We start from the raw sequence: 57,284 nt of genomic DNA on the forward strand, positions 1-57,284 counted from the left end.
GAAACCCGTCCCGCTCACGTACCACGGCGCGGCCACGCCAAGGGCGGCCTCAAAAAGCTGCTTCTCGCTCACGTTCCCTCAGGTAACGGTCCCAGACTTGGGTCGATTCTGGCTGCCACCCACTCGAAATTCAAAAGAGGCTCATGTTGCGGGGGCCGTTCATCGCCCAAGTCGCCCACGGCGAAGCGTCGAGCAGTCTTCCTTCCTTGACATAGGGCGAAGCCAGTCCGGCCTCTATGGTCGCTGCGGCAAGCGCTATCGTCGCTTGATAGGCCTGAGTTGTCCGGCTGTTGTGGTCAATCCGTTGATCTATTCCATCAAGGATCACCCGGCGTAGCTCGCCCTTGCTGATTCCAATGCCGACTTCGCCGAATCGAGGCAGCTTCGCCAACGCTTCGATCCTGAACTCGTGCGCGACGATGTACTCCCACGCTGAGCTGAATTCGGTGCGTGCAGGCCCCGCCAGCGTATCCGTCCAGCGACGCGCAGATCGGAAATTTGCCTCGACGCCCGCCAGCTCTGCATGTCGGCTGTCGAGCTCCTTCCTTTCAATAAGTGCATCAATAAGTGCAGGAAGCTCCAAAACCATGGCATGGATGCTGCGCGCGAGATCCAGCGTCTCGCTCAGCTTCTTGTCTAGATTCGCCAAAGAGTCGCGGATTGCGGTGTCGTCTTTGGCAAACAGCTTCCCTGCCACGGCCTTCGCAATCTCCTTGCCGAATTGCTTTGCTGCCGCTTTGCCCACCACCAAGGCAATCGATGCAGCAGTCACTGGTTCAGCCATGCGCCTTCTCGTCGAGCTGTGAAGCGAGTTGGCTTGCAGACGACGCGTTGGGTAACGAAAAACGCACTCAGCGGCGGCGCAAGTTCTTTGCGGTAGCGCCGGATGTTTTTCTTCCTTTCGTCACTGGGCCGTGACGACAAAGGCCGCGCCCTGCAAGCCAACTTGGTTGGTCGGGCAGCAATCGCACTCAGTCGGCGTCGCCGGGCTCGCCGGTCGCGGTTTCGTCCTGCAACCAGCGCAGGTAAGCGGGCAGGCCGGCGGCGGCATCGACCGCGAGGATCTCCGGCAGGTCGTAGGGGTGGTGGGCGGCCAGCGTCCGTTCCAGCGCCGGGTAGCGTTCGGCCGTCGTCTTGACCAGCAGCAGGCTCTCGTCGCTCTGCTGCAGTTCGCCCTCCCAGCGGTAGGTGGAGCGCAGGCCGGGCAGCGCCTGCACGCAGGCGGCCAGCCGCTCCTCGACCAGCAGGCGGGCGAGCCGGTCGGCCGCGGCGGCGGGAACGGTGCAGAAGACAAGAAGGGCGGACATGCGCCGATTGTGCCCCTTGAAACCGGCGGGCTGGGCCCCATCTTCCGCCCCGCGACCCGGTGACCTTGGCGTCACCGGTGCGCGCTAGAATTGGCACTCACCCGGCCCGAGTGCTAGCAGTGCCCGGCCGGGGAACGGTTCGATTTTCCGCAACCCATTGATCAACAAGGCAAAGAGGTTTCCCTCATGAGCATCAAGCCGCTGTTCGACCGCGTGGTCATCAAGCGTATGGAAGAAGAAAAGGTCTCCGCTGGTGGCATCGTCATCCCCGATTCGGCCACCGAGAAGCCGATCAAGGGTGAGGTCGTGGCCGTCGGCGCCGGTAAGGCGCTGGACAACGGTTCGACGCGCGCCCCGGCCGTGAAGGTCGGCGACAAGGTGCTGTTCGGCAAGTACGCCGGCACCGAAGTGAAGCTGGACGGCACCGATTACCTCGTCGTCCGCGAAGACGACATCTTCGCCATCCTGGGTTGATCGCAGGCACCCGCCGCGAACCCCATCCCCACGCACTGAATTCCTGGAGTCATTCCCATGGCAGCAAAAGACATTCGTTTCGGTGAAGACGCCCGCGTCCGCATGGTCCGCGGCGTGAACATCCTCGCCAACGCCGTCAAGGCGACCCTCGGCCCGAAGGGCCGCAACGTCGTGCTCGAGAAGAGCTTCGGCGCCCCGACGATCACCAAGGACGGCGTGTCCGTCGCCAAGGAGATCGAGCTGGCCGACAAGTTCGAGAACATGGGCGCCCAGATGGTCAAGGAAGTCGCTTCCAAGACCTCGGACGTCGCCGGTGACGGCACCACCACCGCCACGGTCCTCGCCCAGGCGCTGATCCGCGAGGGCATGAAGGCGGTTGCCGCCGGCATGAACCCGATGGACCTGAAGCGCGGCATCGACAAGGCCGTGACCGAAGCCACCGCCGAGCTGAAGAAGCTCTCGAAGCCCTGCTCGACCTCGAAGGAGATCGCCCAGGTCGGTTCGATCTCGGCCAATTCCGACGCCAACATCGGCGAGCTGATCGCCAAGGCGATGGACAAGGTTGGCAAGGAAGGCGTCATCACCGTTGAAGAAGGCTCGGGCCTCGACAACGAACTCGACGTCGTCGAGGGCATGCAGTTCGACCGCGGCTACCTCTCGCCGTACTTCATCAACAACCAGCAGTCGATGCAGGCCGAACTGGACGACCCGTTCATCCTCCTGCACGACAAGAAGATCTCGAACGTCCGCGAGCTGCTCCCGGTGCTCGAAGGCGTCGCCAAGGCCGGCAAGCCGCTGCTGATCGTCGCCGAGGAAGTCGAGGGCGAAGCGCTCGCCACGCTCGTCGTCAACACCATCCGCGGCATCGTCAAGGTCTGCGCCGTGAAGGCCCCGGGCTTCGGTGACCGCCGCAAGGCGATGCTGGAAGACATGGCCATCCTGACCGGCGGCACGGTGATCTCGGAAGAGGTCGGCCTGCAGCTCGACAAGGCGACCATCAAGGACCTCGGCCGCGCCAAGAAGATCCAGGTCTCGAAGGAGAACTCGACGATCATCGACGGCGCCGGCAACGCGGAAGCCATCCAGGCCCGCATCAAGCAGATCAAGGCGCAGATCGAGGAAACCACCTCGGACTACGACCGCGAGAAGCTGCAGGAGCGCGTGGCGAAGCTGGCCGGCGGCGTGGCCGTCATCAAGGTCGGCGCCGCGACGGAAGTCGAGATGAAGGAAAAGAAGGCCCGCGTCGAAGACGCCCTGCACGCCACCCGTGCGGCCGTCGAGGAAGGCATCGTCCCGGGCGGCGGCGTCGCGCTGATCCGCGCCAAGGCCGCGATCGGCAACCTCAAGGGCGCCAACGAAGACCAGAACCACGGCATCCAGATCGCCCTGCGCGCGATGGAAGCCCCGCTGCGCGAGATCGTCAGCAACGCCGGCGACGAGCCGTCGGTGATCCTCAACAACGTGCTGGCCGGTTCGGGCAACTACGGCTACAACGCGGCGAACGGCGAGTTCGGCGACATGGTGCAGTTCGGCATCCTGGACCCGACCAAGGTCACCCGCACCGCGCTGCAGAACGCCGCGTCGATCGCCGGCCTGATGATCACGACCGAAGCGATGGTCGCCGAAGCCCCGAAGAAGGACGCTCCGGCCGCGCCGGGCGGCGGTGGCATGGGCGGCATGGGCGACATGGACTTCTAAGTCCTCGCATCACGGCGTCATGTTTCACCACGAAGCCCGGCCCTGTGCCGGGCTTCGTGCTTTTCTCGCTCGACGCGTTTCGAATGGCCCTGATTCGTCAGCTGTGGATAGCGTGTTTGTCTGCCGCGACTTCGGTTTCGACGCTGTTTCGCCGCTGACGGTCCGGGGCGCCGCGTTACAATCCGCCCAGCCAAAAAAGAGGCAACAGCGCGTGCGACGTACCGAAAAGGACCTGCGGATCGCGGTGCTCATCCCCTGCCGCGACGAGGCTGCGGCAATCGCTCGTGTCGTCGCCGATTTCCGTGCCTGCCTGCCGGATGCCGAAGTGCATGTGTTTGACAACGGGTCGCGAGACGATTCCTGCGCATTGGCGAAGGCCGCCGGCGCTCAGGTGCACCGCGTCGTATTGGTCGGCAAGGGCAACGTGGTGCGCCGCGCATTCGCTGACATCGAGGCGGACGTGTACGTGATGGTCGATGGTGACGATACGTACGAAGCGGCCGCGGCGCCGTCCATGGTCGCGAGGCTGCTGGACGAAGAGTTGGATATGCTGGTCGGCAAGCGGGTTGGCCACGAGGCAGCGGCCTATCGCCCTGGTCACCGGTTCGGCAACCGCATGCTGACCGAGGCGCTGGCGATGCTGTTTGGACGCAGCTTCGATGACCTCTTGTCCGGGTACCGCGTCTTCTCGCGGCGCTATGTCAAATCATTCCCGGCGCACGCACACGGTTTCGAGATCGAGACCGAGCTCGCTGTTCATGCCCTCCAGCTCCGGATGCCGGTGGGCGAAGTGCCGACGCGCTACGGAGCGCGTGGAGACGGATCGGCGAGCAAGCTTCGTACCTACCGGGACGGCTGGCGCATCCTCGGCACCCTCGTCGGACTCTTCAAGACGGAGCGGCCGCTGCGCTTCTTCGGCATCGGTGGCGTCGCCTGCGCGGTGCTGGCCTTGGTACTTGCGGTGCCGTTGTTCATCACCTGGTGGTCCACCGGACTGGTGCCGCGCTTTCCGACCGCGATTCTGTGCGCGGCATTGGTGCTGTTGGGCGCGGTGCTCGGTGTCTGCGGTCTATTGTTGGACACGGTTACGCGTGGCCGTGTCGAGGCCAAGCGTCTGGCCTACCTAGCCTTGCCTGGTCCCGGTATCTTGCGGTCGCGTGCTCGCCAGGGAGATCCCCTGCATGGCTGAAGCCAGCTTCGAAGGGCGCGGCTGGCTTTCGCGACACTTCGCTTTCGACACTCGCGCCAACGTCGTGCGAGCCTGTGTGGCGGCCTGCGCGCTTGCAGCCATGGTTTCGCTGCTGCTTGGACAGGACGCGAACGCGGATCTGCGCAATTACCACCTGTACAACGGTTGGGCGGCCCTGTACGCGCGGCTTTCGATCGATCTTGCTCCGGCGCAGATGCAGAGCTATTTCGTGCCTTGGCTGGACGTGGGCTACTACTTGGTAGCGGTGAAGGGTTCGGCAATGCTGGCCGGGATAGTGTTGGGTGCCTGGCACGGCCTGGTCTTCGCTGCGGTGGCGGCGGTGGCTTGGCAGGTGCTCGACGGCGACCAACGCCGTAGCCGTCTGGTACCGATGCTCGCGTTCGCCGGGTGCTGTAGCGCCGTTTTTCTGGCTGAGCTTGGCAACACGATGGGCGACAACACCACGGCGCCACTGGTGCTGGCGGCGGTTGCGCTGACGATACGTGCGGTCAAGTCGCAATCATCCGCGACGTTGCACTGGCTGGCGGCGGGCTTGCTGCTTGGCTTGGCGCTCGGATTGAAACTGACCAATGCCATCTACGCTCTGGGGCTGGGCGTTGCCGTGCTGACCTGTCGCCCGGGCTGGAGGCACCGCTTCGCCGATGCAACGCTGCTGACGGTGGTGACGACCATCGTGTTCGGTGTCGTCGCCGGTCCATGGTTCTTCCAGGTGTGGAGCCAGTTCGGCAATCCGCTGTTTCCGCAGTTCAACGCCTGGTTTCAGGCTCCCTTGGCGCAGCCGATCGGCGTGGCTGATCGGCGCTGGCTGCCCGATGGCTTGCTACAGGCCGTGCTTTGGCCGATCTGGATCACGATCAATCCGCGCGAGATCAGCGAAAGCGCAATGCCGCAATTGGCGTGGGCGGCGCTTTACCTGCTGGGCATCGCGGCCGCCTTCATCGCTTTGCTGCGCCGATTCCGGCCTGAGCGGTCGCCGCCAAGCGCGCCGGTCGGCTGCACCATCGCTGCGCGGACGCTGCTGGTTTTCGTCGCGGTTTCTTTTCTGGCGTGGATGTGGATGTTCAGCATTCACCGTTACCTCGCGGCATTGGAGGCGTTGGCACCGCTAGCCATCTGGCTGTTGGTGCTGCGGGTGTTTCCCGCGGCATCGGCGAGGCAGTGGGGCGCACGAATCGTGACGGCATGCGTGGTTGTTGCCGTGCTTGGTTGGAACACGTGGGGGACCAACGGTTGGGACCGCGATGGTTTCTTCGTGGAAACGCCGCCGATGCGCGCCCCGGAGCGCGCCACAGTGCTGCTCGTCGGCGGCTATCCGCAGGCGTGGCGCGTGCCCTTCCTGCCGGCGCAGGCGGCCTATGCCTCGGTGGGAACCAACTTCCCTGCGTCGCCCTCCTATTCGCTGCGAGTGAACGAAATCATCGCCGAGCGCGGTGGCGAGATCTTTGCGATGTTCCCCGCTGAAGAGTCGCGGTTCAGCGCGCGGCTCGTGAAGATCAATCGGTGGGCGAATAGGCTGGGCTTGACCAGCGGCGACTGCGGGCTGCTCGCTCGTTTTGCCAAACCCGGGCGATTCGAATTGCGTGCTGCCGTCGGCGACGTTCCCTGCGAGCTGGTGCTTGCCGCTGCGGCTGAGGAGGCGCGCGAGCGCGGCAACCAGGCGCTGATTCAAAACGCCGGTGATCTGCTGCGCGCCCATGGATTGAGTTTGCGCCCCGGTAGTTGCGCCGTGCTCGATTCGCGTATCGGCGATGAGGGGTATCCATTTCGCTGGTGCGAGGTGGAGCGAAGCCCCTGAAGGTGTGGAGAGCAAAGCCTGGATAACGTCGTGGTTTGGATGATGTGATCCGTGACAGGCCGATCAGGTCCGAGAGGGTGGTAATTCATCGATGGTGCTCAAGCCGAGGCCATCCATGCGCGCATAGCGACGCTCCGTGGACGTCGCTCGCGTAAACTTGGCCCCAGCCTCCCCGCTCAACTTCCCCCATGTCGGCCTGCATCCACTGCGGCACCGCCGCCGCGACCGTCGCGCTGGCGCTTGATCGCCGCGCACTGATCCGCTGTACCCACTGCCAGCTTGTCCGCCTCGATCCGGTGCCGACGCCCGCGGAGCTCAGCGCCGTCTACGACAGTGGGCACTACTACACGACCGAACCCCCGTCGCTGCGTTCGGGCCTCGGTGCGCGCCTGCAGGACCTTGTCCTGAGGACCTTCTGGGACTATCCGAAGGCCCTCCCGCCGCTGGCGCGCGTGGCCGCGTCGATCGCTTTGCGTCCGCTGCGCGCGCGCTTCCTGCCGGTCCCTTTCCCCGGCGATGCGCCGGTGCTCGACATCGGCTGCGGTAACGGGCAACGGCTTCTCGAACTCGAACGCTATGGCTGCTCGGCGCTGTTCGGCCTGGAGCCGACCGTCGGCGCCGCCGAGCAGGCGCGACGCGCGACGCGCGCGGACATCCGCACTGCCTTTCTCGACGCCGCCGACCTGCCGCGCGGGCATTTCGGCCTGGTCATCCTCAACCAGGTGCTGGAGCACGTTCCGTCGCCGAAGGACACGCTGGCCTCGATCCACGCGCACCTTCGCCCCGGCGGCACGCTGTACCTGACGGTGCCGAATTTCGGCTCCGCCGAGGCGGGCTTCTTCGGGCCCTCCTGGTCCGGCCTGCAGATTCCCGAGCATCTCCACCACTTCACCGAGTCGTCGCTGCGGCCGATCGTTGAAGCAGCCGGGTTCCGCATCACCCTGTGGCGCACGGACAGCGTGTGGTCGGTGACGCGGATGAGCCTGAAGACGTGGAAGCAGTCCGCCCCCAAGAGCTGGCGCGCGCTGCTCGCGGCCCTGCCGCCCCTTGCCTGGCTGCCGTTGACCGTGGCCGCGGACCTCGTCGGGCGCGGCCAGATGCTGCGGATCGTGGCGACGCGGATCGATGGTTGATCGCGCCCTCTTCCGACGAATGATCGTCCTGGCGCTCCTGTGCGCGGCCACGCTGTGCACGGCCGCGCCGGCGGAGAACGCGCTGACGACGCTCAAGGCCGATCCGATTCCTGTCGTGGCCAAGCCGGCGACGAAGGCGACCGGGCTGGACGCGCCGAGCTACATCGACCCGGTGTACGGCACGCGGGTGTTCAAGGCGACCGACGCGAGTGACCTCGCCGGCGCGACGCACGTGCGCCACAACTACAGCCGCCGGCAGGCCTTCAACGCCGACAACAGCCGCTACCTCGGCGCGGCCAGCAACGGCTATTGGGTGCTCTACGACGCCGGCACGTTCGGCGTGCTGCCGCGCAGCGGCGAGGGTGGTGCACTTCGCGGCCCGGCGGGCGACGCCGAGCCGATCTGGCACCCGACCGATCCCCGCATCCTGTTCTACAACCAGGGACTGGTCTGGTACGCCAAGGACGTCGAGAGCGACCGGGACACGGTGATGGCCGATTTCCGCGGCCGGCTGCCGTGGCCCGGCGCGACGCAGGTGTGGACGAAGTCGGAAGGCACCTCGTCCGCCGATGGCCGCTACTGGGCCTTCATGGCGACCTCCTACAGCGAGGCTGCGAAGGCCAACACGATCCATGGCCTCGTCACCTACGACCGCGAGGAGGATCGCATCGTCGGCACGCTGGACGCCTCGGCCTTCGGTGGCGCGTTCCCCGACCACATCAGCATCAGTCCGAGCGGCCGCTGGGCCGTGCCCTCGTGGGCCTTCAACAAGGCGCTCGGCACGCGGGCCTACCCGCTCGACTTCTCCAGCTCGCGCCAGCTGCACGTGATGAGCGAGCACAGCGATCTGGCGTTCGGCCCCGGCGGCGAAGACCTGTATGTCTTCACCGATTACGAGGCTGGCGCGATCCGGGCGATGGACATCGCCACCGGCAGGGCCTTCGACCTGCTGCCGCTCTATCCCCGCAGCGGTGCCGGCTATGCCGCGCACCTCTCCGGCCAGGCCTTCGACCGGCCCGGCTGGGTCGTCATCAGCACCTACGCCGACTCGGCCGAGTACGGCAGGGTCGTGCCCGACGCCACGCTGGAGCCGATGCACCGGAAGGTCATGCTGCTCGAACTCAAGCCGGGCGGGCGGAAGCTCTCGGTGGCCCACACCCGCGTCGCTGCGAGTTTCGGCGGCTATTTCGGCGAGCCCCAGGCCACGATCAGCCGCGACGGCTCACGCATCCTGTTCGCGACCAATTTCGACGATGGCGGCCCGCCGAGCAGCTTCATGGTCCTCGTTCCTATCGGGGTATACCGCTAGGTCACGGAACGGGCGCTTGAACGCTGGCGCCGCGGTTCCAGAGCGGGTCTCATCGCCGTCCCCCGCGCCGGAGCGATGCCGGCCCGCCCCCCGCGCTGAAGAATGGACGCGGTGGGTTCAACCCGTGATTGCAACATGACCCAAGGTTGCACTGATCGGAGTGGCACGAATGGCAGGAGTTGGTCGACCCGTCATGTCGCGTGCCCAGAAGCGCGAGTTGTGGCGACGATGGAAGGGTGGTCATTCCCTCTGCGGCATCGCTCCGCGTGGGCGCCGGCGCTCACCGCGCGTGCTCAGTCTTGCAGATCGTGAGGAGATCTCCCGCCGACTGGCAGCGGGCGATTCGCTGCGCCATGGAAGTCGGCGCGAAGGCCGCAGACATGCCGATTGGCGGAGAGCCCGCGATTCCGCTGGCTGGTGGCGCGGAAATTGAGCCAGCAATGGTCGCCGGAACAGATTGCCGGCTGGCTCAGGCTGCGGTTCCCGCGTGATGAGGCGATGCAGGTGTCGCACGAGACGATCTATCGAAGCCTGTTCATTCAGACGCGAGGCATGCTGAAGAAGGAGCTGATGGCCCACTTGCGCACGCGGCGGCGGATCACATCGCGACGCTGGTCGAGCGCCATTCGCGCTTTGTCATGCTGGGGAAAGTCGCCGGCAAGGACACGCAGAGCGTGGTCGCGGCACTGTCTAGGCAGGTTCGGAAGCTGCCAGCCGAGCTCCGAAAGTCGCTGACGTGGGATCGCGGCATGCGATCCGCGGTGCGGCCTACGACATCAGCACGGCTTACGTGGAGCGCGAAGCGGCGCGGGATGCGGCCGACTACCGGGAGCGGCAGGCCGAGCTGCGTCAGCGTCAGTCGCTCGCAAACGTCCCGAGGCCGTCGCCTTCGTACTCATCATTCTCATCCTCGGCCAGCTCTGTTGCGCAGGCCTCCGGCGCGGGGGGCACGGAGTCCTGCTTCTTCACCATTGCTGACCATCACGTCGGTCGGGTGTCCGCCACCCGCCAGATCCTGGGCCTTGCCGTGACTCTGGAGGTGAAGCGTGTGGGGCTGCGGATTTCCGGGGCCGATCGCAGCGAGATCTGCGCGAACTTCGATAACGGATCCAGTGCCGGTTGGAGCGGCGGTTGGCGCCTGACCGATCGATACGCCAACAACATAGAACGGCGAGTTCGGCGGCATGGGCGGCATGGATTTCTGATCCAGCGCGCCAAGCGGTACGGCGTCAAACGAAGCCCGGCCTTGTGCCGGGCTTCGTGTTTTGCGGGGTCCGATGCGGCGTCACCCGTCCGGCGCCTGGGTGCTTCGCCCCCCCTTCCCATGGCGAACTTCTGGCGTAATCTCAGATCCCAGCGTTCCCCTGTCGAGAACCGCCATGTATCGGCATTCGTCCCGCATCCACCCGGCGCTCGTCGTGGTCTTGGCCCTTGCCGGGCTCGTCGGACACGCGTCGGGTCAGCCGGCCCCGTCGCCCTTCGCGCCCCTCGGTTCGTCTCCGGTGCCCCCGGAAAACCCCCAGACTCAGGCCAAGCTCGACCTCGGCTTCGCGCTGTTCTGGGACGAGCAGCTCTCGCGCACCGGCACCGTGGCCTGCGGCAGCTGCCACATGCCGCGCGCCGGCGGGTCCGACCCCCGTCTGCCGGCGGGCGTCGCGAACAGCCGCCATCCGGGCCCGGACAATGTGTTCGGCACGGCGGACGACTCGATCGGCACCGCCGGCGTGCCCCGGCACGACGCCGACGGCCGCTATCTCACCAGCCCGATCTTCGGCCTGCGTCCGCAGGTGGGCACCCGGCAGGCGATCTCGAGCATCAATGCCGGCTTCGTGGGCAACCTGAACTGGGACGGGCGCGCCGGCAATGTGTTCCGCGACCCGGACACCGGGCGGGTGATCATCCAGCCGCCCATTCCCAACGCGCCGAACGTGCCGGCGGGCGCCCTCGAGCACCAGGCCCTCGACCCCCTCGTGAACACGCAGGAGATGGCCCACGAGGGTGGCACCCTGGCCGACATGGCGGCGCGCGTCGCCGCGGCGGTTCCGCTCGCCTTGGCTCGCAACATCCCGGCCGACGTGGCCGGCCGGCTCGGCCAGCGCCGCTATCCGGCGCTATTCGAGGCCGCCTTCGGCAGCCCCGGCGTCGGCCCGGCGCGGATGGCGATGGCGCTGGCCGCCTACCAGCGCACCCTGGTGTCCAACCAGACGCCGCATGACCTGAACCTCGCCGGCCAGACCAACGCCATGACCCCGGCCGAGATCGAGGGACGCAACATGTTTGTGCAGGCCCGGTGCTCGGCCTGCCATGCCGGACAGCTGCTCAGCACCGGCGGGTTCATGTACCTCGGAGTGCGCCCACGATCCGCCGACCCGGGGCGGTTCACGGCCTCCAACCTCGAAGACGATCGTGGTCGCATGCGGGTGCCGGGGCTGCGCAACGTCGAGCTGAGCGCGCCTTACATGGCGGACGGCCGGCTGGCCACGCTCGAGGATGTGGTCGCGTTCTACAACCGTGGCGGCGACTTCAACTCGCCCAACAAGGACCCGCGCATCGTGCCGCTGGGACTGAGCGCACAGCAGCAGGCGGCCATCGTGACCTTCTTGCGCCGGTCGCTGACCGACCCGCGCGTGCGCGACGAGACCGGCCCCTTCGCCCGGCCCGAGCTCTTCGCGGGATCGGCGCGCGTGCCGCAGCCGGCGAGCGCCGGCACCGCCGGCGGCAGCGGGGTGGTGCCGCGCCTGATCGCCATCGAACCGCCGCTGGCCGGCGGCAACGACTTCACCATCGGGCTGGAGGGTGGTGCCGCCGGTGCGGTCGCGACCGCCCGGCTCGCGCTGGCCGACCCGCAGGCGCTGTCCGGCAGCGCGCTGCAGGATGTCCCGTTCACCCTCGATTCGGGCGGCAACGGATCGATCAACGTCCCGCTGCCGGGTGATGCCGCGCTCGCCGACGTGTCGCTGTACCTGCGCGTGTTCGTGGCCGACCCCGGCGCCAGCGGCGGCGTGGCGTCGAGCAACAGCGTGTCGTTCCGCCTCGAGGGCATCAGCACTGCACCGCGTCAGGTGCAGGCGATCACCTTCGCCAACCCGGGCGCGCAAAGCTTCGGGACGACGCCGACGATCACGGCGACGTCGGATTCCGGCCTCGCGGTCGGCTTCAGTTCCGGCACCGCCGGCGTATGCACGATCACCGCCAGCGGCACCTTGACCTTCGTCGCCGCGGGCACCTGCACCATCCACGCCGACCAGGCCGGCAATGCCAGCTTCAGCCCCGCGCCCACGGTGTCGCAGAGCTTCGCGGTGAATGCGGTGGTGCCCGGCGCCCCGGCGATCGGCACGGCCGCGGCCGGCAACGCGCAAGCCACGGTGGCGTTCACGGCGCCCGCTTCCAACGGCGGGTCGTCGATCACGGGCTATACGGTCACCTCGAGCCCGGGTGGTCTGACGGGCACCGGGACGGGGAGCCCGATCACAGTGGCGGGCCTGACGAACGGAACGACCTACACCTTCACCGTGAGGGCCACGAACAGCGCAGGCACGAGCGCCGCATCCGCGGCGAGCAACGCCGTGACGCCCTCCGTGCCGACAGCGGCCCCCGTGCTGCGGAGGGATCGTGCGGTCATTCGCGAGAACAGTCCCGCGACGGAGATCAGCGTCCTTTCGAACGACGGCATCGCCCCAGCGCTGGCGGCTTCGGGCGTGCTGTCGATCGTGACCGCGCCCGCGCGCGGTACGGCGTCGGTCGTCACGCGAGGAACGGCCAGCGTGCTGGACGACGCCATTCGATACACGCCTGCAGCCAACACCGCCGGTCCGGATTCGCTGGCCTACCGGGTTTGCTTCGGCGGCGTGGCGCCGTGCGCGGACAGCCACCTGGGCATCGAAGTGCGGCCCTTGGGCGCCAGTGCGCTGGAGTTCGATGCACCGGCGGATCGCGGCTTCCGCGACCAGACGCTGGAGGGGCTTCGCGCCCTGTCGGCCGCGCGCTTCGATGCGCACGGTCTGGTGGTGCCGTTCATCGCCGATATCACCATGGGGGATCCGTCCGATGCGGATGCGCCGTGGGGCGCCGGTCGCACGGCGACCGTGCTTCGCACCTTGGCGGCGGGGACGGCAGCGCGCGATTGGCGCGTGCTCGTGGATGCCCGAGGCACCTCGGGCGGCGATGTCGACCTGTACGTGGGCGTGGACAGCAACGGCAACGGCATCGCGGACGCGCCGGAACTGGCCTGCAGTTCGGCGATGTCCGGCATGGAGCGTTGCGATCTGGCCGCGACCGCGCCCGCAAACGGCAGCGTGCGCTATTGGGTGCTGGCGTACTCGTCGCTTGCCGGGCAATCGGCCCGTCTCGAGGTGTTCGAGACCGCCCTGGACGGGACGTCGGCCAGTCGGACGCTGGTCGCGACGGCCCCCGGCGCGCTCGCGGCGGGGGAGTCCTTCCCGGTTCGCCTGGCATGGAACGACGCCACCTTTTTGCCCGGCCAAAGCCGTGGCGGCTGGCTGCAGGTGCGTGCCGAGGAAGGCACGAGTTTGGGCTGGGTGCCTGTGCGCATTAACCGCACAGCGGGAGAGCCCGGCGCCTTCGCGTTGGAGAGCGGCGTGGAGCACGTGCTTGCGCTCGATGCGGGTGCGGCACATGAGCGTCTGTACATCGACGTTCCGCCCGGGGCTACGCAGCTGGCGGTGGCGACGACCAGCGCGTCGAACGTTGACTTGTATCTCGCGCGGGTGGATACGCCAGCGGCAAGTGCTGCGACGCCGACCATCGCGGTCGCGCCTGCCCGTAATCAGGCGGTGGCGAGCGCGGTCACGGGGAGTGGAAGCGAAAGCCTTGCGGTCAGCAACGCGGCGGCCGGTCGCTGGTACGTGACACCCGTGAACCCGTCGACCGGTGCAGCCACACTCACCGTGCGCGCCACGGTCACCGCCGTGGCGCCGGTGGTGCGCTCCGGCGGTTACTTCAATCCCCAGCGCTCGGGCAGCGGGCTGTTCCTGTACCCCGCTGGCTCGGAGTTGGCCGGGCTTTGGTACACCTACCTGCAGGACGGCACGCCCACGTGGCATTACCTGCAAGCCGCGGCCCCCGGCGCGAACGGGCTGTGGCGCGGCGTCATCTACCGCAGTGCGTGGAACGGCGGCGGCAATCGCCTGACCATGGTGGGCGTCGCCACGATCACGCCTTCAGCGACCGATGCCTTCACCTTCAGCTACACGGTGGATGGCGAAACCGGCAGCGAGGCATACAGCAGCTTCAGCGGCGCCTGTCCCACGATGGGCGGTGCGCCGCTGGACATCAGCGGCCACTGGTTCGATCCGCTGCGCTCGGGCACGGGATACAGCGTGCAGAGCTTCCCCGACTACGAGTTCCATCTGGCCTTCGGCTACGACGCCCGTGGCGTACCACGCTTCCTGGTGGCTGAGCGGGCGGGATTCGGCGGCGCCACGGAGACGCTGACGCTGGAGCAGCTCCGCGGCGCGTGCCCGCTGTGCACGAGGACGGGGAATCCGCAGCGGACGGCCGTAGGCACGCTGCAGCGCCGCATCGACGGCGGCACCCTGCGCAACATCACGCTGTCGGCGAGCTACGTCGATGGCGTGCCGGGGACGTGGGCCGCCAACGATGCGGTGACTCCGCTGGGTGGCCTACGCGGCTGCGGAACACCCTGAGGACAAGGGGAGCGCGCTTCGGCGCGAGGGTGGTCGGGGCGGGCGACAGCGAGGATCCAAACGCCGGCCAAGTGCCGATCGAGATCGTCACCCTCAGCTGGGCGGATGCCCGCTGCCGGGTTCCGCAGCGCCCACCACGCGGTTGCGGCCGCCGTGCTTGGCGCGGTACAGCGCTTGGTCGGCGAGGCGGTAGAGGGTGTCGTAGGGAGCGTTCGATTCCGCTTCGGCGGCGTGCACCACACCGATCGAGGCGGTGACGGGTTCGCCGCCGATCATGCAAGCGCTGCGGATCGAGGACAGCAGGCGGTCCAGCCGCTGCACCGCCGCCTCGGCGCCGACATCGGGCAGGAAGATGCCGAACTCCTCGCCCCCGAGGCGGGCCACGAGGTCGCCTTCGCGGAGGGAGCGCCGCATCACCGCCGCCGCGTCGCGCAGCACCTGGTCGCCCGCGTCATGGCCGAAGCGGTCATTCACCTGCTTGAAGTGGTCGATGTCCAGCATGGCCAGGGCGAAGGGGCTGCCGGCGCGCCGGGCCCGGTTGAGGCTGCGGGCCACTTCCTCGGCGAAGGCCCGGCGGTTCGGCAGCTGGGTGAGTTCATCGGTCAGGGCCATGCGCTGCAGCGACTCGCGCAGGGCGATGGTCGACAGCGCTCCCGAGATGCTCTGTGCCATGGCCACGAACTGGGCCAGTCGCGCCTCGTGGCTTTGGGCGTCGTCGTGCGTCGAGTCTGAGGCGAAGCCCACCATGAAGACGGCCACGTTGCGGTCGAGCGAGAACAGCGGCACGCAGAAATTCTGCCCGTCTTGCTCGTGGTCGACATGGGCGCAGGGCAGATGGTGGCCGCCGGACCAGGAGCCGTAGGGGCGTCGTGAGCGCAGGGCCCAGCACTGTTTCGCGGTCAGCTCCTCGGGAAGGGCATGGTTGCCGAAGCGATGCGCCTGGCGGATCAGGCCCATTGATGCATTAGCGCCCGCAACGCCATACAGCGCCACGTTCGCCGAGGGGAACAGGCGTTCCAGCGAGCGGCCCACCAGTTCGAGGCCCTCGTGAAGCGTGGTGCAGCCCTGCAGGTACTCGACGCATTCGGAAAGCAGTTCATTGTGGGTCTGCTGCTGCCGCAGCTGGGCCACGCGCCCTTCCAGCGTGGCATTCACGCGCATCGACTCGGCCAGCGCATCGCGTTCCCTCAGGTCGGCGATGGCGAGCAGGACGCCCGGGTTCACATGGTCGGCTTCTACGAGCCGGGTGCCCACAACCTCGATCGGTGCATGCCCCGGCAGAATGATCCGGCGCGGGCTGGTGCGTGCGCCGGGCGGCAGCGCCATGAGGGCGTCGATCCAGGCGGCGTGGTCGTGGCGGGGGAACAGGGCCTCGAGCGAGGCAAGCAACGAGCCTTCGGTGAGCGCATCGACTTCCGGCAGCAGCTCGCGTGCCCGCTCATTGACGAGCGCCACGCGGCCATCGGGACGAAGGGCGACGAAGCCCGATTCGGAATGCTGCAGCACCCGCATCTGCAGGTCGGTGGCCACCTCGAGCTGGCGCACGAAGGCCATGCGGTCGTCTTCGAGGCGCAGCGTCTTGAGGATCGACCCGAGGAAAACCAGCACCGGCTCGAGCGGATCGAGGATGTCGTCGTGGTAACCGCCGGGCCGGTTCGCCAACCCCACCATGCCGATCATCCGCTCGTTGTCGCGCAAGGGCAGGCCGGCGTAGGTGAGCAGCGGCGGGTGGCCGTGCGGCCGCCCGCCCGCGCGCGGGTCGCTGGCCACCTCGTTGGCGATGACCCGTGTCTCCTGGTCGATCGATACGCCGAACAGGGTCTTGAGGTTGCGGAAGTACAGGCCGGCGGGGGCGTTGGCCTCGTAGAAGGCGCGCGTGGCGTCGTCCCAGGCGATGTTGGTGATCGACTTGGTGCGCAGGAACTTGCCTTCCGCGTCGACGCCGGTCTCGCCGATGAAACCGTACTCGCTGCCGGTCAGCGCCAGCAGCTGCTGCAGCACGTAGGTCCACCATTCGCGGCTGGCGCCCTCGCGCGCAAAGCGCGCCTGCGACTCGCTGATGAGCGAGAGCAGCCCATTCTGCTGGCGCAGCTCATCCTCGGAGGCCACCAGGGCCGACACGTCACGGGCGCTGGCGAAGACCGTGGTCTCGGGGGGCTTCGGCGCGAGGGCGTTCCACTCGAGCCACGCGTAGCTTCCATCGGCCTTGCGGTAGCGGTTCCGGAACTGAAGCACGTCCTCGTGGTTGCCAACCGCCGCCCAGGTTTCCAGCGTCTTCGCGAGGTCGTCGGGATGCACGAAGTCGAGAAAGGGTTTGCCCACCATCTCGGCCTTGGGCCAGCCCAGCACGTGCGACCAGCGCGGATTGAGCTCGAGGAAACGGCCTTCGCCGGAGACCACGCAGTAAAGATCGAGCGAGTGTTCGAAGAAGCGGTCGTGGGTGAGCAATTCGCGCTGGCTTTTCGACAGCGCAGCTTCATTGCGCAGCGCGACGATGCGCGAACTGGCGATGTTGGCCAGCTCGCGCAGCTGGACGAGGGCCGAGGCCTCGACATGGTGGGGTTGCGTATCGATCGCGCACAGCGTGCCGAGTACTTGCGACTCGGGAACCCGCAGCGGCACCCCAATGTAGAAGCGCACGTGCGGAGCGCCGGCGACCAGTGGGTTGCTCGCGAAGCGGGGGTCCTTGTTGGCGTCCTCCACCACCAGTTCATGCCCGCTGCGCACGACCGTGTCGCAGAAGGCGATATCGCGCGGGGTTTCCTCGGCATCGAGGCCGACGCGGGCCTTGAACCATTGGCGGTGGTCATCGAGCAGCGAGACGAGGCCGATGGGCACACCGATGAGGCGGCTCGCCACCCGCACGATGCCGTCAAGCACCGGATCGGGCGGCGTGTCCATGATCGCGTAAGAAGCCAGCACCCGAAGGCGCTCGGCTTCCTGCGCCGCCGACGCCCGTTCGAGGGTTTCCTGCTCTTGCGCCATGGAACCTCCTTGGCCATGGCTCCGAACCGAGCCTGCCGCACCTTCAGCATAGCCCATGATTGAAGAGAGCTCCGCTCGCGAACTGAGTGCCTCGAAGCTGGCGCTCGGCTTTAGGAACGGGTCTCATAGCCGTCCCCCGCGCCGGATCGATGCCGGCCCGCCCCCCCACGCTGAAGGATGGACGCCCTCCCGATGAAGAAGACCCCCCTCGCCCTTGCCCTCCTTTTGTCGTCGCCCTGGGCGCTGGCCCAGAACGCCGCCGACGCCGCGGCCCTGCCTCTTGGCATGGGGGCCGGTGTGCGCGGCGAGATTACGACCGCCAACCGCATCAACTACAGCGATGGCAGCCGCAGCATCGTCTACGCCATCGACCTCGACGCCGGCCAGGCGGTGAGCTTCGAGGCCAGCGGTGCACTGTGCGCCCGGCTGTTCGTGATGCGCGACGGCGAAGCGGTGGCCGGCCCCACCCAGAGCCAATGCGGTGAAGCGCCCGAGGGTGTCCGGCTGACGATGATGGCGAGCGAGAAAGGGCGCTACGAGGTGGCGGTCAGCGGCAGCGGCCCCCGCGCCTTCGGCCCGTTCCGTCTCGACGCCAAGCCGCTGCAGGTCCATCGCGGCGAAGGCCCGCTGCGTCCCGGTGCCGACATCGCCGACCTGGTCGGCCGCGACGGCAAGAGCTACCGGCTCGAGATCCGCCAGGCCGGCTACTACCAGATCGAGATGCGTTCCAGCGAGTTCGATTCCGCGCTGGAACTGCAGGGGAATGGCGTTTCGATCAGCGACGACGACGGCGGTGGCGGCCTGAACGCGCGCCTGAGCGCGCCGCTGGAAGCCGGCACCTACAACCCTGCGCGTGAAATCGGTGGACGAGGCGACCGGCCTGTTCCAGCTGGCCGTGGGCACGGGAGAGCTGCCGGATGGCGTGCGTCTGCGCAACAGCGGCGCGCTGGCCCTCGACGGCAGCGTCGTGCACGGCGCCCTGACCGGCAGCCCGCGCGAGTACCAGCTGCGGGTGAGGCAGCCGGGGCGCGTCATCATCGAACTCGGCAGTGAGTCCTTCGACACCCAGCTGGAGCTGCGCGGCAACGACGTTTCGCTCAGCGACGACGACGGTGGCGGCAACGGCACCGACTCGCGGATCGCCGCCATGCTGCAGCCGGGGACGTACACCGTGGTCGCTCGCGCACTGAACGATGGTTCGAACGGCCTGTTCCGGTTGTCCGCCACCCAAACCGCCCTGCCCGCGGGCACCGAACTGCGCAGCGGCGGCACCCTGACGCTGGATGCGCCGGTCACCGGCATGAGCGCCGGCGAGGCCCACAGCTACCAGCTGGCCATCACCGAAGCGGGGACGCTGGTCGTCGACATGCGCAGCGAAGACTTCGACACGGTGCTGGAACTGCGTCGCGACGGAAGCGTGGTGGCCGAAGATGACGACGGTGGCGATGGCGGCGGCACGAATGCGCGCCTTTCGGTCGACGTGCAGCCGGGGACGTACACCGTGATGGCGAAGGCGTACGAGGGCGGCAGCGGCGGCCTCTACGAGCTGCGTGCGCGGATGGGTCTCGAATGACGCGTTGTTCGACTCCAGCAGTCCTGTTGCTGCCGTTGCTGCTCGCGCTGGCCCCCATCGCGGCGGCGTCGGTCCCTGCACTGGAAGGGGCGAGCACCGTCGCCTTCGAGCAAACGAGCGATCCCCATGTCGTCCAGCTCGGCGATGGGCGTGCGCTGACGGTGATCTATGCCGAGGGTGATTGGGAAAAGACCGGAGATTGGGCGGAGGGCCGCTCGCTGATCCTGGGTTTCGACCCGGAGCGTGGCACCGTGCTGGCCGATCCACGGAGTGGCCTCGTGCTGCCGGTGGTCGACGACCTCGGCGCGCAGCACCCGATCGATGTCGCCAACGACGCCTGCCAGCAGGACGACAGCAGCACCCTCGGGATCAGCGGCTGCCTTGCCGAAGCCGCGGCGCGCTGGGACCGCCAACTCAACCTCAACTACCAGCGCCTCCTCGGCCGCCTTGATGCCGAGAAGCAGGCGCCGGTGAAGGCGGCGCAGCGCGCGTGGCTGGCCTGGCGCGACGCGCAGTTCGCGGCGATTTCCGCGACCTACCAGCGCGAAGGGACGATGTGGGGCCTGGTCGCCGCGGAGCGTCGACTCGCTCTCGTCCGTGAGCAGGCGGTGCGGCTTGGCCAACTCGCCGCGGATTGATATGGGGACGATGATGCGCATGGCCTTGCTGGCCACCGCCGCGGCCTTGGGAGGAGCCGCGGCGCAGGACCGGGGCGGCAACGTGCTGGAGGAGCTGGCGACGGACGAAAGCAGCAGCCCCGCAGCGGCAGTCCGCCCCGACACCGAGGCCGAAACCACGAATGTCCCGCCCCGGTGCAGCGCCGACCGCGCATGGTGTTTGTCGATCGAGATCGACAGCGAGAGCGCGGTTCGCGAGGTGTTCCTGGGCGTGTACGACGGCAGGCAGACCATCGACGAGCGCGAGGTCTGGCGTCATGCCTTGGCCAATGAGGATTTCTACGGCGGGTTCCACGAAGGGCCCAGATTCACGCTGTGGCCGCGGATCGTTCGGCTCGGTGCCGGTGCGCTGGCCGTCGTTGCGCAAGGCGAAGCGCCGGACTCGGCTGTACTGATCGGCGTCGAGACGCGTACCAGCGCGGGCTACTCCGGCGGCGCCGCCAGTGCGACCGATCTGCAGTTGCTCCTTGCAACGCGGTCGGTGGAAGGCGTGAAGCTGCGCCGTGTCATGAACGTTCCTGCTGCCGGTTGGTCGATGATCCGTGCCTGCTTCAGCGAAGACGACATGGCGCAGCGTGCCGGGGCCTGTCATGACGAATACACCTTCGAGGGCACGCTGACACTGGATCCGCAAGGAGAGGGCATGCCGCGCTTCGGATACCAGACCAGGGCGACCTCTTTCCCGGGGCCGGTATCGCGCTCGGAGGATTCGCTGCAGAACCCCCCGCTCGAAGAGAGCGACCTCGTGACCGTGGTGGATGAGGCCTGCAGCTATCGACGGACCTTCGTCCACGATCCGGCCGCTGGGGCGTATCGGCCCGATTCGCCGCTTCCCGCATGCGAGGACTACACGGTGCCGTAGCTCCGCGGCTTGGCGTCGCCGGGTTGCTCCGTGACGCGAGGGCGTTGGTCGCCGACGCGCCTGAACGGCGCTTTCGCCGGTCCCTTCCCAGCCCCGGCCCGCCCTGCCGGACCCCCGGTCGGTCGCGATGCGACAATCCCGGCACCGAAGACGACCCCCGGAAGGCCATGCGTACGTTCGTCCTGCGCGCCCGTGCGGCACCCACCGACAGCGCCAGGCTGCTGGCCGGCGTGGGTGGCGAAGCGCACTCCGAGATCCTCGCGCACGTGCTGATGAACGCGATCTTCGTCGCGCAATCGCATCGCGATGATGTCGTGGTGTACCTCGTGCTCGAAAGCACATCGGACTACTCGCGCACCGTGCGCTTCGAGCCGCGTGCCATGCATGAGCTGGGCGGCTTCGACGAGCGCGCCTTGCTGGGCAAGGTGGCGAAGGCGCTGGACGCCTCGCGTGGCATGGGCAAGGAAGAGACGCGGCCGGTCGAGTCCGGCGTGACGGTGCAGACGATCAGCTTCGAGCGGCTGGTACAGCAGCTCGGTGCCGAACACACGCTCTTCGTCCTCGATCGCAAGGGCACGCCGATCGGCGACCAGGCCTTCGGCGACAATCCCTGCTTCCTGCTCACCGACCACATCCCCATGCCGAAGAAGACCTTCGGCAGCCTCGAGCGCCTCGGCGCGACGAAACTCTCGCTGGGCTCGCGGATGCTGTTCGCCTCGCAATGCGTGGTGCTGATCCACCACGCGCTCGACCAGCGCTGAGCCCCAAACGAAGAACCCCGCGGCAAGCCGCGGGGTTCCGGGTGCAGCAATGGCGCTGGGATCAGCCGCCGAAGCCGACCGTCAGCAGGAACTTGTCTTCCGACAGGTCGGCGCCGAAGTTGTCCTCACCCTCGCTGTCGGTGCCCACGTAGCTCAGCGCCACGGTGGCCGGGCCGAACGCGCGGCTCACGCCGACGCTGAAGTCGATGAAGTTCTCCAGCGGGCCCTGGTCGATCACGGTGACGCCGGCGCCCGCATTGAAGGTGTAGTGCTCGGCGAAATCCCAGCTGCCGCCGAGGTTGTAGTAGTAGCTGTCGACGTCGGCGTTGAAGTAGTCGTTGGTGTAGCCGAAGGTGAACGTGTAGTTCTCCGCGAAGCCCAGCTTGGAGATCAGCTCGTTGTAGGCGTAATCGGTGCCGTTCGGCTCGTTGAGGTAGTTGTAGCGGACGACCTGCACGTCGAGGCTGGTGGTGTCCGACAGGTCGCCGGCCCAGCCGACGAAGGTGTCGATCTCGACATCCGTGCTGCCATCGCCGAAATCGACGTTCGAGCCCCAGGCGCCGACGTACAGGCCGTTCTCGAAGCCGTAGCCGGCGCCGAGCTGCAGCGCGGGCTGGTCGTCGTTCTGGTCGATGCCGCGGTACAGGTAGTCGGACGCCAGGGTGGCGTTCCAGTTGAAGCCTTCAGCGGCAGCGGCGCCGGGGAGGGCGGCGAGGAGCAGGGCGGCAATCAGGGTCTTGCGGGTCATGGGAGGCGATTCCTTCTCTTGGGCTCGTCGAATAGGGCCGGGGCGGGGCCCGGCGGCATAGGGGCAAAAGTGGCTAAGCGTAAACGCTTTGCCATGAAGCCTTCACTTTCTAGAGCTTGGGCACGAATCCGTCGACCCGCTATCGGGCGGCTGCCCCCGGGAGGTAGCGGTCGAAGCAGGCGGCCACCACCCGGAGCAGCAGCCGGCCCCGGTCGGTGACCCGCACGCGGTGGTCGCGGCAGGCCACGAGCCCGTCCGCCTCCAGGGCCGCCAGACGGGGTCGGGCCTCCTCGAGGACCGCCAGGGTTTCCGCCCCGGTGCGGCGGCTGAGGGCGTCGAAATCCACCTCGCCCTGGCACATCAGGTCCTGGATCAGGGTGGCGCGGAGCTGGTCGTCGTCATCCAGCACCAGGCCGCGCCAGACCGGCAGCCGGCCGGCGTCGACGGCGGCCTCCCACAGGCCGAGTTCGCGCGGGTTCTGCGCGTAGGCGTCGGCGATGCGGGAGATGGCGCTGGCCCCGAAGCCGACGAGGTCGGTGTCGGCGTGGGTGGTGTAGCCCATGAAGTTGCGGTGCAGGCCGCCCTTGCGCTGCGCGACGGCGAGTTCGTCGAAGGGCAGGGCGAAGTGATCCATGCCGATGTAGACGTAGCCGGCGGCGGTCAGGCGCTCGATGGCGAGGCCGAGCAGGGCGATCTTCGCGGCCGGGCTGGGCAGGTCGGCGGCGTCGATGCGCTTCTGCGGCCGGAACATCTGCGGCAGGTGCGCGTAGCTGTAGACCGCGACGCGGTCGGGGCGCAATTCGATGACCTTGTCCAGCGTCGCCCGGAAGCCGTCGAGGGTCTGCTTCGGCAGGCCGTAGATGAGGTCGACGTTGATCGAGCGCATGCCGGCCGCGCGCGCGGCCTCGAGCACGTCGCGGGTGGCCTCGAAGGGCTGGACGCGGTTCACCGCGACTTGGACGTCGGGATCGAAATCCTGGATGCCGAAGCTGGCGCGGTTGAAGCCGATGTCGCGCAGCACCGCCATCGACGCGGGCGACGTGCTGCGCGGGTCGATCTCGATCGAGAGGTCGCTGTGCTGCTCGTCGGCGAAGCGGAAGACCTCGCGGAGGTGCGCGACCAGCCCGGTGAGCGTCGCATCGTCGAGGAAATTCGGGGTGCCGCCGCCGAAGTGAAGCTGCACCACCTCGCGGTCGTCGTCGAACAGCGGGGCGATGCGGTCGATCTCGCGGCGCAGGCGCTCCGCGTAGGCCGGCCCGCGGGCGGTATCGCGAGTGACGATCCGCGTGCAGCCGCAGTAGAAGCAGGGGCTCAGGCAGAAGGGGACGTGCACGTACAGCGACAGCGGCCGGGGGATCAGCGCGTCGTTGCTGCGGGCGATGGCGGCCCGCAGCGCCGACTCGCCGAAGGCGGCATCGAAATGCGGGGCCGTCGGGTACGAGGTGTAGCGCGGCCCCGGCGTGTCGTGCCGGGCCAGCAGGTCGGGGTCGAAGCGGGGGCGGCCAGTGGTCATGCCGGCACGGTAGGGGCGGCCCGCACCGCCGGCCTTGACCCCGATCAAGCGCCGGCCGGCAGGTCGCGACCGTGCGGGTTGGCACGGTTTCACGGAGCGACCATGGAAGGCGACCGTGCGCCGGCGCATGCTCGGGCCATGGCGACACGAGCCTCGGGGCGACGCGGGTGGTGGCGGATAGCGGGCTTGGCGGCCCTGTTGTCGGCTGCGGGCGCGCACGCGTCGACCGCCCTGCCCGAACAGCGTTTCGCCACGGCGGAGTTCCTGCCCTACATCGACCATTCGGCGCCGGAAGGGGGCTACTACCCGGCGCTGGTGACACGGGTGCTGGCGCACCATGGCGAGCGTGCCGTGTTCATCGACCGCCCTTGGGCCCGTGCCCATGAGGAAACGCGGGCGGGGCGCTTCGATGGGAGCTTTCCCTACCTGCGCAGCCCCGCGCGCGAGCGCGAGTTCCTGTTCTCCGACCCGCTGCTTGAGGTGCCCTCGCTGCTGTTCGTCCGCCGCGACACGCTCGCCGGGGGCGGCGATGTCGAGCGCAACCGGCGCATGCAGTCGGCGCGCCGCACCTGCTACCTGCGCGATTCACTGATGCCCACGCCCCTCGAGGCGCGTGTCGCGGCGGGCGATCTGGAGGTGGTGCGCGTCGACGACATGGCGCAGTGCTTCCGCATGCTCGAGGCCGGTCGCGTCGATGTCGTTGCCGCGGGAGCCTACAACGGCCACAGCACCCTGCGACGGCTGCACGGTGCCGGCGGACCGATCGCCGCCGTCGGCGGCGCCATCGATGTCTCGACCCTGCACCTCGTCTGGCCGCGCCGTGATCCCCGCGCCGAGGCGAGGCGTGTCGCCTTCAACGCCTCGCTCGCCGAGCTCAGGCGCTCCGGTGTCGTCGCCGACTTGCAGGCGCGGCTCCTCCTGCAAGCGGAGTGACACGGCGGCGCGGATAATCCGCCGCATGACGCCCCCCGACGAACTTCACCGGCACCACGCCCGATGGCTGCAGCGCCGACGGCGCCTGCGCCGCCTGCTGCGGCCGCTGCCACGCCGCGCCAACCTCGCGCGCTACCCGGTGCTGAAGTGGTTCGCCGTCCATGCGCGGCGGGCGGCGTTCCTCTGGTCGTTCAAGCGCGCCAACGTGATGCCCTCGCTGTACGTCGGCTCGGTGCTGGCCTTCCTGCCGGTGTACGGCCTGCAGATCCTGATTGGCCTCGGCCTTGCGCTGGGCCTGCGTGGCAACCTGACGGTGATGGCCGCACTGCAGATGATCACCAACCCGTTGACCATCGTCCCGATCTACGGATTCACCGCGTGGGTGGGCCTGGGCGCGATGGCGCTGGCCGGTGTTGGCGCCGGTTGGCCCGACGCCTTGCGCTACACCAACGCGCTGTTCGTCGGCGGCGTGATCGTCGGCTTGGCCTTCGCGCTGCTCGCCGACCTCACCTGGCGGCTGCTGGCCTGGGAGGCGCGGGTGTTCCGCCAGCGGCTCGACGCGCTGCGTCGGCATCGAGACGCAGCACGGGATAACGGCTGAACTCGGTGTCGAAGTAGGGCGTGCGCTGGTAGAAGAAGCGCAGCCGCTGGCGCGGGTCGGCGGCGAAGGCCGCGTCGGCCGCGAGCTTGGCCTCGAACTCGGCCTTCAGCGCGGGGTCCTTCGCCATCATCTCGCGGGCCATGGCCTCCATCACGCGCGGCTCCGCGTATTCCTTCTCTTCGAAGATCGCGTCGAAGAAGCCCCAGCGCAGGAAGCTGTCGGGCGAGGCCGGTTCGAGCAGCAGCGCGGCGAGACGCGCCTTCGGCTGGTCCATCGGCACCAGCCAACTGCCGGCGGGAACGGCCTGCTCGCCGGTCTCGAGGGTCTGTTCCAGCTCGGCGATCGCGTGGCGGCCTTCGAACGGACGCGGCGCCCACGCGACCTTGCCGAAACGGTAGCGGCCCGCTTCGACGGTGGTGGCCGCGTCGAGGCGCGTCATGGCGACGCCGTGCATGCGCAGCCGATCGACCACCGCGGTCCACTGCGGCGGCACGACGTAAGCCGCGGGCGCCGGGGCTTCGGCGGTGACGGTGACGGCCCTTTGCACGGGCACGCGGAGCGTTTCCGGCTTCGACGTGTCGTAACTCACCCACGTACCGCCCGAGACCTCGCTCTCGGTGCGCGAATCGGCGTAGCCGAGGAAGTCGATCGTCTCGGTGGTGTCGGCGAGGCCGAAGGCCAGCGGCACGGTCCGGCCGTCGGCGAAGCGTGCGGCGTCGGCCTGCGCATTCGCAGCCTGCAGGGCCTCGCCTTCCTTGCCGAGCATCCTCAGGATCTCGACCAGCAAGGCCTCGTTGACGGTAGCGCGGGTGCGGAAGTCCTTGAGCATGTGGGTCTCGACCAGCAGGCCGGGGCGATTCACGGCGGCGGCGTAGCCCACCGAGAAGCGCGGCCCCGAGGCCCCTTCGACGAGGCCGGCACGCAGGTTCGTGCTGTCCTTGAGGCTGACGTAGAACGCCACCGGCCAGCCCTGCGTGGCCAGCGCCGGCTTCACCACGCCGTCGAAGGCGCGCCGCTGCCAGTCGGCGAGCGGGGCCTCGATGTTCTGTGCCGCCTCATAGGCCCAGGTCATCGCGTACTGGTAGTCGGCGCCGTTCGTGTTGTGCATGTCGATCAGCAGGTCGGGGTTCCAGGCCTGCCACAGGCGCATCCACGCCTGCATCTCCGGCGCGTCGAGTTTGGTGTAGTCGCGGTTGAGGTTGAGGTTCTGCGCGGTGGCGCGCCAGCCCATCGCCTCGGGGCCGTTCTGGTTGATGCGGTTGAACGGGCCGAAACGCTCGTGCCCGTCGACATTGAAGATGGGCACGAGCACCAGCACGGCCTCGTCGACGAGGTCGGCATGCTTGCCGCTGACGGTGAGGTCGCGCACCAGGGCCATCAGCACGTCCTTGCCTTCGTTCTCGCCCGGATGGATGGCGGCCTGGATGAAGATCACCGGCTTGCCCGTGGCGTGCGCGGCCTCGGGCGTGGTGACGCCCTGCTTCGACACGATCACGGCGCGCATCGCGCGGTCCTGCGACGAGCGGCCGAATTCGAGCATCGCCACCTGCGGGCTGGCGGCGTCGAGGCGCTCGAAGTACGCCATCGTCTCGGCGTAGCGCGGCGTGCGCGTGTAGCCGCTGGTTTCCGCCGGCGTGGCCCAGCCGTCCGGCGCGGCAAAGGCCGCGGGCGAGACGGCGAGGCACAGGGCGAATGCGAGGGCGTTCGCGCGCGGACGGACGAGGCGGTTCGATGTGGGCATGCGGTTCTCCGTGAGCAGGCGTCCGATGCTAGCGGAGCCGTGCCGCATGCAGCGAGCATTCAGCCTCCGCGCGACGACATCGACGGTTTACGGCTTTCTTAGCCTGCAACTAACTCTTGCCTAACCTTGGCCTAAGACTGGCTTAAGTCGGCGCGGCAAGCATGGCGCCATGCCGATGACCGCCTTCCCCTTGCCCGCCCGCACCCACGCCGCACTCGATGCGGCCACTGATCCGGACTGGGTGCCGACCCTGCTCGGCCCCGACGACGACCGTCGGGTCGCCGAGGCCTTCGTCGCCCGCGTCTACCGCGAGCAGTTCGATGCGCACCTCGTGGAATTCATGCCCTGGATGCTGGTCTTCCACGACCGCCAGGGCGTGCTTCGCGCCGCCGTCGGTTTGCGTCCCGCGAAGGGCCACCCCTTGTTCGTCGAGCAGTACCTCGACCAGCCGGCGGAGCAGGCGGTGGCCGCGGCGCTGGGCCGCTGCATCGATCGCGATGCGATGGTCGAAGTGGGCGGCCTCGCCGCCTCGCGACCCGGTGATGCGCGCCGCCTGATCCTCTGCCTGACGCGCGGACTGCACCGGGCCGGCCTGCGCTGGGTGCTGTTCGCCGCCACGCGGCAACTGCGCAATGCCTTCGACCGCCTCGGTTTGGCCACCGTCGCCCTCGCGCCTGCGCTGGCCTCGCGCCTTCGTCCCGGCGCGACCGACTGGGGCCGCTACTACGACACGTCGCCGACGCTCGTCTCCGGCGACATCGCCGCAGGCATGGCCTTCCTCGAGGCCCGCGACGTCGCGGCGCCGATGCGCGGGTGGGCACGTGAGCGCCGTCCTGCAGTCTCTCGCCGATCGCGCCCCCAGCGACGTGTTGATGCATGACGGCGAGCAGGCGCTCACGGCCTCCACGTTGCTCGATGCGGTATCGCGCTGCCGCGACCAGCTCGAGACGCTGCCGCCGGGCGCGGTCGCCAGCCGCCTCGACAACGGCTTGGCCGCCGCCGTGCTCGATCTCGCCCTCGCGGCGAGCGCGCGCCCGCACATCGCCCTGCCGCCGTTCTTCACCGAAGCGCAGGCCGCGCATGCCGGGCAGTCGGCGGTGGCGATGGCCCTGCCTGCCGCGGCGGAATCGCCGCTGGACCGCTTGCAGTGGCGGACGCTCGAACCCTCGCCTCGCGCCTTGCCGGCCGGCACCGCGATCGTCACCTACACCTCCGGCAGCACCGGCGCACCGAAGGGCGTCTGCCTCGATCGCGCGTTGCCGGAGCGGGTCGCGGCCTCGCTGGTGCAGGCGATGGCCACGCTGGGCGTGCGCCGACACCTCAGCCTGCTGCCCCTGGGCGTGCTGCTGGAAACGGTCGGCGGGCTGTATGCGCCGCTGTTGGCGGGTGGCGAAGTGCACCTGCCTTCGCTCGCCACGGTCGGCCATCGCGGCAGCGCCGGCCTCGACATCCATGCCCTGTTGGCGACGCTGCATCGCCACGCCCCGGAGTCGATCATCCTCGTGCCGCAACTGCTGCAGGGGCTGGTGCAGGCGGCCGAAGCCGGTGCGGCCTTGCCGCGTTCGCTGCGCATGATCGCCGTCGGCGGCGCGCGCGTTCCGCTGAGCCTGCTGGGCCGCGCCGCAGCTCTCGGCCTGCCCGTGTACGAAGGCTATGGCTTGAGCGAGTGCGCGTCGGTAGTGGCCTTGAACCGCCCCGGTGCCCAGCGTGCCGGTAGCGTCGGCCGCCCCTTGCCGCATGCGCGGCTTCGCGTCGACGGCGAGGGCGAGGTGTGGGTCGATGGCCCCGCCTTCCTCGGCTACACCGGCGAGGCGTCGCGCGCTCCGGGTCCGTATGCCACGGGGGACCTTGGCGAGTTCGACAGCGAAGGCTTCCTGCATCTCCGCGGCCGCCGCAAGGCGATGTACATCACCGCCTGGGGTCGCAACGTCAGCCCCGAATGGCTGGAAAGCGAACTGGTGCAGCACCCGCTGATCGCACAGGCCTTCGTCTGGGGCGAGGGCCGCGTGCAAGGCGCCGCCGTTCTGGTGCCGCGCCGAGCCGACGTGTCCCCCGCCGCGCTCGAGCGCGCGGTGGCCGAAGTCAACGCTGGCCTGCCCGACTACGCGCGCGTCGCCGCCGTGCTGCTCGCGGACGAACCCTTCAACGTTGCCAACGGCCTGCTCACCGGCAACGGCCGGCCGCGGCGCGAGGCGCTGATGCAGCGCTACGGCGCCGCCATGGTCGCCGCGCCCGATCCGCATGCGCGCACCGTCCTTTCCCCTCCTGTCCACGAGAGCGTCCATCCATGAAGACCTTCAGTCCGCTGCCCGAGATCGGCGGCTTCCACGCCCGCCTGATCGCGCAGAGTGCCGAGGCGCGCGCGGCCTTCCAGGCGCTGCCGATCCTCGGCGAGGCGGTGCAGGGCCGCGTGTCCCGCGAGGACTACATCGCCTTCCTCATCCAGGCCTATCACCACGTCCGCCACACCACGCCGCTGCTGATGGCCTGCGGCAGCCGCCTGCCGGCCCGCCTGGAATGGTTGCGCGAGGCCATCGCCGAGTACATCGAGGAGGAGGTCGGCCACCAGGAATGGATCCTCGACGACCTCGAGACGCTGGGCGTGTCGCGCGCCGCCGTGCTCGAGGCCGGCCCCTCGCCCGCGACGGAGCTGATGGTCGCCTACGCCTACGACACCATCCATCGCGGCAACCCGGTCGGTTTCTTCGGCATGGTGCTGGTGCTCGAAGGCACCAGCGTCGCGCTGGCGACACGCGCGGCGGATGTCATCGAAACCACCCTCGGGCTTCCGAAGAAGGCGTTCCGCTACCTGCGCTCGCACGGCAGCCTCGACGTCGAGCACACCGGCTTCTACGAAGGCCTGATGGACCGCCTGCACGAACCGTCCGACCAGGCGGCCGTGGTGCACGCGGCACGGATGTTCTACGGCCTGTATGGCGCGGTGTTCCAGGGCCTGCGCAACGCGCAATCGCTGGCGGTGGCCGCATGAGCCCGCTCGCCGGTCGCGGCGTCCTGCTCACTGGGGCCAGCGGCGGCATCGGCCAGTGCCTGGCGCTGCGCCTCGCCGAGGTCGGCGCGACCGTGTACGCCGTCGGACGCCGTGCCGATGCGCTGCATGCGCTCGCGGCGCGTGCGCATCCGGGCGCCATCCGTCCTGTGGTGGCTGATCTGGCCACGGCGGACGGCATCGACGCGGTCCGCCGCGCGGTGGCCGCGGCGCCGATCCCGGTCTCCTTGGTCATCCTGGGGGCCGCGGATTCCCGTTTCGGCCTGTTCGAACACAGCAGCGTCGTCGATGTGCAAGCCCAGGTCGCCACGAATCTCGTCGCACCGATGCTGCTGGTGCGCGCGCTGCTGCCGTGCCTGATGCGCCTGCCAAGCGCCGGCATCGTCGGCATCGGCTCGACCTTCGGCAGCCTCGGCTACCCCGGCTTCGCCGCCTACAGCGCCAGCAAGTTCGGCCTGCGCGGTTTCCTCGAAGCGCTTGCGCGCGAGCACGCCGACACGCCGCTGCGCGTGCAGTACCTCTCGCCGCGGGCGACCCGCACGGCCCTGAACAGCCCGGCGGTCGAGGCCATGAATGCCGAGCTCGGCGTGGCCGTCGACGACGCCGATCTCGTCGCCGCCTCGCTGCTCGAGGCCATCGAATCCGGCACGCGCCGCCGCCAGCTCGGTTGGCCGGAGCGCCTGTTCGCGCGCCTCAACGGCGCCCTGCCGGAGCTCGTTGATCGCGCGCTCGCCAAACAGCTTCCCATCGTGCGGCGCTTCGCCCGCGCCGCCGCCCCCGTCGTTTCCGACACCGCCCTGGAGTCCCGCCCATGAATGCCTTCCGTCATCCCCTCGCCGTCGCCATCCTTGCTGGCCTTGTGCCCATGGCCGCGCTGCTCGCCGCGCCGTCGGCCCACGCGGCCGACACGCCGCCCGCGGCGGCCACGCTCGCTGCGCCGGCGGCCTCGCCGGTGGCGACGCTGCAGGCCCGCTGGGCGGAGATCAAATACGGCCAGCCCGCCAACGCCCAAGCGGCCGCTTTCGAAGCCCTCGCGAAGGAGGCCGACGCCGCCGTCGCTGCGCATCCACGCGATGCCGCCGTGCTGACCTGGCGCGGAATCATCGAAGCCTCGTGGGCCGGCGCGAAAGGCGGGCTCGGCGCCCTCTCGCTGGTGAAGAAGGCGAAGGCCGATTTCGAGGCCGCACTGGCCATCGACGACGCCGTCCTCGACGGTTCGGCGCACACCAGCCTCGGCAGCCTGTACTACCAGGTGCCCGGTTGGCCGGTCGGCTTCGGCGACGAGGACGCCGCGCGTGAGCATCTGGAAGCGGGCCTGCGCATGAACCCGGCGGGCATCGACAGCAACTACTTCTGGGCCGACTTCCTGCGCGACCAGGGCGACGATGCCGGCGCCATCGCGGCGTTCCGCAAGGCCCTCGCGGCGCCGCCGCGCCCCGGTCGTGAATCGGCCGACGCCGGCCGTCGCGGCGAGATCGAAGCCGCGCTGGCCGCGCTGGAGGGCTGACGCCTAGACTCCAGCCATGCGAATCCTGCTGGTGGAAGACGACGCGTCGCTCGGCGAGGGCCTTCAAACGGCCCTGCGCCGGGCGGCCATCGCGGTGGACTGGGTGCAGGACGGCTTCGCCGCGCTGACGGCCATCCGTGACGGTGGCTTCGATGCGGTGGTGCTCGACCTTGGCCTGCCGCGGATGGACGGCGTGCAGGTGATCCGCACCGCGCGGCAGGAGGGGCGCCGCGTGCCAATCCTCGTGCTGACCGCCCGTGACCGCGTCGGCGACCGCATCGAGGCGCTGGACCTCGGCGCCGACGATTTCCTCGGCAAGCCCTTCGACCCGAACGAACTGCTTGCCCGCCTGCGGGCGCTGCATCGCCGCGCGCAGGGGCAGGCCCAGTCCACGCTCTCGCACGGCGCGCTGCGCCTCGATCCGGCGACGCTCAGCGTGCACTGGCAGGGGCGCATCATCGACCTGCCGCGCCGCGAGTTCGCCCTGCTGCGCGCGCTGATGGAACAGCCCGGCCGCATCCTGACGCGCGACGCGCTGCAGCAGGCCATCTACGGCTGGGACGAGGACGTGGCCAGCAATTCGCTCGAGGTGCACGTGCACCACCTGCGCAAGCGGCTCGACGCCGACCTGATCCGCACCGTGCGCGGCGTGGGCTACACGCTGTCGGTGCCGGCATGAGGTCGGCGCGGCTGATGCTGCTGGCGGCGCTGGTCGTCGTGGTCTGTGGCGTGGCGGCGGTGGCGGCGTTCTTCAGTTACCGCGAAGGCCGCACCGAGGCGGCGGAGCTGTTCGACGCCAAGCTCGCGCACTCGGCCCGGGTGCTGTCCGCCCTCGTCGCACCGCACGTCGCGGACCTGCCGCAGGCCGACGGCGCGCCGTCGCTGATCGAGGTGTGGCATGGCGACGCCGAAGGCCGGGGCGATGCCCTCGTGAGTGCCGACGGCCACGTTTACGAAACCAAGCTGGCCTTCCAGGTGCGCGATGCCGAAGGCCGGCTCCTGCTGCGTTCCGAGAGCGGCCCCGCCACGCCGTTGGCCGCGCTGGCATCAGGCTTCGCCGACGTCGAGCTCGAGGGCCAGCCGTGGCGGGTGTTCACGCTGCGCAGCCGCGAGGGCCTATGGGTGCAAGCGGCGGAAGAGGGCGAGATCCGCGAGGAGCTCGCCACCGGCATCGCCCGCGGCACCTTGCTTCCCTTGCTGTTCGGCCTGCCCGTGCTCGTGCTGATGCTCTGGGTGGTGCTGGAGTTCGCGGCCCGTGGCCTTGCACGCATCGTCGATGGCATCGAGCGCCGCGCCGGCCACGACCTGACGCCGATCGAGCCCAACGCCATGCCGCTGGAGCTCGGTGGCCTCGTGCGCGCCATCAACGGCCTGTTCGATCGCATGCGGACGGCCCTGGAGCGCGAGCGCCGATTCACGGCGGATGCCGCGCATGAACTGCGCACGCCGCTCGCGGCCTTGCGCGTCCACGCGGCCAATTGCCACGCCGAGGAGGACCCCGCGGCCCGCGACGCGCTGGCGGCGCGCGTCGATCGTGCGCTGGTGAGGATGGAGCGCGTGATCGCGCAGATGCTCGACCTGGCGCGGCAGGAATCCGCACTGCCCGGCGCCGGACCGCCCGGCCGCGGCGCGATCGACCTGGCGGCCCTCGTGCGGCGCGAGGCGGCGGAGCTCGGCGTCGCGGGTTTCGGGCGCGGCCTGCAGCTCGAAGTGACCGGCGACGAGCATGTTCCCGTGGCGGGTGACGAGATCGCCCTCGGCATCATGGTGCGCAACCTGCTCGACAACGCGTTCCGCTACACGCCCGACGGTGGCCGGATCCGCATCGAGGTCGGGAAGCAGGGCGCTGGCGTGCAACTGGGCATCGACGATTCCGGCCCCGGCTTGCCCGCCGAGGCGCGCGAGCGCGTCTTCGACCGATTCCATCGCGAACTCGGCAGCGGCGCCACCGGCAGCGGCCTCGGCCTGTCGATCGTGCGCTCCGTGCTGGCGCGGCACGAGGGCACGATCACGCTGCGCGATTCCGAATGGGGTGGGCTGGGCGTCGATGTGCGACTGCCCGGGGTCACGCCCGGCTAGCGGTCGGCGTCCTCGGCGTCCTCGGCGGCAGGGGCGTCGGGTTCCGCCCGCGCCACCTTGCTGGCCACGGTGAGGTCGGCGCTGACGTTGCCGACGGTGGAGAACACATCGGGGATCAGGTCGACCGCGAGCAGCAGGCCCAACGGTTCGACGGGCAATCCGGCGGCCTGCACGATCGGCAGGTTGGTGCCCATGAAGCTGGCCTGGCCCGGCAGGCCCACCGAGCCAAGGCTGATGACCACGGCGAGCGCGATGCAGGTCGCGATCGTCGTCGCGTCGAGTTCGATGCCGTAGGCCCAGGCGATGAAGCTCATCACGCCCAAGTACTGCGCCGGGCTGGTGATGCGGAACAGCGAAACCGCCAGCGGCAGCACCAGCGCGCCGATTTGCGGCGGGTAGCCGAAGCGCTCGTTCGAGGCTTGCAGCATGGCCGGCAGGCTGGCCAGCGAGCTCTGCGTGCTGGCAGCGACGACCTGTGCCGGCAGGATGGCGCTGGCGAAACGGCGCAACGGCTCGCCGCCGCCCAGCGGCGCGATCACGTACAGCGAGGCGGTGATGACGAGGTAGGTGGCGATCAGCACGGCCACGTGCACGCCGAGTGCGCCGAGCACGCTGCCGCCGGCCTGCACGGTGACGGGGAGGATGAGCGCGAACACGCCCAGCGGACCCACCTTCAGCACCCAGTGCACGATGACGATCATCGCGTCGGCCACGCCCTGCGCCAGGGCCAGCACCGGTGCGCGGCGTTCGGCCGGGATGCGCGTCAGCGCGAACGCGAACAGCAGGGTGAACACCACCAGCGGCACGATGGCGCCCTGCGCGGCCGCGGCGATCGCATTGGTGGGCACCAGGGCGGCAAGGCTGGCGGCCACGCTGCCTTCCGGTGCCGCGATGGTGCCGGTGGCCGCGTGCAGGGCTTCGGTGAGCGCCTCGCTGCGCGGCGCGAACGACAGCAGGAAGGGCGCGAAGAACGCGGTGAAAACCGCCGAGGCCGTCGCGAGGCCGAGTATCCAGGCCAGCGTGCGCCGCGCGATGCGCCCCGACGCGGCCGCATCACTGGCCTGTGCCACGCCGACGATGAGCAGGCCCATCACCAGCGGGACGATGGTCATCTGCAGCGCGTTGAGCCACAGCCGGCCAATCGGCTGCGCGATCGCGGCCGCGTGCTGTGCCGCCGCTGGTGCGAACGCGTTGAGGACGAGGCCGAGGACGGCGCCGAGCAGCAGGCCGAGGAAGACCTTCGCGGCGCCGCTCATTCGTGCGCGTCCCGGCCGGCCGGCGTGCCGCCCGCAGGCCCGGCATTCGGGTTGCCGCTGCCGGGTGCCGGCAGATCCCACGCGGCCTGCAGGCGCGCGTAGGCCTGCACGGGCAGCAGAACGAAGCGCGGCGTCGCGGCTGGATCAAGCCAGCCGAGCAAGGTGGCCATGTCGGCATCGGCCATGGCCGTGCAGCCGGCGGTGGGCACGTCCGGCCCTTTCCACAGGTGCGCGAAGATGCAGCTGCCCGCGCGGTCCACGCCGGCGGCGTTGTGCTCGATGACGAAACCGAGGCGGTAGCGCTGGTCGCCGTCCTTGTGCAGGTCGCGGCGCATCGGCTCGGTGCTGCCTTCGATGGCCTTCGCGCCGACCTCGCGGGTATCGACGATGCGGTTGTAGTCGGGCGAGCCGGGCACGTCGATGCACCAGTGCTCACGCTGCATGGGCGTGTACGCGAGGCGCGTCGAGGCGCTGTCCGCGTAGCCGAACGCGGGGCCGATGGCGAACACGCCGGCCGGGGCGCGGCCATCGCCTTCGGCTTTCTGCGGTCCGTCGGCCTGCGGCGCGTGCACGCCAAGGCCCCAGGCGCTGCCGCTGCGGCCCACCATCACCGGGAAGCTCGCGCCCACGGGACGCCACGCACCGCCGGCGTCGCGCTCGAAGCGCGCGAGGCGGCCTTGGGGGGCGTCCCAGTTCGGCGTCAGCACGACCACGAGTTGGCGGGTGGCCGGGTTCGGCCAGGGGCCGTGGTCGCCGACGCGCGGCGGCCGCGTGTCGTCTTGGCTCGGCGCCGAACGCATCGGCCCGCGATCACCCAAGCTGGTGCAGCCGGCGAGCATGGCGACGACGGCCAGAAGGAGCAGGGCGGGGAGGGTGCGCGGAGAGGCGTGGGGGGCGGGCATATCAGAGGTCCAGGAATTCGAGGCCGGCGATGGCGCGGATGCCAAGGCCGGGAGTATCGCCGACGGTGATGCGCGGGCCTTCGAAACGGACATTGCCGTCCACGGGGTCGAAGCGCGCGAGGCCGGGGCTGTCGAGGTCGATCAGTCGAACGAGGGCGGCGTTCGCGACGGCGAAGTGGGCCGCGGCGGCAGCGCCGATGGGGCTTTCCAGCATGCAGCCCACCATGCAGGGCAGGCCGGCTTCGCGCGCGACCTCGGCCACGCGGGCCGCCCCAGCCAGGCCGCCGCTCTTCATCAGCTTGAGATTGATGAGGTCACACGCGCCGGCGGAAATCGCGCGTTGGGCGTCGCGGGCGTTGAACACCGATTCGTCGGCCAGCAGCGGCGTGGTGATGGCGGCGCGGAGGGTGGCCAGGCCCTCGAGGTCGTCGGCGGGCAACGGTTGTTCGAGCAGTTGGAGGTCGAGCCCGCGCGATTCCAGCGCCTGCATCACGGCGATCGCGTGCGGCAGCGTCCAGCCCTGGTTGGCGTCGAGTCGCAGCCGCGCGCGGCCCGCCACCGCGTCGTGCAGGACCGCGATGGTCTCGACGTCGGACTCGGGATGCTTGCCGACCTTGATCTTCAGCGCGCGATAGCCGGCCTCGATCGCGACGTGCGCATCAGCGAGCATGGTCGCGGCGTCGTTCGCGCTGATGGTGAGGTCGGTGGCCAGCGTCGCCGTGCCCTCGAGGCGGCTGCCGAGGAAGCGATGCAAGGGCAGACCCGCCGCCTGTGCGGCGAGATCGTGCAGGGCGATGTCGATGGCCGCTTTGGCGCTGGAGTTCCCGGCCATGGCCCGCTGCACGCGATCGAGCAGCGCGGGCAATGCGGCGACGTCGCCGTCGCGCAGCGCGGGCAGCAGGTGCTGGCGCCACGCGGCTTCGATGGAGGCGTGGGTCTCGCCGGTGATCATTGCCGTGGCCGCCGCGCTGCCGTGGCCCACGTGGCCGGTGTCGGTGTCGAGCAGCAGCACGCGGTCGTCGATGTGGTCGACCTCGCGCAGCGCCGTGCGGAACGGCACCTTCAACGGCACGCGGAGCCGGGCGATGCGCCAGCCGGTGATCCTCATGGCGCGTTGTCCGCGGGCAGCACGCGCACCAGCGTGGTGGCTGCATCGAGGTAATCGGTGGCCGCGTCGACGTGCAGCGGCAGCAGCGGCGTCAGCACCACGCCGTTCGCGCGCCATTCCACCAGCTCGCCGCCGGCCTCGCGGACGCGCAGCTTGTGCACGTCGTGGATGACCCACGGGCCGCGCTCGTCATGGCCCACCACCATCACCACGTGCCCGGGCAGGTAGAGCAGGTCACCCGGCGCCAGCGCGGCTGCCGCATCGAGGCGTGCCGCGCGGTCGAGGCCGACGAGCGATTGCCGCGCGAACGCGGGGCTGCGCGCCTGGTCGCCGGTGTTGCGCGGCAGGACGAGGCCCACGCTGCGATAGACCTCGCTGACGAAGCCCGAGCAGTCGCGGGCGCCGTTCGCGTGGCCCCAGCCGTAACGCTCGCCGAGGAAACGGAACGCCTGTCGCAGCACATTGGCCCGCGACGCCGCCAACGGGCCGTCCTGGCTGGCTTCGCCGCGGGGCAGCAGGGCGGTCGTGAGCACCAGTGCGCCGGACGCATCGCGCGTGGGCACTTCGACGACGTGGGACGCGAGCGCGCTTTGGCCGTTCACCGCCTCCGTCACCGTCCAGTCGCGACGTTCGGGAAGGGCCACGCCCATGTCGAGTGCCAGGCCGGAAACGGCGGGGGCGTCGGGGGTCGTTGCCAACCGAGCCACCGGCTCCAAGATCACGCGGCTCGCGCGCGCGGCGAAGCCGAGGGCGGTGTCCCGGTCGGTGTGGGCCAGCGCGTCCTCTTCGATCCAGCCCGCATAGGTGGCCCCGACCACGAACCGCCAGCGGCCGTCGGCGCTGGCATGCAGCACCGCGACGGGTGTGCCCGGGAAAAAGGCCGATTCCTGGAAGCGGTCGAGGTCCGTCTCGCCCGGCGCGCTGAAGACGCGCTCGTGCGTGGGGAAGGTGCGCAGTGCCGCGCGCCGCGTCACCAGCGCCCAACCCAAGGCGCGTTCGCCTCTGGCGGCGTCGAGCGCTTCAAGATCCAGCGCGTCCGACCAGCGTTGGCGGTCCGCCTCGCCGAGCAGACGACCGTCCTCGCCATAGCGCAGGGCCGTCGGCGGGGTCGACAGCGCGAGCACGCGTGCACGGATCGCGGCGGTGGTCATCACCTCCGGCAAGGCCGCGAGCCGCGTCACCGACGGGTCGCTGTCGAGCAGCCGGTCGTTCTGCGCGGCCAGGGCCTTCGCTTCCATCGCCACGCGCTCGGCGCCGGGCCAGCGCGCGATCCAGTGCGCGGCCTCGTAGGCCGCGTCGGCCGGGCGAAGCCGCTCGGGCCCCTGCGCTGCGTTGCCCAAGGCGGCGACGGTGTGGTCGGCGGCGGGCCGCTCCCGCGCGCTGGCCGGTAGCGCCGCCAAGGCGACGAACGCGAGCAGTGCGACGCCACGCGCGGTATCGAGGATCGTCCTATCCGCCATCGTGGCCCTCATCCGCCGTTCGCTCCCATCAGCCCGGGCAGTACCGCCGCGAGGGCCAGCCCGACGCCGGTGCCGAGCAGGTAGCCGAGCAGGGCCAGCAGGATGCCCAGGGGCGCGAGCGCCTTCGCGTGCATCGCTGCAAGCAAGGGCGCGCTGGCGACGCCGCCGATGTTGGCGAGCGAGGCGACGCCGACGAGGGCGAGATCGAGCTTGAACAGGCGCGCGGCCCCGGCCATCAGCGCGGCGTGCACCGCCAGCACGATGAAGCCGGCGAGGATGAACCACGGCGCGGCCGCCAATCCCTCGAAGCTCCCCTGCGAGGCGAGCGTCACCACCACGATCGCCAGCAGCGCGCTGCCGCAGCCTTCGGCGCCGGGCAGGCGACGCAGCGGGGTCAACGCGGCCAACACACCGGCCACGCTCACCAGCAACAGCGTCCAAGAGGTGGCATTGAGCACGCCGTCCTGTGGCATCACCGCCGCGAGCTCGCGCGCCAGCAGCCCCGCCGAGAGGCCGACGCCCAGCCACAGCAGGGCATGGCCGGGCGTGGACGGTGCCTCCGGTTCCGGGGCGAAGGCGGCGACGGTCTCGCCGCTGGCGCGGGCCTTCGCCCAGGCGTTGAAGCGCGGCGCCAGCGGCACGCTGGCGAACAGCAGCAGCACCCAGACGCTGTAGCAGAGCGCGTCGGTCAGCAGGGCGAAGCCGAGCATTTCGGGCGACGTGCCGATGGCCTGGCTGACGGCGACGAGATTCGCCGTTCCGCCCACCCAACTGCCCGCCACCGCGGCGAGCGGCTTCCAAGCGTCGGCGGGCAGCAGGCCGCCCAGCAGCCAGGCCGCGATGAGGAAACCGAGGGTGATGGAGGCCGTCGCGCAGGCGAACGCGAGGAGCACGCGCGGCCCCAGCGCGAGGATGGCGCGCAGGTCGCAGCGCACCAGCAGCAGGAAGATGAGGGCCGGCAGGGCCAGCGCCATGACCTGCGAGCGCGCGGCGTCCACTGCCGGACCATCGCTCCAGGCCCCGGTCACCGCGAGTGCGGTCGCCGCGAGGTAGGCCAGCACGATCGGCGGCAGCACCTCGAACAGGCGAAGGGGCCAGCGGCTGGCGAGCACCGGGAAGAGGCCGGCGAGGAGGAGCAGGGCCGCAAGGAAGGCGGCGGGAGAGTCCGTCATGGGCCGATCATAAAGAGGGCGCCGGCCAATCCGGCACGGCCGCGTCGGCTGGCGATCAGGGGCGTCTCGGCGGCGTGAGGACGGCAGCGGGACCCTCTTGCACCGGCCCGGCGACGCCCCGCATGGTGGCCGCCCGATCCACCACGAGCCTGTCGCCATGCTGCTTCGCCACATCCTCGCCCTCTCGCTGCTCGCCGCCCTGCCGGCCGCCGCGCAATCGCCGGCGAGCGCCGACGTCCCCGCCACGGCCGCCACGCCCGGCAAACAGCCCTTCACCGTCGAACGCAGCTGGCAGATCCAGCGCCTCGGCAACCCGGTCGTCTCGCCGGACGGTTCGCGCATCGTCGCGCCGGTCACGCGCTTCGAGATGAAGGAGGACAAGGCCTACACCGACCTGTGGATCTGGAACGCCGACGGCAGCGGCGAGCGCGCCTTCACCACGCACGTGGGCAACGAGGGCTCGCCGGCCTTCAGTCCGGACGGGCGCTTCATCGCCTTCACCGCACAGCGCGAGGACGACAAGGCGCCGCAGCTCTATGTGATGCCGGTCGACGGCGGCGAAGCCCGCCGCCTCACCACGCTGGCCACCGGCGTGCAGAGCCCGAAGTGGTTCGCCGACGGCCGCCGCCTCGCCTTCGTCTCGCGCGTCTTCGCCGATTTGCCGCTGGCTGAGCAGGGCAAGCGGATCGACGAGCGTGCCGCCAGCAAGATGACCGGCCAGGTCTGGGACGGCGGCCCGGTCACCGCCTGGGACCGCTACATGGACGAGCGCCAGTTCCACGTCTTCGCCGTCGATGTCGGCGGTGGCGCCCCGCAGGCGTTGACGCTGGGCACCGGCCTCGAGCTGCCGCGCGCAGCGGTGCAGGGCACCGACGGGCTGTTCGCGATCTCGCCGGACGGCGCCGAGCTGGCTTTCGTCGCCGATTCGAACCCGGCCCGCGAGGACGCCAACAACGACGTGTTCACCGTGGCCGTGCCGGCCGCGGGGGCTGTGGCCGCCAAGCCGGTGAACCTGACGCCGGAGAACCCGGCCAACGACGGCACCCCGCTGTACAGCCCGGACGGCCGCACGCTCAGCTTCGTCCAGCAGCGCATCGAGGGCTTCTACGCCGACAAGGGCCGCCTGATGCTGCGCGACCGCCGCAGCGGTGACACCCGCGAGATGTACGCCGAGTGGGACCGCACGGTCGGTGAGTACCTTTGGGCGCCCGACAGCCGCCGCCTCTACGGTGCGGTCGATGACGCCGGCACCGTGCGTGCCTACGAGTTCCCGCTCTCCGGCGAGCCGCGCGCGATCACCGGTCCTGCCTCGTTCAATGGCCTCGCGCTGGCGAAGAACGGCCTGATGGTCGGCCTGCGCCAGACCTTCGTCGAGCCGCCGACCCTCGTCCGCATCGATCCGCGCAGCGGCCGCGCCACCAAGCTCTCGACGATCAACGACGAGCTGCTGGCCAACACCGATTTCGGCACCTACGAGTCGGTGACCTACAAGGGCGCCAATGGCGCCGACATCCAGATGTGGGTCAACTACCCGCCGGGTTTCGACAAGTCGAAGAAGTACCCGTTCTTCATGCTGATCCACGGCGGCCCGCACAACGCGATCACCGACGGCATGAGCTTCCGCTGGAACGCGCAGGTGTTCGGCAGCTGGGGCTACGTCACCGCGTGGCCGAACTTCCACGGCAGCTCGGGCTTCGGCCAGGCCTTTACCGATTCGATCAACCCGGAATGGGCCGAGCAGCCGTACCAGGACGTGATCAAGGCGGCCGAGTGGTTCGCCGCCCAGCCGTGGATCGACAAGGACCGCATGGTCGCGGGCGGCGGCAGCTACGGCGGCTACCTCACCAGCGTCATCCTCGGCCGCGAGCATCCGTTCCGCGCCCTCGTCGCGCACGCGGCCGTGTACAACCTGTACACCCAGTACGCGGCCGATTTCTCCAGCGAGATGCCGCGCTTCGGCGGCTTCTGGGAGAAGGGCAACGACGAGGTGCTGCGCCGCAATTCGCCGCACTTCGGCGCCGCCAACTTCGACACCCCGACCCTCGTCGTCCATGGCCAGACCGACCTGCGCGTGCCGGTGAACCATGGCCTCGAGCTCTACCAGACCCTGCTGATGAAGGGCGTGCCGAGCCGCTACGTGTACTTCCCCAACGAGAACCACTGGATCCTGAAGCCGCAGAACTCGGTGTTCTGGTACCAGCAGGTGCAGCAGTGGTTCGAGGCGCACAACGCGCCCAAGGCCGACTGAGACTCGGCATCGGTTAGCCTTGTCGCCTTCGACGGCCGGGGAGGGCAGCGTGGGCGACAAGGCGAGTGACATCACGGCCGATGCGGCTGCGGCAAACGCCGCGGCTCCCGACGTGCAGCACCTCGACACCACGTCGCTTGCTGCACTCCTGAAGCGCGCGTCGCCGGCCCGCGCGGCGCAATTGCTCGCGGCCATGCCGCCCGCACGGGCGGCCCGCATCCTCGAGGCCCTGCCCGCCGACGTGCGCGCGCCGATCATGGCGGCGGCGCCGGCCGGCACCGATTGGGCGGATGCGCAGCGCTACCCCGAGGGCAGCGTCGGCCGCCTGTTGGAAGACCCGCCGGCGGTTTTTCCTGCCGGCACGCGCGTCGGTGAAGCCATTGACCGCCTGCGCGAGGTCGTCAAGACGCGGATGGTCACCTACCTCTTCGTCGTCGATGGCTCGCAGCGCCTGCAGGGCGTCGTCGCCTTCCGCGAGCTGCTCTATGCCGCGCGGGAGCAGGCGCTCGATGACGTGATGATCCGCCAGCCCTTCGTGCTCTCGCCGTCGGCCACGTTGATCGACGCCATGCGCGAGGTCGTGCAGCGTCACTACCCGGTGTACCCGGTCTGCGAGGCCGACGGCACGCTGGTCGGGCAGGTGCGCGGGCAGGCGCTGTTCGAACAGCAGGCTTTCGAGATTTCGGCGCAAGCCGGCGCGATGGTGGGCGTCGAGAAGGAAGAACGCCTCGCCACGCCGTGGGCGCGCAGCTTCCGCTTCCGCCATCCGTGGCTGTTGCTGAACCTGCTCACCGTGTTCGTGGCGGCGGGCGTGGTGGGCGTCTTCCAGGACACGATCAACGAGATCGTCGTGCTGGCCATGTTTCTCCCCGTGCTCGCCGGACAAAGCGGCAACCTCGGCGCGCAGTCGCTGGCCGTGGTGGTGCGCAGCATGACGCTGGGCGAACTGCGGGGCGCGTCCATCCCGCGCCTGCTCGGCAAGGAGGCGTGGCTGGGCCTCCTGAACGGCCTCGGCACCGGCCTGCTCGCGGCGGCGGCGATGGCAGTGATCGCCCGAGAGCGCGCCGACATGCCGGTGCTGGCCATCACCGTGCTGGTGGCGATGACGGCGAGCTGCGCCCTCTCCGGCGTCGCCGGTGCCGGCGTGCCCCTTCTGCTGAAGCGCCTTGGCGCCGATCCGGCGACCGCCTCGGCGATCATCCTCTCGACGATCACCGACGTGTGCAGCATGGGCTTCTTCCTCGGGCTCGCCAGCCTCCTGCTGGTCCTGTACGGCTGAATGTCGGGTGATGTTGCATTGCAGCGTGCAAGCCGTCGCGGCGGCGCCGCAGGATCGAAGCGCTTCCGACGTGGGGGAGGGAGCACGAACCCGCAAGCGCCTTGGCCTTGCGGGTTCTTTTTTTCCGGCGAGGTGCCATGACGTCGCTTGAGGCCACCCTCGATGCCCTCGTCGAGCGGCGGCTCGACGCGCTCGCCGAAGCCATGCCGCTGGGGGCGGCGACCCGAAACGCGCTGCGTCCGCTGGCCATCGCTTCGGAGTTCGCGCTCGACGTGCTGCGGCGGCAACCGGCCCTGCTCGCGAACCGCCACGCGATGCCAACGTTCCCTTCGCTCGATGCCGACGCCCCCGAGGGCGCGATGGCCGCGCTGCGGCGCTGGCGGACCGCCGCGTCGAGCGCGCTGATCGCCCGCGATGTCGATGGCCTCGACGACGTCGACGCCACCCTCGTCGGCAGCACGCGGATCGCCGAGCAGGCCCTGCAGGGGGCGCTGCGTCAAGCGGAAGCCGAGTTCGCGCCGCGCTTCGGCACGGTGCGCGACAGCGATGGCCGCGCGCAGCGGTTGGTCGTGTTCGCGCTGGGCAAGCTCGGCGGCGGCGAGCTCAACTTCAGTTCCGACGTCGACCTCGTCTACGCCTACCCGCGCGGTGGCAGCAGCGACGGCGCGCGGTCGCTCGACGCCGAGCCCTACTTCGTCCGTCTCGGCCAGCGCCTCGCGCAGCTGTTGAACGAGCCGACCGTCGACGGCTTCTGCCATCGCGTCGACCTCCGCCTCCGCCCGTTCGGCGACAGCGGCCGCCTCGCGTTGAGCTTCGACGCGATGGAGGCCTACTTCCAGCGCGAGGGCCGCGATTGGGAGCGCTACGCCTGGCTGAAGGCGCGCCCGGTGGCCGGCGATCTCGCGGCTGGCGACGGGCTCATCGAGGCGCTGCGGCCCTTCGTCTACCGGCGCTACCTCGACTTCACCGCGTTGGATTCGCTGCGCGAGATGAAGGCGATGATCGAAGCGGAAGTCGCGCGCAAGGACATGGCCGACGACCTCAAGCGCGGCCCCGGCGGCATCCGCGAGGTGGAGTTCCTCGTGCAGGCCATCCAGCTCATCCGCGGCGGCCGCGAAGCGGCGCTGCGCCGCCGCGGCCTGCTGCCCGCGCTCTCCGCGCTTGCCGCCGCGGGCCACCTGCCGCAAGCCACGGCGCAGCGCCTCGCCGAGGCCTACCGTTTCCTGCGTCGCGTCGAGAACCGCGTGCAGATGCTGCGCGACGCGCAGGAGTACGCGCTGCCTTCCGACCCGCTCGATCGCCTCCGCGTGGCGCGCGGTTTGGGGCATGCCGATGCGGCGGCGCTGGAGGCCGCACTGCGTTCGCATCGCGACGTGGTGGCGGCCGAGTTCGCCGCGGTGCTCGGCAGCCGCGAAGCGCACACGCGGGCTACGGCCTCGTCGGATGCCCGCACCGCCGCCTTGGCCGCTTACTGGCAAGCGTTGCCCGAAGGCGGCGCCGTGGCCACGCTGGCCGAGGCGGGTTTCGTCGACGCCGAAGCCGCCGATGACGCGCTTCGCCGCCTCTCGGGCTCGGCCCTTCGGCGCAGCCTGTCGGCACGCGCGGCCGGGTGGTTCGACCGCATCGTCCCGATCCTCGCCGCGCAGGCCGCCGCCAGCGATGCGCCCGACGCCAGCCTCGCGCGTGGCATCGCGCTGATCACCGCCATTGGCCGCCGCAGCAGCTATTTCGCCCTGCTGGCCGAGCAGCCTGCGGCCCTCGAACGCCTCGCCCAGGTCTGCGCCGGCAGCGCGCTGCTGGCCGAGCGCCTCACGGAGCATCCGCTGCTGCTCGATGAACTGCTCGACGTTCGCGCCGCCGGCCCGCTCCCCGACGCCGCGACCATCGCGCAGGAGATCGCCGGACTGGTGCCCGCGCACGACGATGCGGAGGCGGCGTTGATCGCCTTGAACGAGCGGCGGCACAGCCTCGCGTTCCGCATCGGGATGGCGTGGCGCGCGGGCCGCATCGACGCCGTGGCGGCGACGCGCCGTCTGGCCGCGGTGGCGGAAGCCGTGGTCGTGGCGGCACTGGCCCTCGCCACACGCGAAGTGCAGCGCGCGCACGGTCGCGTCGCCGAGGGCGGATTCGCCGTGCTCGGCTACGGCAGCATCGGTGCGGAGGAGCTCGGCTTCGCCTCCGACCTCGACCTCGTCTTCGTGCATGGCGCCGACCCCAATGCCGTGTCGGACGGCGCGCGCCCGCTGGATGCCGGCCGCTACTACCTGCGCATCGCGCAGAAGCTCGTCGCGATCCTTGATACGCCCACTGCTGCCGGCAGGCTCTACGAAGTGGATGTGCGGCTTCGCCCCGATGGCGCAAAGGGGCTGCTGGTCGTGAACTTCGAAAGCTTTGCCGGCTACCAGCGCGAGCGCGCCTGGACCTGGGAGCACCAGGCCCTCGTGCGCATGCGCCCGCTGGCCGGTGACGCCCCGCTGCTCGCCCGCCTCGACACGCTTCGCGACGAGATCCTGGCCCGGCCGCGCGATCCGCAGGCGCTGGCGAAGGACATCGCCGACATGCGTGAGCGCATGCGTCGCGAACTCGACCGCAGCGATGCCGCGCACTTCGACCTGAAGCAGGGCGCCGGCGGCCTCGTCGACCTCGAATTCGCCCTGCAGCACGCGGTGCTGCGGCATGCCGGCGTCCATCCGGCACTGATTCGACCGCGGCACAGCGCGGCGCTGGCGACGACGCTCGCGCAGGAAGGCGTGATCGACGCGGCGACCGCCCGTGTGTTCGTCGAGTCGCACGCCGCGCTGGTGGGGTTGTCGCTGGGCTGCACGCTGGATCGCCGGCCGCGCCGCGTGCCGGACGCGACGGCTCAGGGCACGGCGTCGGCGCTGCGCGCGGCCTTGTCGGCGATGCCGCTGTCGTCGTCCACCGGCTGACGCGCGGCGATCGCTTCCAGCACCCAAGGCCGCAGTCGCTCGGCGACACGGGCGCTCTCGCGCCAGGGCTCGATCGGCCACGGCGTGCCTTCCGGGCCCAGCGAGCGGGCGCGGCCGCTGTCGATGGCCTTGGCAACGAGGTGTTGGATGCGGCCACGGTTGTAGCGCGGTACGGCGATCCACACCGGTGCGCGCGTGGCCGCCGCTTCGCTGATCAGGTTGGCGGAATCCGGCGTTACCACCAGCCGGTCGGCCCAGGCGATCACGCCTGCGTAGGGGTTCGGTCCATCGGCGTCGCCCATCCAGACCTGCGCGCGGTCGCCCAGGGCCTGCTTGATCTGCCGGCGCATCGCCGACGGCGTGCGGCGCGAGCCGATCACCCACAGCGTGCCGCCATCGCGCTGCCGCCAGCGCAGCAGCAGTTCGAGGATGCCGTCGAGCGCATGGCGGTCCCAGTCGCTGTCGTCGGTGGGGCCGCCGACGAGCAGGGCGGTGACTGGTCCCGGTGCCTCGCCCAGCATCGGATGCGCCGCGCGCTTCTGTTCCAGCCAGGCGTCGTCGATCGGGTTCAGGCTGCCGTCGAGCGTCAGCACGTTGTCGCCCTGCACGCCGTCATGCGCGGGCAGGACCACCGCGTCCCAGTGCGGCGTGGGCAGGCGCGGGTGCAGGACCTGCACGACCTTGCTGCCGCGCTGCCGCAGCAGTCGCGTGGCGAGGGCCGCTTGGCGGCCGCAGCCCACGGCGATGACGGGAGGCGTCTCGAGCACGGCGGCGAAGTCCTCGCCGAACGCGGCGTGGCTGCCCGGCAGTACCCGTGGCGCGACCCAACGCCACGGCACGCGCGGCCGCAGCACAATCTCGTCGAAGGGCAGGGCCCAGGCCTCGGCCAGGGCCAGCGCCTGCCGGCGGTTGCCGGCGGTGCCGTCGTGGACGACAAGGACAGGGGCGGAAAGTGCGGCACTCATGGGCGGAGTGTAGCCAGCCGTGCGACGACGCAGCAGCGCGCCGCGTCGTTCCGGCGTTCACAACGACCTGTTGCAGTGGCGGGCATCGTGCGCCGGCATCGCGCCGCCATACTGCGACCCCATCGCACCGCCCCCACTCCAGGAATCCCGATGACCACCCTCGACGCCGCCGCCCTCGACCAGCTCTTCCGCAGCGCCCGCACGCACAACGCCTGGCAGGCCAAGGACGTTCCCGACGCGTTGCTGCATCAGCTCTACGACCTCGTGAAGTGGGCGCCGACCAGCGCCAACAGCTCGCCGGCCCGCTTCGTGTTCGTGAAGTCGCCGGAGGCCAAGGCGAAGCTGAAGGACGCGCTGGCCCCGGGCAACGTCGAGAAGACCATGAGCGCACCGGTGACCGTGATCGTCGCGCAGGACATGGCCTTCTACGACAAGCTGCCGCAGCTCTTCCCGCACGCCGACGCGCGCAGCTGGTTCGCCGGCAACGACGCGCTGATCGAAAGCACCGCGTTCCGCAATGCCAGCTTGCAGGGTGCTTACCTGCTCATGGCGGCGCGCGCGCTGGGCCTCGACACCGGCGCGATGTCCGGCTTCGATGCCGCCAAGCTCGACGCCGCCTTCTTCGCCGGCACCACGATCAAGTCGAACTTCCTGATCAACCTCGGCTACGGCGACGTGGCCGGCCTGTTCCCCCGTTCGCCGCGGCTGTCCTTCGACGAAGCCGCGCGCATCGCCTGAGTCCCACCCTTCCGCCGCGGCCTGCCCACCCGGAGCACCCCATGAAGAAGACCCTGTTCGCCGCCGCGCTGGCCGCCGCCTTCGCCGCCCCCGCCTTCGCCGCCGATGCGTTCAAGTTCGACGCAGGCCACACCTACGTCGGATTCGAGATCGACCACCTCGGCTTCTCGCAGACCCTTGGCGAGTTCACCAAGTACGACGGCACGCTGAACCTCGACCGCGCCAACCTCGCCAACTCGTCGATCGAAGTCACCATCGACACGAACAGCATCGACACCGACCAAGCCGATTTCGACGAGCACCTGCGCTCGGCCGATTTCTTCAACGTCGCCGCCCACCCGACGATGACCTTCAAGAGCACCAAGGTCGAGGACGTCGGCAATGGCGCGCTCAAGGTGACCGGTGACTTCACGATGCTCGGCCAGACCCGTCCGGTCGTGCTCGACGTCAAGCTCAACAAGATCGCGCCGCACCCGTTCCGCCCGACGATCGAAGTGGCCGGCTTCTCGGCGAGCACCACGATCGATCGCACGCAGTGGGGCTTCGACAAGTACGCCCCGGCGGTCGGCGCGCAAGTGAAGATCCGCATCGAGACCGAGTTCAACCGCGAACTGCCGGCGCAGTAAGCGCCGCACCACTCGTGCGAACGCGACGGGCCTTCGGGCCCGTCGTCGTTTCTGCGGCACAATCCGCGCATGCCCATCGTCTTCCGTCCCGCCGCCGAGCGCGGCCGTCTCGTCGATCCCGGCCTGTCCGGCACCGCCGCCTTCAGCCACGGCAGCGCGTTCGACCGCGACTGGCTCGGCTTCCACGCGCTGCGCGTCCTGAATCGCGTCGAGCTCGCGCCCGGTGCGCGCCTTCCGGCGGCGCGGCGCGCCAACATGGAAGTGCTCACCCTCGTGCTCGCCGGCACCTACCGCGTGCAGTCGCAGGCCGGTGATTCCGGCCCGGTGGCGGCCGGGCAGTGGCATCGCCTCGGGGCGGGCGCCGGCGTCGACGTCGTCGAGGAGAACCTCGATCCGGCCTCGACCCTGCGCCTCCTGCAACTCTGGGTGCAGCCCACGCACAGCAATGCCGTGCCCGCGCAGACCGTGGCCACCCCGGCCGTGGGGGAATCGCGTATCGCGGCACCGGCCGACGCGCTGCTGCCCTGGGGCGCCGGGGCCACGGTGCGCCGCGAATCGATCGTCCCGGGCGCGATGTTCGCCGTACCGGCCACGCGCGGTTCGGCCTGCTGGGTCGAGGTGATTGGCGCTGAACTGGCGTATCGCGGCCAGTTCCTCCGCGCCGGCGACGGGCTGGGTGTAGCCGATGAGCCCGGGTTCGCCCTGGTGTCCTCGTACGGGGCCGACCTGCTGGTGGTCGAACTCCCGGCCTGAGGGCGGGCGGCCGGGGCCGCGCCGGGCTAGAATGCGCGCCTTCGCCGTTCGAGCCCGCGCCCATGCTCCGCACCGACGCCACCGCCCAGAAGGCCGCCAACACCGAGCGCGTCTATTCCGTGAAGCGCGCCGACCTGCCGCTCTCGTGCCCGACGCCCGAGATGAAGCTGTGGAACTCGCACCCGCGCGTCTACCTGCCGATCGAGAACGAAGGCGGCACCTCGATCTGCCCGTACTGCGGCGCGAAGTACGTCCTCGCCGACTGACGCCCGGGGCCCGGCCTTGCGCCGCCTCACCGTCGTCCAACTGCTGCCGGCCCTGAACGCGGGCGGCGTCGAACGCTCCACCCTTGAGATCGCGGCGGCTCTTGTCGCTGCCGGGCATGCCTCGCACGTGGTGTCCGCCGGCGGGCGGCTGGTCCCGGCGTTGGATGCCGGTGGCAGCACGCACCACGCCCTGCCCATCGGTGCGAAGTCGCTGGCCACGCCCTTCCAGATCTTCGCGCTGCAGCGCCTGCTGCGCGCGCTGAAGCCCGACATCGTCCACGCCCGCTCGCGGTTGCCCGCCTGGGTGGCCTTGGGCGCACTGCGCGGCCTGTCGCCGCGGCCCCGGTTCATCACCACCGTCCACGGGCTGAACTCGCCAGGCCGCTACAGCGGTGTGATGGCGCGCGGCGACGCGGTGATCTGCGTGTCGGAGACGGTGCGTGAATACGTCCAAACCCATTGGCCGGACGCCTCGCCGCGGCTCGTGGTGATCCCGCGCGGGGTCGATTCCGCGGCGTTCCCGCGCCATCCGCGGCCCGACGCATCCGCGCGCGCGGCCGTGCTCGCCGAACTCGCGCTGCCCGACGACACCCGCCTGCTGCTGATGCCCGGGCGCGGGACGCGGCTCAAGGGCCATGCCGACGCCATCGCGCTGTTGGCCGATCTTCGCGCGCAGGGCGTGCCGGCGGCCCTGTGGCTGCTTGGCACCGACGAACCGGGGCGTGAGGCCTACGTCGGCGAATTGCGCGCCTTGGCGGCCGCGCGGGGCGTCGAATCGGCACTCCGGGTGTCGCCGCCCCGCAGCGAGGTCGTCCGCGCCTACGCCGCGAGCGATCTCGTGCTGCAGCTCTCGCGCAAGCCGGAGGCCTTCGGTCGCACCGTGATCGAGGCCCTGTCGGTCGGCGCGCCCGTGCTCGGCTGGGACCACGGCGGCGTCGGCGAGCAGCTCGCGGCGCTGCAGCCAGAGGGCGCCGTGCCGCTGGGCGATGCGGCCGCACTGCTGCGGCGGGCGCGGGCCCTGCTCGACGCCCCGCCGGCCGCGCCGGCCCACATTCCCTACACTCTGGCGGCGATGCAGCAGGCCACTCTCGAGACGTATGCACGACACGCTGGTTGATCGACTCGCCCGGTTGGCACCCTGGTGGGTGCTGCTGCAGGTCGCCTGCTGGCCGTGGCGCGGCGTCGCCGAAGCCGTGCTCTCGCTCGGGGCGCTGCTCGGCTTCGGCCTGATGTGGGCGGTGCGCTTCCGCGGTGCACTGCGCGTGCTGAGCCACGAGGCTTGGGCGCTGACGAGCATCCTGTTCTGCGGCTATTGGCTGCCGCAGGTGCTGTCCATTCCGCTGGCGCTCGACCCCGCGAACACCGCGATCGAAGCGGTGAAGGACCTGCGATATCTCCCCTTCCTGTGGCTGGCGGCGATGGCGGTCTCCACCGCCCGTGGCGCACGCCTCGTCGGTGTCGGGCTGGCGGCGCTGGTGGCCGTGTGGACCCTCGACGGCCTGCTGCAGGCGGCCACCGGCTACAGCGTTGGCGGACCGGCCGTGGCGGACCGCCTCTCCGGCATTTTCGGCGCCGACAACCTGAAGCTCGGCCTCGTGCTGGCGACGCTCTCGCCCTTTGCCCTGTTTCCGGCAGCGAAGCGCGGCGTGCTGCCCTGGTTGGCGGTGGCGGGTGCGCTCGGCGTCGTGATCCTGCTCGCAGGCGCCCGCGCCGCCTGGATCAGCTTCGCACTTGCGCTGGCCGTCACCGGCCTGCGCCATTGGGGCTGGAAGCGCACCGGCCTCGGCCTGCTCGCCGGCGGCCTGCTCACCGTGGTGGTCGCCAGCACCAGCGATTTCCTCGGGCCGCGCGTCGAGCGCACGCTCGAAGCGCTGGAGATGAAGGAGGAGGGCGTCGATTTCGCGCTCTCCGGGCGGCTGGTGCTGTGGCGGACCACGGCGCGGATCATCCTCGACCACCCGCTCACCGGCGTTGGCACCGACAATTTCCAGCGGGCTTACAGGGCGTATGCGGCACCCGACGACCAGTTCGTGGAATGGGGTCGCGCTGGCGCCTTCCACGCCCACCAGATCGTGCTGGAAGTCCTGGCGGAAACCGGCATCGTCGGCCTGATGTTGTGGCTGGCCGCCGTCGCGATCGCCCTGCGCGCCTGGCGTTTCGCCGCGCCCGCGGTGCGCGAGCGTGCGTCGGCACCGGCACTCGCGCTGCTGGTCACGGTCTTCCCGCTGAACACGCATCTCGCGTTCTATTCGACCTTCTGGGGTGGCGTCACCCTGCTGCTCGCCGCGCTCTATGCCGGTGCGCTGATGCGTCGCGAGCCCGGCGACACCGCCGCGGCATGAGCACGCCGCGCTGCTTCGGCTGGCGCGCGATCGGCGTCGCCGCCGCCGTCCTCGCCCGCCTGCCACAGCGCGCCACGCTGGCCTTTGGCGCGTCGCTCGGCGTGCTGCTGCGTCCGCTGCTCCGCAGGCGCTGGCATGTGGCCCGGGTGAACCTCGCGCTGTGCTTCGCTGCCGAGTCCGCCGTCGAACGCGAACGACGCTTGCGTGACCACCAGCGCTCCCTCGCCGTGGCCCTGCTCGAACTGCTGCGGGCGTGGTTCGCGCCGTCGGCCACGCTCGACGGACTGGCCGAGGTCGAAGGGCTGGCGCTCCTGCGCGACGCGTCGGCCAAGGGGCAGGGCGTCCTGCTGCTGACCGGCCACCTGATGCACACCGAGCTGGCGACGCGCTTCGTCGCCGAAGCCCTGGGCGCTCCGGTGGGCGGCGTGGTCCGGCGCTACCGCCGCCACCCCTGCCTCGAACGCCTGCTCGACGCGGCGCGCACGCGGCGCCTCGGACCGACGGTCGGCAAGTTCGACACACGTGGAATGGCCCGGCACCTGCGCAACGGCGGCCGACTGGTGTATTCCGCCGACCAGGATTTCCGCGAGGGTCACGCCTTCGTGCCGTTCTTCGGCGTGCCGGCGGCCACCTTCGTGGGCACGCCGCAACTGGCGCGCGCCGGGCGCGCCGTCGTGCGTTTCCTGTCGATGGTGCGTGGCCCCGACGGCCGCTACCGCGTGCGCATCGCCGACCCGGGCCTCGATGATCGGCTCGACGATCCGGCGGGCTTCGCGGCGCAGTACATGGCGGTGCTCGAAGCCGCGGTTGGCGAGGCCCCGGACCAATACCTGTGGGTGCATCGCCGCTTCAAGACGCGACCGTCGGGCGAAGCCTCGCCCTACGCGCGGTAGGCGTCGCCGCGGTCGCCTTCGGGCTGGGTCTTGAAGCGCTGGTGCAGCCACAGGTATTGCGACGGCGCGCTTCGGATCATCGCCTCGAGGGCCGCCATCACCCGCGCGGTGTCGGCGGTGGCGTCCTTCGACGGGAAATCGGCCAGCGGCGCCTGCACCTCCAAGCGGTAACTGCCATCGGCGAGGCGCTCGTGGAAGAACGGGCACACGGCCGCGCCCGAGAGTCGCGCGAGCTGGTGCGTCGAGGTGAGGCTCCAGGCCGGCCGCCCGAAGAAGGGCACGAACACGCTGTCGCCGCGGCGACTCTCCTGGTCGGGCGCGAACCACAGGATGCCGCCGCCCTTCAGGTGCTTCAGCGCCGGGCGCAGTTCGTCGCGCGCGAACATCGCGCAGGCGTAGCGCAGGCGGCCGGCCTTCACCGCCCACTCCATCGCCGCGTCGCCATGCGGCCGGTACATGCCGGCCACCGGCACGTGCCGGCAGAGCAGCCGGGCGCAGAGTTCGAGGTGCACGAAGTGCGCCGACACCAGCAGCACCCCGCGGCCCTGAGCGCGCAGCGCCTCGAGGTGCTCGAGGCCTTCGACGGTGTAGCGCGGCGAGCCCTCGGAAACGCGGCCCCACCATGCGCGCAGGAATTCGAAGAGGCCGAGGCCGGTCTGCGCGAGGTTCTCGCGCGCCAGCGTCTCGCGCGCGGCGACATCGAGCTCGGGGAAACACAGGGCGAGGTTGGCTTCGACCACGCGCCGGCGCGCCGGCAGGAGGCGCCACAGCACGGGGCCAAGCGCGCGGCCCACGCGACGCTGGAACCACGTCGGCGTCCGCGCGGCACACCAGCCGAGCGCGACGCCCAGCCACGGACCCCAATGGCGCGGATGACCGAGGCGCAGCGTCCGGGGTGTCGGTGGGGAAGGGACGGCATCACTCATGCGCAGATTGTAAGCGCGCCCCTGCTACCCTTCCGCGCATGTCCCTGAGCCTTGGCCGGCGCCTGCTGCTGGCGTTCTATTCCGCCCTGCTGTGGCTGCTGGTGCCGGTCACGCTCTACCACCTCGTGTGGCGGGGGCTGCGCCAGCGCGAGTACCTGCTGCGCTGGAGCGAGCGCTACGCGCAGCTCGACGCGTTGCCCGACCTGCCGCCGGGCGCCCTGTGGGTGCACGCGGTCTCGGTGGGCGAGGTGAACGCGGCGATTCCCCTCATCAACGCGCTCCGCGAGCGGCATCCCGGCCGCCCGCTGCTCATCACGACGATCACGCCCACCGGCTCGGCGCGCGTGCGCTCGCTGTGGGGCGACGACGTGCACCACGTCTACCTGCCCTACGACCTGCGCGGCATGGTGCGTCGCTTCCTCGATCGGGTGCGCCCCGCGCTCGCCGTCGTCATCGAGACCGAACTCTGGCCCAACCTGTTCGTCGCCTGTGCGCGGGCCGAAGTGCCCGTGGTGATCGCCAATGCGCGCCTGTCGGAGCGCTCCCTGCGCGGTTACCGCTGGATGGGCCCGCTGATCCGCCTCGCGTTGTCCGGCGTGCGCCGCGTCGCCGCGCAGTCGGAGGCCGACGCCGCGCGCTTCCGCGTGCTGGCCGGCGATGGCGCCCGCATCGAGGTGACCGGCAACCTGAAATTCGACCAGCCCCTCCCGAGGGCTTCGCTCGACGAGGCGGTCGGCTGGCGCAAGGCCGGAGGTGGTCGCCCCATCTGGGTGGCGGCCAGCACCCACGCCGACGAAGAGGCGGCGGTGCTCGATGCCCACCAGCGTCTTCGCGAAGCGCATCCGGATGCGTTGCTGCTGTGGGCACCCCGGCACCCCGAGCGCTTCGACGCCGTGGCGAACCGCGTGCGCGGCGCCGGGCTCGACCTGCGACGGCGCAGCGTCGAACGCAGCCCGGACGCGCGCTGCGCGGTCTTCCTGATCGACAGCCTCGGCGAGCTGCCGGGCTTCCTCGCGGCCGGCGACGTCGCCTTCGTCGGCGGCAGCCTCTGCGACATCGGTGGCCACAACCTGCTCGAACCTGCGGCGCTGGGCGTGCCGGTCTTGAGCGGTCCGCACACCTTCAACTTCGCAGAGATCACCGCGTTGCTGAAGGAGGTCGGTGCGCTGGAGATCGTCGGCGATGCCGCGCAGCTCGCCGCGGCGGTCCAATGGCTGGTCGAGCATCCGGAGAAGGCGCGGGCCCGCGGTCGCGCGGGCCGGCAGCGCATCGACCGTGAGCGCGGCGCCCTGCAGCGCACGCTCGCGGTGATCGACGACGTGGCGGGCTTTCCGCGCCCCTGAACGCACGAAGGCGGCCTTGCGGCCGCCTCCATGGAACCTTGGCTCAATGCGGCGCGATTACTTCGTCGCGTCGAGCGAGGCCTCGGCGTCGGTGTTGAGCAGGCGGTTGACCGCCTCGATGTCGTCCGGCGTCAGGCTGCCTGCGGCCTGCTTCAGCGACAGTTCGTTGACCAGGAAGTTGTGGCGCGCCTGGGCGAACTGCGTCTGCGCGGCGAACAGCGTCTGCTGCGCCAGCAGCACGTCGACGACGGTGCGGGTACCGACTTCGAGACCGGCTTCGCCGGCTTCCAGCGCGGCCTTGGCCGAGACCACCGCCAGGCGGCGGGCTTCGACCTCGGCGGCGCCGGCCGCGAGCGAGCGGTAGGCGTTGCGGGTCTGGCGGGTGACGCCACGGCGCTCCTGTTCCAGTTGCTCGGCGACCGCATCGCGGTTGGCGAGGGCCGAGCGCACACCGGCCTGCACCGCGCCGCCGCTGTAGATCGGCACGGTCAGGGTGATGCCGACGTTGCTGCCGTCGTTGAGGTTGTCGGAGGGGAAACTCACGCCGCCACTGGTGCTGTTGCCCCAGGTCGCGGAATCGCTGTAGCCGCCGGACAGGTTCAGGGTCGGTAGATGGCCGGCGCGCGCCGTCGAGACATTGGCCTCGGCGGCGTCGAGGGCCAACGCCGCGGCCTGCAGTGCCGGGTTGTCGGCCAATGCCTTGTCCACCCAGGCCTGCAAGCCTTCGGTGTCGTCGAGCTTCGGCTGGTAGTCGGTGCCGAGACCCTTCAGCGAGCCCGTGGGCTCGCCGGTGATTTCGGCCAGCGCCTCGCGGGCGTCGTCGAGGCGGGTCGCGGCGCTGATGGCGTTGGCACGGGCGCCGTCGTAACTGGCGCGGGCTTCGTGCACGTCGGTGATCGGCGCGAGGCCGACTTCGAGGCGCGTCTCGGCCTGGTCGAGCTGGCGCTTCGCGGCGGCTTCCTGGGCGCGCGCGGAGGCCAGCGATTCGATCGCGGTGAGCACGTCGAAGTAGGCGCGGGCCACGCGCACACCGAGCGCCTGCTCGGCGGCGACGCGCTGCGCCTCGGCCTGCGCGGCCTGGGCCTTGGCGGCGTTCAGTCGGGTGTAGTCGGCGCGGTCGTAGATCGACTGGCTCAGGTTGATCCCGTAGCGACGGTCGCGGGAGTCGGAGCTGCCGGTGTTGCGATCGAAAACCACGCCACCCGAGCCATTCGGGCGGCTGCTGAAGGACGTACTGTCGCCCTCGCTGTCCGTCAGGCTGGCCGAGGCGCTCACCTGCGGCAGCAGCGCAGCGCGGGACTGCGAGACACCGGCCTGGGCGGCGGCGGCGCGCGCCTCCGCTGCGGCCAGCTGCGGGTCGCTCTTGCGCGCCAACTCGTAGGCCTGCAACAGGTCGGCGGCGCTGGCCGGCACGGCGAGGCCGGCGGCGAGCAGGGCAAGGGCGAGGGGACGCAGGCGCATGGGGCTTCCTTCGGTCAAACGATCAGAGGGTGAAGCGCGCTTCCGGTGCGAAGCCGCGCAGATAAGGGATATCGGTTTCGAACAGGCTTTCGATGCGCGGGCCGGCGGCGTCGTTGCGGAGGCAGATCGCCTCCTGCACCGGCGAGGCGCCGCGCACGAGGACGAGGCGACCGCCCGGCTTCAGCCAGCGCACGAAGCGCTCCGGCACCTCGGCAACAGCGCCACCCACGAGGATCGCGTCGAAACGGAGCGCGGTGTCCCAGGTGCTGGCGTCGCCCTGCTCGAGGCGCACGTTGGCCGCCTCGAGGGCCTGCAGGCGACGCTGCGCCTCGGCGACGAAATCGGCGTGTTGTTCGATCGCCTGCACCGAGCGCGCGAGGCGGGCAAGGCAGGCGGTGAGGAAGCCGCTGCCGGCACCGATCTCCAGCACTTCGTCGGTGGGGGCGACGTCCAGCGCCTGCAGCAGGCGGCCTTCGATCACCGGCTTGAGCATGAACTCGTCGTGGCCGAGCGGCAGGGCGAGGTCGGCGAAGGCCAGCTTGCGATGCGTGGCCGGCACGAAGTCCTCGCGCTTCACGTCACCGAGCACGTCGAGCACGCGCCGATCCAGCACCTCCCAGGGGCGGACCTGCTGCTCGACCATTGCGTGGCGGGCCTGGTTGAAGTCGATGGGCATGGTGGGACGTCCTTGGGAGCAGGGCCGCATAGTGTACGGGCGTGGCCCCGCTGACGACGGCTACAGTGCCGGAGCGGAGCGTGCCAGGGCAGTGACGAAGGTCACCGCGACGGAGGTCATGGTCGGCCCGTCCCGGCGGGGGCATGGGCGCGCAGGAACAGCGCGACGCACTGGTCGACGTGGGCGGTCCGGGCCGCAGCCTCCGGCGGCGGCTCGATGCCGAGCAGGCAGCGGAAGTGGTGGATGCCCTTCAGCAGCACGAAGAACTGGCTGGCGGCGACCTTCGGGTCGTCGAGCCGCAGCTGGCCGCGCTGCTTGGCCAGCGCGAGGAAACCCTCCATCTCCTCCAGCGCGCGCTTCG

At 70.3% G+C, this 57,284-nt stretch carries 48 protein-coding genes and 1 pseudogene (1 of these 49 running past the window's edge); 33 read left to right on the forward strand and 16 right to left on the reverse strand.

Going from position 1 to position 57,284, the window contains the following annotated elements:
* Positions 1–130: 130 nt before the first annotated feature.
* The gene (locus O9255_RS06145; RefSeq protein ID WP_297865973.1) at positions 131–784 is read right to left on the reverse strand and encodes a hypothetical protein; all 654 of its coding nucleotides are present in this window, start codon (positions 782–784) and stop codon (positions 131–133) included.
* Positions 785–971: 187 nt separating this feature from the next.
* Positions 972–1,307 carry a divalent-cation tolerance protein CutA gene (gene cutA, locus O9255_RS06150; protein ID WP_297865974.1) on the reverse strand — a complete coding sequence of 112 codons (336 nt, stop codon included), beginning with the start codon at positions 1,305–1,307 and terminating at the stop codon, positions 972–974.
* A 186-nt stretch (positions 1,308–1,493) separates the two neighbouring features.
* Between cutA and groES the strand changes: the two genes are divergently transcribed.
* From groES to O9255_RS06190, 8 genes and pseudogenes are all read left to right on the forward strand, one after another.
* Positions 1,494–1,781, forward strand: coding sequence for a co-chaperone GroES (groES, locus tag O9255_RS06155; RefSeq protein ID WP_297865975.1), 288 nt, complete (start codon positions 1,494–1,496; stop codon positions 1,779–1,781).
* A 57-nt stretch (positions 1,782–1,838) separates the two neighbouring features.
* A complete protein-coding gene (groL, locus tag O9255_RS06160; RefSeq protein WP_297865976.1) occupies positions 1,839–3,479 on the forward strand; it encodes a chaperonin GroEL in 1,641 nt (546 codons plus the stop codon).
* A 211-nt stretch (positions 3,480–3,690) separates the two neighbouring features.
* On the forward strand, positions 3,691–4,668 hold the full coding sequence (locus O9255_RS06165) for a glycosyltransferase family 2 protein (RefSeq protein WP_297866096.1): 978 nt from the start codon (positions 3,691–3,693) through the stop codon (positions 4,666–4,668).
* On the forward strand, positions 4,661–6,484 hold the full coding sequence (locus O9255_RS06170; protein ID WP_297865977.1) for a glycosyltransferase 87 family protein: 1,824 nt from the start codon (positions 4,661–4,663) through the stop codon (positions 6,482–6,484). The genes O9255_RS06165 and O9255_RS06170 overlap by 8 nt, the downstream gene beginning before the upstream one ends.
* 188 nt (positions 6,485–6,672) lie before the next feature.
* Entirely contained in the window at positions 6,673–7,617 is a 945-nt protein-coding gene (locus tag O9255_RS06175; protein WP_297865978.1) for a class I SAM-dependent methyltransferase, read from the forward strand.
* Positions 7,618–7,636: 19 nt separating this feature from the next.
* A complete protein-coding gene (locus tag O9255_RS06180; protein ID WP_297865979.1) occupies positions 7,637–8,926 on the forward strand; it encodes a hypothetical protein in 1,290 nt (429 codons plus the stop codon).
* Positions 8,927–9,218: 292 nt separating this feature from the next.
* Positions 9,219–9,675, forward strand: a pseudogene (locus tag O9255_RS06185) (hypothetical protein); the annotation flags it as partial.
* Positions 9,676–10,305: 630 nt separating this feature from the next.
* Positions 10,306–14,592 (forward strand): cytochrome c peroxidase, encoded by a 4,287-nt coding sequence (locus O9255_RS06190; RefSeq protein WP_297865980.1) that lies wholly within the window; start codon positions 10,306–10,308, stop codon positions 14,590–14,592.
* Positions 14,593–14,685: 93 nt separating this feature from the next.
* Here the strand turns inward: O9255_RS06190 and O9255_RS06195 are convergent, their stop codons facing one another.
* Positions 14,686–17,577, reverse strand: a complete 2,892-nt coding sequence (locus O9255_RS06195; RefSeq protein WP_297865981.1) for a diguanylate cyclase — start codon at positions 17,575–17,577, stop codon at positions 14,686–14,688.
* Between the two features lie 192 nt (positions 17,578–17,769).
* Here O9255_RS06195 and O9255_RS06200 point away from each other — a divergent pair, with 192 nt between their 5' ends.
* The 5 genes from O9255_RS06200 (at position 17,770) to trmY (ending at position 21,450) form a co-directional block, all read left to right on the forward strand.
* On the forward strand, positions 17,770–18,630 hold the full coding sequence (locus O9255_RS06200) for a hypothetical protein (protein ID WP_297865982.1): 861 nt from the start codon (positions 17,770–17,772) through the stop codon (positions 18,628–18,630).
* Complete coding sequence (locus O9255_RS06205) at positions 18,590–19,150, forward strand: pre-peptidase C-terminal domain-containing protein (RefSeq protein ID WP_297865983.1); 561 nt, start codon at positions 18,590–18,592, stop codon at positions 19,148–19,150. The genes O9255_RS06200 and O9255_RS06205 overlap by 41 nt, the downstream gene beginning before the upstream one ends.
* Positions 19,147–19,788: a lysozyme inhibitor LprI family protein gene (locus O9255_RS06210; protein ID WP_297865984.1), complete on the forward strand. Its 642-nt coding sequence runs from the start codon at positions 19,147–19,149 to the stop codon at positions 19,786–19,788. Before O9255_RS06205 ends, O9255_RS06210 begins: the two co-directional genes overlap by 4 nt.
* A complete protein-coding gene (locus O9255_RS06215) occupies positions 19,766–20,689 on the forward strand; it encodes a hypothetical protein (RefSeq protein ID WP_297865985.1) in 924 nt (307 codons plus the stop codon). Before O9255_RS06210 ends, O9255_RS06215 begins: the two co-directional genes overlap by 23 nt.
* A 167-nt stretch (positions 20,690–20,856) precedes the next feature.
* Positions 20,857–21,450 carry a tRNA (pseudouridine(54)-N(1))-methyltransferase TrmY gene (gene trmY / locus O9255_RS06220; RefSeq protein WP_297865986.1) on the forward strand — a complete coding sequence of 198 codons (594 nt, stop codon included), beginning with the start codon at positions 20,857–20,859 and terminating at the stop codon, positions 21,448–21,450.
* A gap of 61 nt (positions 21,451–21,511) precedes the next feature.
* Here trmY and O9255_RS06225 read toward each other — a convergent pair whose 3' ends face one another.
* Positions 21,512–22,198 (reverse strand): TorF family putative porin, encoded by a 687-nt coding sequence (locus tag O9255_RS06225; protein ID WP_297865987.1) that lies wholly within the window; start codon positions 22,196–22,198, stop codon positions 21,512–21,514.
* A 139-nt stretch (positions 22,199–22,337) separates the two neighbouring features.
* Complete coding sequence (gene hemN / locus O9255_RS06230; protein ID WP_297865988.1) at positions 22,338–23,711, reverse strand: oxygen-independent coproporphyrinogen III oxidase; 1,374 nt, start codon at positions 23,709–23,711, stop codon at positions 22,338–22,340.
* 186 nt (positions 23,712–23,897) lie between these two features.
* On the opposite strand from hemN, the gene O9255_RS06235 reads away from it, so the two are divergent.
* Positions 23,898–24,644, forward strand: coding sequence for an ABC transporter substrate-binding protein (locus tag O9255_RS06235; protein WP_297865989.1), 747 nt, complete (start codon positions 23,898–23,900; stop codon positions 24,642–24,644).
* A gap of 25 nt (positions 24,645–24,669) precedes the next feature.
* On the forward strand, positions 24,670–25,245 hold the full coding sequence (locus O9255_RS06240; protein ID WP_297865990.1) for a DUF2062 domain-containing protein: 576 nt from the start codon (positions 24,670–24,672) through the stop codon (positions 25,243–25,245).
* Here the strand turns inward: O9255_RS06240 and O9255_RS06245 are convergent.
* The gene (locus O9255_RS06245; protein WP_297865991.1) at positions 25,151–26,986 is read right to left on the reverse strand and encodes a M14 family metallopeptidase; all 1,836 of its coding nucleotides are present in this window, start codon (positions 26,984–26,986) and stop codon (positions 25,151–25,153) included. The two genes, O9255_RS06240 and O9255_RS06245, sit on opposite strands and share 95 nt — an antisense overlap.
* Before the next feature lie 169 nt (positions 26,987–27,155).
* Between O9255_RS06245 and O9255_RS06250 the strand changes: the two genes are divergently transcribed.
* The 7 genes from O9255_RS06250 to O9255_RS06280 are packed head-to-tail and all read left to right on the forward strand — an operon-like array spanning position 27,156 to position 33,579.
* A complete protein-coding gene (locus tag O9255_RS06250; protein WP_297865992.1) occupies positions 27,156–27,866 on the forward strand; it encodes a thermostable hemolysin in 711 nt (236 codons plus the stop codon).
* Positions 27,808–29,277, forward strand: coding sequence for an AMP-binding protein (locus O9255_RS06255; protein WP_297865993.1), 1,470 nt, complete (start codon positions 27,808–27,810; stop codon positions 29,275–29,277). The genes O9255_RS06250 and O9255_RS06255 overlap by 59 nt, the downstream gene beginning before the upstream one ends.
* Positions 29,274–29,975, forward strand: a complete 702-nt coding sequence (locus O9255_RS06260; protein ID WP_297865994.1) for an iron-containing redox enzyme family protein — start codon at positions 29,274–29,276, stop codon at positions 29,973–29,975. Before O9255_RS06255 ends, O9255_RS06260 begins: the two co-directional genes overlap by 4 nt.
* The gene (locus O9255_RS06265; RefSeq protein WP_297865995.1) at positions 29,972–30,808 is read left to right on the forward strand and encodes an SDR family oxidoreductase; all 837 of its coding nucleotides are present in this window, start codon (positions 29,972–29,974) and stop codon (positions 30,806–30,808) included. The genes O9255_RS06260 and O9255_RS06265 overlap by 4 nt, the downstream gene beginning before the upstream one ends.
* Positions 30,805–31,500: a hypothetical protein gene (locus O9255_RS06270; protein ID WP_297865996.1), complete on the forward strand. Its 696-nt coding sequence runs from the start codon at positions 30,805–30,807 to the stop codon at positions 31,498–31,500. The genes O9255_RS06265 and O9255_RS06270 overlap by 4 nt, the downstream gene beginning before the upstream one ends.
* Positions 31,501–31,516: 16 nt before the next feature.
* Complete coding sequence (locus O9255_RS06275; RefSeq protein ID WP_297865997.1) at positions 31,517–32,179, forward strand: response regulator transcription factor; 663 nt, start codon at positions 31,517–31,519, stop codon at positions 32,177–32,179.
* On the forward strand, positions 32,176–33,579 hold the full coding sequence (locus O9255_RS06280) for an ATP-binding protein (RefSeq protein ID WP_297865998.1): 1,404 nt from the start codon (positions 32,176–32,178) through the stop codon (positions 33,577–33,579). The genes O9255_RS06275 and O9255_RS06280 overlap by 4 nt, the downstream gene beginning before the upstream one ends.
* Here O9255_RS06280 and O9255_RS06285 read toward each other — a convergent pair.
* The 5 genes from O9255_RS06285 to O9255_RS06305 are packed head-to-tail and all read right to left on the reverse strand — an operon-like array spanning position 33,576 to position 39,477.
* Entirely contained in the window at positions 33,576–34,835 is a 1,260-nt protein-coding gene (locus O9255_RS06285; RefSeq protein ID WP_297865999.1) for a cation:dicarboxylase symporter family transporter, read from the reverse strand. The two genes, O9255_RS06280 and O9255_RS06285, sit on opposite strands and share 4 nt — an antisense overlap.
* The gene (locus O9255_RS06290; protein ID WP_297866000.1) at positions 34,832–35,737 is read right to left on the reverse strand and encodes a L,D-transpeptidase family protein; all 906 of its coding nucleotides are present in this window, start codon (positions 35,735–35,737) and stop codon (positions 34,832–34,834) included. The genes O9255_RS06285 and O9255_RS06290 overlap by 4 nt, the downstream gene beginning before the upstream one ends.
* A gap of 1 nt (position 35,738) precedes the next feature.
* Positions 35,739–36,845, reverse strand: coding sequence for a dipeptide epimerase (locus tag O9255_RS06295; protein ID WP_297866001.1), 1,107 nt, complete (start codon positions 36,843–36,845; stop codon positions 35,739–35,741).
* A complete protein-coding gene (locus tag O9255_RS06300) occupies positions 36,842–38,305 on the reverse strand; it encodes an SH3 domain-containing protein (protein ID WP_297866002.1) in 1,464 nt (487 codons plus the stop codon). The genes O9255_RS06295 and O9255_RS06300 overlap by 4 nt, the downstream gene beginning before the upstream one ends.
* 8 nt (positions 38,306–38,313) lie before the next feature.
* Entirely contained in the window at positions 38,314–39,477 is a 1,164-nt protein-coding gene (locus O9255_RS06305; RefSeq protein WP_297866003.1) for a DUF819 family protein, read from the reverse strand.
* Between the two features lie 157 nt (positions 39,478–39,634).
* Between O9255_RS06305 and O9255_RS06310 the strand changes: the two genes are divergently transcribed.
* The 3 genes from O9255_RS06310 (at position 39,635) to glnE (ending at position 45,934) form a co-directional block, all read left to right on the forward strand.
* Positions 39,635–41,725: a S9 family peptidase gene (locus O9255_RS06310; RefSeq protein WP_297866004.1), complete on the forward strand. Its 2,091-nt coding sequence runs from the start codon at positions 39,635–39,637 to the stop codon at positions 41,723–41,725.
* A gap of 19 nt (positions 41,726–41,744) precedes the next feature.
* A complete protein-coding gene (locus O9255_RS06315; protein ID WP_297866005.1) occupies positions 41,745–43,004 on the forward strand; it encodes a magnesium transporter in 1,260 nt (419 codons plus the stop codon).
* 137 nt (positions 43,005–43,141) lie between these two features.
* Complete coding sequence (glnE, locus tag O9255_RS06320) at positions 43,142–45,934, forward strand: bifunctional [glutamate--ammonia ligase]-adenylyl-L-tyrosine phosphorylase/[glutamate--ammonia-ligase] adenylyltransferase (RefSeq protein WP_297866006.1); 2,793 nt, start codon at positions 43,142–43,144, stop codon at positions 45,932–45,934.
* Here glnE and O9255_RS06325 read toward each other — a convergent pair.
* On the reverse strand, positions 45,868–46,899 hold the full coding sequence (locus tag O9255_RS06325; protein WP_297866007.1) for a mitochondrial fission ELM1 family protein: 1,032 nt from the start codon (positions 46,897–46,899) through the stop codon (positions 45,868–45,870). The two genes, glnE and O9255_RS06325, sit on opposite strands and share 67 nt — an antisense overlap.
* 150 nt (positions 46,900–47,049) lie before the next feature.
* Between O9255_RS06325 and O9255_RS06330 the strand changes: the two genes are divergently transcribed.
* From O9255_RS06330 to O9255_RS06360, 7 genes are all read left to right on the forward strand, one after another.
* Complete coding sequence (locus O9255_RS06330; RefSeq protein WP_297866008.1) at positions 47,050–47,637, forward strand: malonic semialdehyde reductase; 588 nt, start codon at positions 47,050–47,052, stop codon at positions 47,635–47,637.
* Between the two features lie 41 nt (positions 47,638–47,678).
* The gene (locus tag O9255_RS06335; protein WP_297866009.1) at positions 47,679–48,263 is read left to right on the forward strand and encodes a YceI family protein; all 585 of its coding nucleotides are present in this window, start codon (positions 47,679–47,681) and stop codon (positions 48,261–48,263) included.
* A 69-nt stretch (positions 48,264–48,332) separates the two neighbouring features.
* Positions 48,333–49,016, forward strand: a complete 684-nt coding sequence (locus O9255_RS06340) for a pirin family protein (RefSeq protein WP_297866010.1) — start codon at positions 48,333–48,335, stop codon at positions 49,014–49,016.
* 62 nt (positions 49,017–49,078) lie between these two features.
* Entirely contained in the window at positions 49,079–49,282 is a 204-nt protein-coding gene (locus tag O9255_RS06345; RefSeq protein WP_297866011.1) for a zinc-finger domain-containing protein, read from the forward strand.
* Positions 49,283–49,298: 16 nt separating this feature from the next.
* Positions 49,299–50,399: a glycosyltransferase gene (locus tag O9255_RS06350; RefSeq protein WP_297866012.1), complete on the forward strand. Its 1,101-nt coding sequence runs from the start codon at positions 49,299–49,301 to the stop codon at positions 50,397–50,399.
* Positions 50,380–51,624, forward strand: coding sequence for an O-antigen ligase family protein (locus O9255_RS06355; protein ID WP_297866013.1), 1,245 nt, complete (start codon positions 50,380–50,382; stop codon positions 51,622–51,624). Before O9255_RS06350 ends, O9255_RS06355 begins: the two co-directional genes overlap by 20 nt.
* A complete protein-coding gene (locus O9255_RS06360; protein WP_297866014.1) occupies positions 51,621–52,517 on the forward strand; it encodes a lipid A biosynthesis lauroyl acyltransferase in 897 nt (298 codons plus the stop codon). The genes O9255_RS06355 and O9255_RS06360 overlap by 4 nt, the downstream gene beginning before the upstream one ends.
* Here the strand turns inward: O9255_RS06360 and lpxL are convergent.
* On the reverse strand, positions 52,505–53,443 hold the full coding sequence (gene lpxL, locus O9255_RS06365; RefSeq protein WP_297866015.1) for an LpxL/LpxP family Kdo(2)-lipid IV(A) lauroyl/palmitoleoyl acyltransferase: 939 nt from the start codon (positions 53,441–53,443) through the stop codon (positions 52,505–52,507). The genes O9255_RS06360 and lpxL overlap by 13 nt on opposite strands.
* Positions 53,444–53,481: 38 nt before the next feature.
* On the opposite strand from lpxL, the gene waaA reads away from it, so the two are divergent.
* A complete protein-coding gene (gene waaA / locus O9255_RS06370) occupies positions 53,482–54,786 on the forward strand; it encodes a lipid IV(A) 3-deoxy-D-manno-octulosonic acid transferase (RefSeq protein WP_297866016.1) in 1,305 nt (434 codons plus the stop codon).
* A 57-nt stretch (positions 54,787–54,843) separates the two neighbouring features.
* On the opposite strand, the gene O9255_RS06375 is transcribed toward waaA, so the two are convergent.
* From O9255_RS06375 to O9255_RS06385, 3 genes are all read right to left on the reverse strand, one after another.
* A complete protein-coding gene (locus tag O9255_RS06375) occupies positions 54,844–56,247 on the reverse strand; it encodes a TolC family outer membrane protein (protein ID WP_297866017.1) in 1,404 nt (467 codons plus the stop codon).
* A 22-nt stretch (positions 56,248–56,269) separates the two neighbouring features.
* The gene (locus O9255_RS06380) at positions 56,270–56,923 is read right to left on the reverse strand and encodes a protein-L-isoaspartate O-methyltransferase (protein ID WP_297866018.1); all 654 of its coding nucleotides are present in this window, start codon (positions 56,921–56,923) and stop codon (positions 56,270–56,272) included.
* 116 nt (positions 56,924–57,039) lie between these two features.
* On the reverse strand, positions 57,040–57,284 hold the end of the coding sequence (locus tag O9255_RS06385; protein ID WP_297866019.1) for a TetR/AcrR family transcriptional regulator. 406 nt of this gene lie beyond the right edge of the window; 245 of the gene's 651 nt are visible here — the last part of the coding sequence; its start codon lies beyond the right edge, outside the window; it ends in the stop codon at positions 57,040–57,042.

It is taken from the genome of Silanimonas sp. (assembly GCF_027530345.1).
Taxonomy (GTDB): Bacteria; Pseudomonadota; Gammaproteobacteria; order Xanthomonadales; family Xanthomonadaceae; genus Silanimonas.

Coding starts and splice junctions, on each gene's coding strand:
- O9255_RS06335 (WP_297866009.1), top strand. CDS start 47,679: ATGAAGAAGACCCTGTTCGCCGCCGCGCTGGCCGCCGCCTTCGCCGCC.
- O9255_RS06310 (WP_297866004.1), top strand. CDS start 39,635: ATGCTGCTTCGCCACATCCTCGCCCTCTCGCTGCTCGCCGCCCTGCCG.
- lpxL (WP_297866015.1), bottom strand. CDS start 53,443: ATGAGTGATGCCGTCCCTTCCCCACCGACACCCCGGACGCTGCGCCTC.
- groL (WP_297865976.1), top strand. CDS start 1,839: ATGGCAGCAAAAGACATTCGTTTCGGTGAAGACGCCCGCGTCCGCATG.
- O9255_RS06380 (WP_297866018.1), bottom strand. CDS start 56,923: ATGCCCATCGACTTCAACCAGGCCCGCCACGCAATGGTCGAGCAGCAG.
- O9255_RS06375 (WP_297866017.1), bottom strand. CDS start 56,247: ATGCGCCTGCGTCCCCTCGCCCTTGCCCTGCTCGCCGCCGGCCTCGCC.
- O9255_RS06180 (WP_297865979.1), top strand. CDS start 7,637: ATGATCGTCCTGGCGCTCCTGTGCGCGGCCACGCTGTGCACGGCCGCG.
- O9255_RS06355 (WP_297866013.1), top strand. CDS start 50,380: ATGCACGACACGCTGGTTGATCGACTCGCCCGGTTGGCACCCTGGTGG.
- O9255_RS06240 (WP_297865990.1), top strand. CDS start 24,670: ATGACGCCCCCCGACGAACTTCACCGGCACCACGCCCGATGGCTGCAG.
- O9255_RS06200 (WP_297865982.1), top strand. CDS start 17,770: ATGAAGAAGACCCCCCTCGCCCTTGCCCTCCTTTTGTCGTCGCCCTGG.
- O9255_RS06190 (WP_297865980.1), top strand. CDS start 10,306: ATGTATCGGCATTCGTCCCGCATCCACCCGGCGCTCGTCGTGGTCTTG.
- O9255_RS06175 (WP_297865978.1), top strand. CDS start 6,673: ATGTCGGCCTGCATCCACTGCGGCACCGCCGCCGCGACCGTCGCGCTG.
- O9255_RS06250 (WP_297865992.1), top strand. CDS start 27,156: ATGCCGATGACCGCCTTCCCCTTGCCCGCCCGCACCCACGCCGCACTC.
- O9255_RS06145 (WP_297865973.1), bottom strand. CDS start 784: ATGGCTGAACCAGTGACTGCTGCATCGATTGCCTTGGTGGTGGGCAAA.
- O9255_RS06305 (WP_297866003.1), bottom strand. CDS start 39,477: ATGACGGACTCTCCCGCCGCCTTCCTTGCGGCCCTGCTCCTCCTCGCC.
- O9255_RS06270 (WP_297865996.1), top strand. CDS start 30,805: ATGAATGCCTTCCGTCATCCCCTCGCCGTCGCCATCCTTGCTGGCCTT.
- O9255_RS06300 (WP_297866002.1), bottom strand. CDS start 38,305: ATGGCGGATAGGACGATCCTCGATACCGCGCGTGGCGTCGCACTGCTC.
- waaA (WP_297866016.1), top strand. CDS start 53,482: ATGTCCCTGAGCCTTGGCCGGCGCCTGCTGCTGGCGTTCTATTCCGCC.
- O9255_RS06290 (WP_297866000.1), bottom strand. CDS start 35,737: ATGCCCGCCCCCCACGCCTCTCCGCGCACCCTCCCCGCCCTGCTCCTT.
- O9255_RS06210 (WP_297865984.1), top strand. CDS start 19,147: ATGACGCGTTGTTCGACTCCAGCAGTCCTGTTGCTGCCGTTGCTGCTC.
- trmY (WP_297865986.1), top strand. CDS start 20,857: ATGCGTACGTTCGTCCTGCGCGCCCGTGCGGCACCCACCGACAGCGCC.
- O9255_RS06360 (WP_297866014.1), top strand. CDS start 51,621: ATGAGCACGCCGCGCTGCTTCGGCTGGCGCGCGATCGGCGTCGCCGCC.
- cutA (WP_297865974.1), bottom strand. CDS start 1,307: ATGTCCGCCCTTCTTGTCTTCTGCACCGTTCCCGCCGCCGCGGCCGAC.
- O9255_RS06330 (WP_297866008.1), top strand. CDS start 47,050: ATGACCACCCTCGACGCCGCCGCCCTCGACCAGCTCTTCCGCAGCGCC.
- O9255_RS06260 (WP_297865994.1), top strand. CDS start 29,274: ATGAAGACCTTCAGTCCGCTGCCCGAGATCGGCGGCTTCCACGCCCGC.
- O9255_RS06265 (WP_297865995.1), top strand. CDS start 29,972: ATGAGCCCGCTCGCCGGTCGCGGCGTCCTGCTCACTGGGGCCAGCGGC.
- O9255_RS06325 (WP_297866007.1), bottom strand. CDS start 46,899: ATGAGTGCCGCACTTTCCGCCCCTGTCCTTGTCGTCCACGACGGCACC.
- hemN (WP_297865988.1), bottom strand. CDS start 23,711: ATGACCACTGGCCGCCCCCGCTTCGACCCCGACCTGCTGGCCCGGCAC.
- O9255_RS06295 (WP_297866001.1), bottom strand. CDS start 36,845: ATGAGGATCACCGGCTGGCGCATCGCCCGGCTCCGCGTGCCGTTGAAG.
- O9255_RS06195 (WP_297865981.1), bottom strand. CDS start 17,577: ATGGCGCAAGAGCAGGAAACCCTCGAACGGGCGTCGGCGGCGCAGGAA.
- O9255_RS06225 (WP_297865987.1), bottom strand. CDS start 22,198: ATGACCCGCAAGACCCTGATTGCCGCCCTGCTCCTCGCCGCCCTCCCC.
- O9255_RS06275 (WP_297865997.1), top strand. CDS start 31,517: ATGCGAATCCTGCTGGTGGAAGACGACGCGTCGCTCGGCGAGGGCCTT.
- O9255_RS06170 (WP_297865977.1), top strand. CDS start 4,661: ATGGCTGAAGCCAGCTTCGAAGGGCGCGGCTGGCTTTCGCGACACTTC.
- O9255_RS06345 (WP_297866011.1), top strand. CDS start 49,079: ATGCTCCGCACCGACGCCACCGCCCAGAAGGCCGCCAACACCGAGCGC.
- groES (WP_297865975.1), top strand. CDS start 1,494: ATGAGCATCAAGCCGCTGTTCGACCGCGTGGTCATCAAGCGTATGGAA.
- O9255_RS06245 (WP_297865991.1), bottom strand. CDS start 26,986: ATGCCCACATCGAACCGCCTCGTCCGTCCGCGCGCGAACGCCCTCGCA.
- O9255_RS06285 (WP_297865999.1), bottom strand. CDS start 34,835: ATGAGCGGCGCCGCGAAGGTCTTCCTCGGCCTGCTGCTCGGCGCCGTC.
- glnE (WP_297866006.1), top strand. CDS start 43,142: ATGACGTCGCTTGAGGCCACCCTCGATGCCCTCGTCGAGCGGCGGCTC.
- O9255_RS06340 (WP_297866010.1), top strand. CDS start 48,333: ATGCCCATCGTCTTCCGTCCCGCCGCCGAGCGCGGCCGTCTCGTCGAT.
- O9255_RS06280 (WP_297865998.1), top strand. CDS start 32,176: ATGAGGTCGGCGCGGCTGATGCTGCTGGCGGCGCTGGTCGTCGTGGTC.